At 46.3% G+C, this 57,671-nt stretch carries 53 protein-coding genes and 1 pseudogene (1 of these 54 running past the window's edge); 23 read left to right on the top strand and 31 right to left on the bottom strand.

Going from position 1 to position 57,671, the window contains the following annotated elements; all coding sequences use genetic code 11:
• From arcB to ACXAH6_RS11215, 4 genes are all read left to right on the top strand, one after another.
• On the top strand, window positions 1-1,162 hold the 3' portion of the coding sequence (arcB, locus tag ACXAH6_RS11230; protein ID WP_474876865.1) for an aerobic respiration two-component sensor histidine kinase ArcB. It extends 1,196 nt beyond the left edge of the window; the window shows 1,162 of its 2,358 coding nt (coding positions 1,197-2,358); its start codon lies off the left edge, out of view; it ends in the stop codon at window positions 1,160-1,162.
• Between the two features lie 84 nt (window positions 1,163-1,246).
• Window positions 1,247-1,783: a PH domain-containing protein gene (locus ACXAH6_RS11225; RefSeq protein WP_474876863.1), complete on the top strand. Its 537-nt coding sequence runs from the start codon at window positions 1,247-1,249 to the stop codon at window positions 1,781-1,783.
• Between the two features lie 3 nt (window positions 1,784-1,786).
• Window positions 1,787-3,370, top strand: coding sequence for a PH domain-containing protein (locus ACXAH6_RS11220; RefSeq protein ID WP_474876861.1), 1,584 nt, complete (start codon window positions 1,787-1,789; stop codon window positions 3,368-3,370).
• Window positions 3,371-3,434: 64 nt separating this feature from the next.
• Window positions 3,435-5,957, top strand: coding sequence for a M1 family aminopeptidase (locus tag ACXAH6_RS11215; protein WP_474876859.1), 2,523 nt, complete (start codon window positions 3,435-3,437; stop codon window positions 5,955-5,957).
• A gap of 77 nt (window positions 5,958-6,034) precedes the next feature.
• Here the strand turns inward: ACXAH6_RS11215 and add are convergent, their stop codons facing one another.
• The 7 genes from add to ACXAH6_RS11180 form a co-directional block, all read right to left on the bottom strand.
• Entirely contained in the window at window positions 6,035-7,033 is a 999-nt protein-coding gene (add, locus tag ACXAH6_RS11210) for an adenosine deaminase (RefSeq protein WP_474876857.1), read from the bottom strand.
• Between the two features lie 164 nt (window positions 7,034-7,197).
• Window positions 7,198-10,251 (bottom strand): ammonium transporter, encoded by a 3,054-nt coding sequence (gene amt, locus ACXAH6_RS11205; protein WP_474876855.1) that lies wholly within the window; start codon window positions 10,249-10,251, stop codon window positions 7,198-7,200.
• 199 nt (window positions 10,252-10,450) lie between these two features.
• Window positions 10,451-11,632, bottom strand: coding sequence for a 2-methylaconitate cis-trans isomerase PrpF (gene prpF, locus ACXAH6_RS11200; RefSeq protein WP_474876853.1), 1,182 nt, complete (start codon window positions 11,630-11,632; stop codon window positions 10,451-10,453).
• Complete coding sequence (acnD, locus tag ACXAH6_RS11195) at window positions 11,632-14,220, bottom strand: Fe/S-dependent 2-methylisocitrate dehydratase AcnD (RefSeq protein ID WP_474876851.1); 2,589 nt, start codon at window positions 14,218-14,220, stop codon at window positions 11,632-11,634. The genes prpF and acnD overlap by 1 nt, the downstream gene beginning before the upstream one ends.
• A gap of 66 nt (window positions 14,221-14,286) precedes the next feature.
• Complete coding sequence (gene prpC / locus ACXAH6_RS11190) at window positions 14,287-15,411, bottom strand: bifunctional 2-methylcitrate synthase/citrate synthase (RefSeq protein ID WP_474876849.1); 1,125 nt, start codon at window positions 15,409-15,411, stop codon at window positions 14,287-14,289.
• A gap of 46 nt (window positions 15,412-15,457) precedes the next feature.
• Window positions 15,458-16,336: a methylisocitrate lyase gene (gene prpB / locus ACXAH6_RS11185; RefSeq protein WP_474876847.1), complete on the bottom strand. Its 879-nt coding sequence runs from the start codon at window positions 16,334-16,336 to the stop codon at window positions 15,458-15,460.
• A gap of 17 nt (window positions 16,337-16,353) precedes the next feature.
• Window positions 16,354-17,040, bottom strand: a complete 687-nt coding sequence (locus tag ACXAH6_RS11180) for a GntR family transcriptional regulator (RefSeq protein ID WP_474876846.1) — start codon at window positions 17,038-17,040, stop codon at window positions 16,354-16,356.
• A gap of 359 nt (window positions 17,041-17,399) precedes the next feature.
• Between ACXAH6_RS11180 and ACXAH6_RS11175 the strand changes: the two genes are divergently transcribed.
• The 3 genes from ACXAH6_RS11175 to ACXAH6_RS11165 are packed head-to-tail and all read left to right on the top strand — an operon-like array spanning window position 17,400 to window position 20,639.
• Entirely contained in the window at window positions 17,400-17,792 is a 393-nt protein-coding gene (locus tag ACXAH6_RS11175) for a hypothetical protein (protein WP_474876844.1), read from the top strand.
• Window positions 17,773-19,050: a hypothetical protein gene (locus tag ACXAH6_RS11170; protein WP_474876843.1), complete on the top strand. Its 1,278-nt coding sequence runs from the start codon at window positions 17,773-17,775 to the stop codon at window positions 19,048-19,050. The genes ACXAH6_RS11175 and ACXAH6_RS11170 overlap by 20 nt, the downstream gene beginning before the upstream one ends.
• Before the next feature lie 8 nt (window positions 19,051-19,058).
• Window positions 19,059-20,639 carry a diguanylate cyclase domain-containing protein gene (locus ACXAH6_RS11165; protein WP_474876842.1) on the top strand — a complete coding sequence of 527 codons (1,581 nt, stop codon included), beginning with the start codon at window positions 19,059-19,061 and terminating at the stop codon, window positions 20,637-20,639.
• 346 nt (window positions 20,640-20,985) lie between these two features.
• Here ACXAH6_RS11165 and ACXAH6_RS11160 read toward each other — a convergent pair whose 3' ends face one another.
• Genes ACXAH6_RS11160 through ACXAH6_RS11145 form a run of 4 tightly spaced genes read right to left on the bottom strand, consistent with a single transcriptional unit; the run spans window position 20,986 to window position 24,454 of the window.
• Window positions 20,986-21,576 (bottom strand): BON domain-containing protein, encoded by a 591-nt coding sequence (locus ACXAH6_RS11160; protein ID WP_474876840.1) that lies wholly within the window; start codon window positions 21,574-21,576, stop codon window positions 20,986-20,988.
• The gene (locus ACXAH6_RS11155; protein ID WP_474876839.1) at window positions 21,566-22,165 is read right to left on the bottom strand and encodes a phosphoheptose isomerase; all 600 of its coding nucleotides are present in this window, start codon (window positions 22,163-22,165) and stop codon (window positions 21,566-21,568) included. Before ACXAH6_RS11155 ends, ACXAH6_RS11160 begins: the two co-directional genes overlap by 11 nt.
• Before the next feature lie 25 nt (window positions 22,166-22,190).
• Window positions 22,191-22,541, bottom strand: coding sequence for a YraN family protein (locus ACXAH6_RS11150; RefSeq protein ID WP_474876837.1), 351 nt, complete (start codon window positions 22,539-22,541; stop codon window positions 22,191-22,193).
• On the bottom strand, window positions 22,541-24,454 hold the full coding sequence (locus tag ACXAH6_RS11145; RefSeq protein ID WP_474876835.1) for a penicillin-binding protein activator: 1,914 nt from the start codon (window positions 24,452-24,454) through the stop codon (window positions 22,541-22,543). Before ACXAH6_RS11145 ends, ACXAH6_RS11150 begins: the two co-directional genes overlap by 1 nt.
• 138 nt (window positions 24,455-24,592) lie before the next feature.
• Here ACXAH6_RS11145 and rsmI point away from each other — a divergent pair, with 138 nt between their 5' ends.
• On the top strand, window positions 24,593-25,432 hold the full coding sequence (gene rsmI / locus ACXAH6_RS11140) for a 16S rRNA (cytidine(1402)-2'-O)-methyltransferase (RefSeq protein WP_474876834.1): 840 nt from the start codon (window positions 24,593-24,595) through the stop codon (window positions 25,430-25,432).
• A 74-nt stretch (window positions 25,433-25,506) separates the two neighbouring features.
• Window positions 25,507-25,782, top strand: coding sequence for a hypothetical protein (locus ACXAH6_RS11135; protein WP_474876833.1), 276 nt, complete (start codon window positions 25,507-25,509; stop codon window positions 25,780-25,782).
• A gap of 26 nt (window positions 25,783-25,808) precedes the next feature.
• Here the strand turns inward: ACXAH6_RS11135 and nspC are convergent, their stop codons facing one another.
• The 5 genes from nspC to ACXAH6_RS11110 all read right to left on the bottom strand — a co-directional run bounded on the left by nspC (window position 25,809) and on the right by ACXAH6_RS11110 (window position 31,266).
• A complete protein-coding gene (gene nspC / locus ACXAH6_RS11130; protein ID WP_474876831.1) occupies window positions 25,809-26,939 on the bottom strand; it encodes a carboxynorspermidine decarboxylase in 1,131 nt (376 codons plus the stop codon).
• 35 nt (window positions 26,940-26,974) lie between these two features.
• Entirely contained in the window at window positions 26,975-28,177 is a 1,203-nt protein-coding gene (locus ACXAH6_RS11125; protein ID WP_474876830.1) for a saccharopine dehydrogenase family protein, read from the bottom strand.
• 115 nt (window positions 28,178-28,292) lie between these two features.
• Complete coding sequence (locus ACXAH6_RS11120; protein ID WP_474876828.1) at window positions 28,293-28,700, bottom strand: hypothetical protein; 408 nt, start codon at window positions 28,698-28,700, stop codon at window positions 28,293-28,295.
• A gap of 110 nt (window positions 28,701-28,810) precedes the next feature.
• Window positions 28,811-30,127: a methyl-accepting chemotaxis protein gene (locus ACXAH6_RS11115; RefSeq protein ID WP_474876826.1), complete on the bottom strand. Its 1,317-nt coding sequence runs from the start codon at window positions 30,125-30,127 to the stop codon at window positions 28,811-28,813.
• 221 nt (window positions 30,128-30,348) lie between these two features.
• Window positions 30,349-31,266 (bottom strand): 1-aminocyclopropane-1-carboxylate deaminase/D-cysteine desulfhydrase, encoded by a 918-nt coding sequence (locus ACXAH6_RS11110; RefSeq protein WP_474876824.1) that lies wholly within the window; start codon window positions 31,264-31,266, stop codon window positions 30,349-30,351.
• Window positions 31,267-31,387: 121 nt separating this feature from the next.
• On the opposite strand from ACXAH6_RS11110, the gene ACXAH6_RS11105 reads away from it, so the two are divergent.
• Window positions 31,388-31,909 carry a chalcone isomerase family protein gene (locus ACXAH6_RS11105; protein WP_474876823.1) on the top strand — a complete coding sequence of 174 codons (522 nt, stop codon included), beginning with the start codon at window positions 31,388-31,390 and terminating at the stop codon, window positions 31,907-31,909.
• A 1-nt stretch (window position 31,910) separates the two neighbouring features.
• A complete protein-coding gene (locus tag ACXAH6_RS11100) occupies window positions 31,911-32,441 on the top strand; it encodes a DUF3833 domain-containing protein (protein WP_474876821.1) in 531 nt (176 codons plus the stop codon).
• Window positions 32,442-32,773: 332 nt separating this feature from the next.
• Here ACXAH6_RS11100 and aceK read toward each other — a convergent pair whose 3' ends face one another.
• The 3 genes from aceK to ACXAH6_RS11085 form a co-directional block, all read right to left on the bottom strand.
• Window positions 32,774-34,510 carry a bifunctional isocitrate dehydrogenase kinase/phosphatase gene (gene aceK / locus ACXAH6_RS11095; protein ID WP_474876820.1) on the bottom strand — a complete coding sequence of 579 codons (1,737 nt, stop codon included), beginning with the start codon at window positions 34,508-34,510 and terminating at the stop codon, window positions 32,774-32,776.
• Between the two features lie 90 nt (window positions 34,511-34,600).
• Complete coding sequence (locus tag ACXAH6_RS11090) at window positions 34,601-35,572, bottom strand: alpha/beta fold hydrolase (RefSeq protein WP_474876818.1); 972 nt, start codon at window positions 35,570-35,572, stop codon at window positions 34,601-34,603.
• Between the two features lie 267 nt (window positions 35,573-35,839).
• Window positions 35,840-35,986, bottom strand: coding sequence for a hypothetical protein (locus ACXAH6_RS11085; protein ID WP_474876816.1), 147 nt, complete (start codon window positions 35,984-35,986; stop codon window positions 35,840-35,842).
• Between the two features lie 57 nt (window positions 35,987-36,043).
• On the opposite strand from ACXAH6_RS11085, the pseudogene thrA reads away from it, so the two are divergent.
• From thrA to ung, 4 genes and pseudogenes are all read left to right on the top strand, one after another.
• A pseudogene (gene thrA / locus ACXAH6_RS11080) lies at window positions 36,044-38,524 on the top strand (bifunctional aspartate kinase/homoserine dehydrogenase I); the annotation flags it as partial.
• A gap of 16 nt (window positions 38,525-38,540) precedes the next feature.
• The gene (gene thrB, locus ACXAH6_RS11075; RefSeq protein WP_474876815.1) at window positions 38,541-39,497 is read left to right on the top strand and encodes a homoserine kinase; all 957 of its coding nucleotides are present in this window, start codon (window positions 38,541-38,543) and stop codon (window positions 39,495-39,497) included.
• Between the two features lie 10 nt (window positions 39,498-39,507).
• Entirely contained in the window at window positions 39,508-40,797 is a 1,290-nt protein-coding gene (thrC, locus tag ACXAH6_RS11070; RefSeq protein ID WP_474876813.1) for a threonine synthase, read from the top strand.
• Window positions 40,797-41,456, top strand: coding sequence for a uracil-DNA glycosylase (gene ung, locus ACXAH6_RS11065; RefSeq protein WP_474876811.1), 660 nt, complete (start codon window positions 40,797-40,799; stop codon window positions 41,454-41,456). The genes thrC and ung overlap by 1 nt, the downstream gene beginning before the upstream one ends.
• 73 nt (window positions 41,457-41,529) lie before the next feature.
• Here ung and ACXAH6_RS11060 read toward each other — a convergent pair whose 3' ends face one another.
• The 3 genes from ACXAH6_RS11060 to tal form a co-directional block, all read right to left on the bottom strand.
• Window positions 41,530-41,703 (bottom strand): DUF3545 family protein, encoded by a 174-nt coding sequence (locus ACXAH6_RS11060; RefSeq protein WP_474876810.1) that lies wholly within the window; start codon window positions 41,701-41,703, stop codon window positions 41,530-41,532.
• A 239-nt stretch (window positions 41,704-41,942) separates the two neighbouring features.
• A complete protein-coding gene (pgi, locus tag ACXAH6_RS11055) occupies window positions 41,943-43,592 on the bottom strand; it encodes a glucose-6-phosphate isomerase (RefSeq protein WP_474876808.1) in 1,650 nt (549 codons plus the stop codon).
• 48 nt (window positions 43,593-43,640) lie between these two features.
• The gene (gene tal / locus ACXAH6_RS11050) at window positions 43,641-44,603 is read right to left on the bottom strand and encodes a transaldolase (RefSeq protein WP_474876806.1); all 963 of its coding nucleotides are present in this window, start codon (window positions 44,601-44,603) and stop codon (window positions 43,641-43,643) included.
• Between the two features lie 317 nt (window positions 44,604-44,920).
• Between tal and yaaA the strand changes: the two genes are divergently transcribed.
• From yaaA to ACXAH6_RS11030, 4 genes are all read left to right on the top strand, one after another.
• Entirely contained in the window at window positions 44,921-45,697 is a 777-nt protein-coding gene (gene yaaA / locus ACXAH6_RS11045) for a peroxide stress protein YaaA (RefSeq protein WP_474876804.1), read from the top strand.
• A gap of 54 nt (window positions 45,698-45,751) precedes the next feature.
• A complete protein-coding gene (locus tag ACXAH6_RS11040) occupies window positions 45,752-46,384 on the top strand; it encodes a glutathione S-transferase family protein (protein ID WP_474876802.1) in 633 nt (210 codons plus the stop codon).
• Window positions 46,385-46,460: 76 nt separating this feature from the next.
• Window positions 46,461-46,796, top strand: coding sequence for a VOC family protein (locus ACXAH6_RS11035; RefSeq protein WP_474876801.1), 336 nt, complete (start codon window positions 46,461-46,463; stop codon window positions 46,794-46,796).
• 153 nt (window positions 46,797-46,949) lie between these two features.
• Entirely contained in the window at window positions 46,950-48,143 is a 1,194-nt protein-coding gene (locus tag ACXAH6_RS11030; protein WP_474876799.1) for a hypothetical protein, read from the top strand.
• Window positions 48,144-48,189: 46 nt separating this feature from the next.
• Here ACXAH6_RS11030 and ACXAH6_RS11025 read toward each other — a convergent pair whose 3' ends face one another.
• From ACXAH6_RS11025 to ACXAH6_RS11010, 4 genes are read right to left on the bottom strand one after another with little or no spacing between them, the layout of a single operon-like run.
• Entirely contained in the window at window positions 48,190-48,624 is a 435-nt protein-coding gene (locus ACXAH6_RS11025) for a DUF4426 domain-containing protein (protein ID WP_474876798.1), read from the bottom strand.
• Between the two features lie 11 nt (window positions 48,625-48,635).
• Complete coding sequence (locus tag ACXAH6_RS11020) at window positions 48,636-49,169, bottom strand: YggT family protein (RefSeq protein ID WP_474876796.1); 534 nt, start codon at window positions 49,167-49,169, stop codon at window positions 48,636-48,638.
• 15 nt (window positions 49,170-49,184) lie between these two features.
• The gene (gene proC, locus ACXAH6_RS11015) at window positions 49,185-50,006 is read right to left on the bottom strand and encodes a pyrroline-5-carboxylate reductase (protein ID WP_474876794.1); all 822 of its coding nucleotides are present in this window, start codon (window positions 50,004-50,006) and stop codon (window positions 49,185-49,187) included.
• A 22-nt stretch (window positions 50,007-50,028) separates the two neighbouring features.
• Entirely contained in the window at window positions 50,029-50,721 is a 693-nt protein-coding gene (locus tag ACXAH6_RS11010; protein WP_474876792.1) for a YggS family pyridoxal phosphate-dependent enzyme, read from the bottom strand.
• Window positions 50,722-50,750: 29 nt separating this feature from the next.
• On the opposite strand from ACXAH6_RS11010, the gene ACXAH6_RS11005 reads away from it, so the two are divergent.
• The 3 genes from ACXAH6_RS11005 to ACXAH6_RS10995 are packed head-to-tail and all read left to right on the top strand — an operon-like array spanning window position 50,751 to window position 53,272.
• Window positions 50,751-51,794: a type IV pilus twitching motility protein PilT gene (locus tag ACXAH6_RS11005; RefSeq protein ID WP_474876791.1), complete on the top strand. Its 1,044-nt coding sequence runs from the start codon at window positions 50,751-50,753 to the stop codon at window positions 51,792-51,794.
• Between the two features lie 9 nt (window positions 51,795-51,803).
• On the top strand, window positions 51,804-52,931 hold the full coding sequence (locus ACXAH6_RS11000) for a PilT/PilU family type 4a pilus ATPase (RefSeq protein WP_474876789.1): 1,128 nt from the start codon (window positions 51,804-51,806) through the stop codon (window positions 52,929-52,931).
• 5 nt (window positions 52,932-52,936) lie between these two features.
• The gene (locus tag ACXAH6_RS10995; protein WP_474876788.1) at window positions 52,937-53,272 is read left to right on the top strand and encodes a putative signal transducing protein; all 336 of its coding nucleotides are present in this window, start codon (window positions 52,937-52,939) and stop codon (window positions 53,270-53,272) included.
• On the opposite strand, the gene ruvX is transcribed toward ACXAH6_RS10995, so the two are convergent.
• The 5 genes from ruvX to ACXAH6_RS10970 form a co-directional block, all read right to left on the bottom strand.
• Window positions 53,273-53,704, bottom strand: coding sequence for a Holliday junction resolvase RuvX (gene ruvX, locus ACXAH6_RS10990; RefSeq protein ID WP_474876786.1), 432 nt, complete (start codon window positions 53,702-53,704; stop codon window positions 53,273-53,275).
• The gene (locus ACXAH6_RS10985) at window positions 53,697-54,263 is read right to left on the bottom strand and encodes a YqgE/AlgH family protein (protein WP_474876784.1); all 567 of its coding nucleotides are present in this window, start codon (window positions 54,261-54,263) and stop codon (window positions 53,697-53,699) included. The genes ruvX and ACXAH6_RS10985 overlap by 8 nt, the downstream gene beginning before the upstream one ends.
• Before the next feature lie 6 nt (window positions 54,264-54,269).
• Window positions 54,270-55,226 (bottom strand): glutathione synthase, encoded by a 957-nt coding sequence (gene gshB / locus ACXAH6_RS10980; RefSeq protein ID WP_474876782.1) that lies wholly within the window; start codon window positions 55,224-55,226, stop codon window positions 54,270-54,272.
• Window positions 55,227-55,352: 126 nt separating this feature from the next.
• Window positions 55,353-56,081, bottom strand: a complete 729-nt coding sequence (locus tag ACXAH6_RS10975; RefSeq protein WP_474876780.1) for a 16S rRNA (uracil(1498)-N(3))-methyltransferase — start codon at window positions 56,079-56,081, stop codon at window positions 55,353-55,355.
• A 136-nt stretch (window positions 56,082-56,217) separates the two neighbouring features.
• The gene (locus tag ACXAH6_RS10970; RefSeq protein ID WP_474876779.1) at window positions 56,218-56,346 is read right to left on the bottom strand and encodes a hypothetical protein; all 129 of its coding nucleotides are present in this window, start codon (window positions 56,344-56,346) and stop codon (window positions 56,218-56,220) included.
• Between the two features lie 306 nt (window positions 56,347-56,652).
• Between ACXAH6_RS10970 and ACXAH6_RS10965 the strand changes: the two genes are divergently transcribed.
• Entirely contained in the window at window positions 56,653-57,504 is an 852-nt protein-coding gene (locus ACXAH6_RS10965; protein WP_474876777.1) for a mechanosensitive ion channel family protein, read from the top strand.
• Window positions 57,505-57,671: the final 167 nt, after the last annotated feature.

Genomic DNA, 57,671 nt, shown 5'->3' with positions numbered 1-57,671 from the left:
TACGCGCTTGCGACAAATTTTGTGGAACATCATGTTCAATGCGGTGAAGTTCACGCAAAAAGGGCATGTGAGCTTAACCGTTTCTGCGACGCGTCCTAACGACAACATGTCGCTGGTAACCTTTATTGTAGAGGATACCGGCGTTGGGATCCCAGAAGAAGAACTTGATAAGATTTTTGCTATGTATTATCAGGTCGACCACCCAGATCATCAGTCGGCTACAGGAACGGGTATTGGCTTAGCCATTTGTAAGCAAATGGTCGAGTTGATGAAAGGCACCATTAGTGTGAGTAGCGCGGTTGGTCGTGGTACCCGTTTTGTGATCGAGTTACCGCTTGAAATTTCTCGTCGCCCAATGCAAGTGCAGCAACTACAAGTCACGGACTTGAACATTCTATTGGTTGAAGACATTGAGTTGAATGTTATGGTTGCTAAAGCGTTGCTGGAAAAACTCGGGCAGAAGGTTGATGTAGCCATGACTGGGCAAGAAGCCATAGATAAAGCCAGAGAAAACCAGTACGACCTGATTTTACTGGATATTCAATTACCCGATATGACGGGCTTTGATGTTGCCGCAACTTTGCATGAAGAAGAGCTTGTGATGCAAACGCCTATTGTTGCGCTGACCGCAAACGTGATTAAGAAACGGGAAGAGTACTTACAAAACGGCATGGACGACGTGATTGCGAAACCGGTGAAGAAAAGTAAAGTTATTGAGGTTTTGAATAGCTTGTTTACCGACAGCGATGGCACCATCAAGCAAGCCGAAGTCAACGACAAGTCTATTGGTGGCAACAAAGCGCTGACTAATATTTTCGATATGGAATTACTACAAATGTTGGTTGATACCATTGGTGAAGACATGGTTCGCGCCAGTGTGAAAGTATTCCAAGAGAAAATGCCTGAATATATGGAAATACTGCAATTGAGCCTTACCGCCGATGAAAAATCAGAAGTGTGTTCTCAAGCGCATAAAATAAAAGGAGCTGCGGGTTCGGTGGGGCTGGCTCGTGTGCAGCGCATAGCAAACCAAATTCAGCAAGGAGACCACCCCGCATGGTGGCAGAATGTTCACGACTGGGTAGAAGAACTGCAAATGGCTGTACAACACGATATGGATGCGTTGCATAGTTGGTTGAACGAACAAATGATTGATGATTAATCGTATTTACGCCAAGATTAGCTCAACAATCAGTCTAAACTAAAGGGGGCCAATGCCCCCTTCGTTGCAACAGGGACGTAAGTAATGACAACAACTTTTAGCAATAACATTATTTCTACTGATACCATTCCTGCTATGGAAGAGGCGCCTACCGAAGCCATCTCTGCGCGATATCGTTTGTGCAATCTAGCCCTAACCGCTGGAATATGGGCGCTCGTGTCGATCATTTTCACCGCCGTTCGATACAACCCTTTCAAAGCTGTACCAGAACCGATGCAAACGTTTTTTCCCATTGTGCTTGGTGTGTTTAGTTTTGTGATGGCGTGGGTGTTTGTGTATCACTTTTTTGCTGACAAGCGCATACGTTATGCGTTGCGAGAGCAAGACCTGTTATTGTCTAAGGGCTGGATTTTCAGAAAGAAAGTTTGCCAACCTATTTTGCGTGTACAGCACGTAGAATTGAAACGAGGCCCAATTGACAGAATGGCGGGTTTAGCCGACCTGCAGGTATTTTCCGCAGGTGGGGCATCACATACTTTCTCAATCCCTGGTTTACCTCAAGAAACCGCTGAGAAATTGCGACAGTTTATCCTCGATCACAAAGATCTGAACGCGGGGTAGAGTATGGCGGTTTCAAGTGATACTCAAGATATGCTCAACGAGTTACAGAGTTGGCGTCGTACGTCTCCAATCGCCATTCTGTATTTCACATTTAGTCATTTGAAAGGCTTGTTGAATGGCGCGATCTACATGATCCCTGCTTTGGCGATTTCTTTTGATACGATAATGGCTAACAAACCCTATTGGATTCAGGGCGGGATTGCTATCGCAATATTGTTTCCCTTAAGTGGTTTATTGTCCTATTGGTTTTATCAATTCCGGTTGGGAGAAGAGCACGTCGAAGTAAAATCTGGCATCTTTAATAAGCGCCACATCGACTTGCCTTTTAGCCGCATACAAAACGTTAAGCTGGAACTCCCTTTGTATTACCGCTTAACAATGCATCAAATTGTTACACTTGATACAGCCGGTTCTAAAAATGAAGAAGCACGTATTGTTGCCGTGCCAGCTGCTTATGCCAAATCACTGAAAGAATACATTTTGGCAGTGAAAGCCAAGGTTGACCAAACCCATGAGGCTGATTTATCGACTCATGCTGAAAGCAATGCCGAAGCAATCCCATCGCAGACTCAAAGCGAAGTAGTGTTAAATCGACGCTCTATCATTGACCTTGTGATCCACGGTATCACCAATAATCGTGTATGGATCATATTGGGTGTGGCAGCGCCAATGTACGACAGCTTTTTCTCTTGGGTAGCAGAAACCTTAGGCTCGATGGGATTAGATATCGAAAAAATGGTCAGTGAAAATACGCTGGCCTGGTGGCAATTTGGCTTATTTGCTATTTCTTTTGTGATGATTCTGATGTTGGTTATGGCGCTCATTTCTGTGGGCGGTGCAGTGATTATGTTTTATGACTATCAATTGAGTCGGCAGGGCAATCGCTATATTCGACGGTGCGGTTTGTTTACCAAGCAGGAAGTCAGTATGCGGCTCTCACGCCTCCAACTGATCCAGAGCAAACAAGACTGGCTTGACGTGATTTTGGGGCGAGTGAATCTGGTGTTTAAGCAAAACACCTCAGGCCATCATCAACAGGCCCAGCAAGCGAGTTTGGAAAGTGCAAATAGCTTGATGGTGCCGTCGGTCACGATGAAAGAAACGGCGGCTCTTGTGCGTGATGCGTGGCCAGACAACGGCTTGTATAGCGCCCAATTTCAAGGCGTAAATGTACGGTATTTTATTCATATGGTGGCTTTGCGTGTCGTTCCGCCTTTTGCATTGTTGTTTGTCACTACGTTGTTCGCTGAGTCGTGGAAGCCGACGAGTATCGTGATTGGCGTGTTTTTGGTGGTGGTTGGCTTGACCTTCCTTTATTGGCGTCGCTTGGGGATTGCATGGGACGACAAATACATTTACGTCAGAAAAGGCATGCTGGGCGTAGATTACTCTTGTTTTCCTCGTTATAAGTTACAACAAGTGGAAGTGAGCCAGAGTATCCTGATGGCGCGAAAGCAGCTTGCATCTATTAGTTTTGTGTTGGCGAGTGGGCAGGTGAAAATCCCCTTTATTGCTGAATCTCTGGCCTATGCATTAGCTAACGATACCCTTTATACGACTGAGAAGTCGAAGAAGTCATGGATGTAGTGGCCGCTAGTTTGTAAGCAAAAGGAGTTTTGATATTTATTTTTTTCAACGTTTAGCAGTCGTGTTGTTTTTCTTTTTGGTGGTGGGCCTTTTTTCATTGGCCCATGCCGAGGACTATCGTTTGCACAATACTGCAACACTAACCAAGCAATCGGTTGAATTGCACCTTGTGCCGCCGCTTAAACAATATTCTGGTAGTACTACACTCTATTTTTCTTCATCTAGCCCCACGTCATCGATACAACTGCATGCAAAAAACCTCACGGTGTTTGCGGCATCGCTGAATACACAAGCGCAAACCACGGCGTTCGCGTTCCCCGAGGCTAATGGGTTTGATATTGCCACCCTCACTTTACCCGAAGCGGTAACGGGGGCGTTTTCGATCACTTTGCACTTTAACGGCAATGCGAGAGACGACAAGCTGGGTTTGTATCATCAGCAGGTCGGGGGAGAAGCATATCTCTTCACGCAAATGCAGGCGATGCAGGCGCGAACCGTATTTCCGGCTCTGGATGAACCGGGTCTTAAAACAGTGTTTGAGTTTACAGTTTCTGCTCCCGCTCACTTGCAAGTGCTTCACAACTCGCCCGTTTTGACTAAAACGGTTAATGGTAAAGAAGCGCGCTGGCACTTTGCGCCAACCAAGGTGATTCCTACCGATATTCTCGCCCTAGCGGTAGGTAAATTTGACGCGGTTGAGATTGCTGATATGCCTGTACCCAGCCATTTTTATGTTGTACCGGGTACACAGCAAAGAATACAAAGTGCAGCGTTACTGACACCGACACTCTATGCCGCGTTAGATAAACTTTTCACCCCAGAATACCCCTACCAAAAACTGGATTTTGTTGCCGTTCCCGGTTTTAACAGTGCAGGGATGGAAAATGCCGGGCTTATATTTTTGAGCGACGACATTATTATGGATATTGCATCAGGAGACGCTGAACGTCAGTGTGAAATGGCCGTACTTATTGCTCATGAAATGGCCCACAATTGGTTTGGCAATGGCGTAACGATGGCGTGGTGGAACGACCTTTGGTTACAAGAATCATTCTCTGACTGGGCTGCGGTCAAAGTGGTGGGTGGTGTGTTAAAGCAACCTTTGTGTGGCAGCATGCCCCAACGTGCGGCAATGGAATCTGATTTGTGGCAGATGTTACCGCTAGTGCGCCGTATACAAACGGTGCATGATGTCGATGGTTACGGCCAGTTGGTTTACGATAAAGGCCATGCACTACTGCGAATGTTAGAGTCGCTAATCGGCGAGGCAAACTTACTCGAAGCGGTGAACCAGTTGTTGACGCAACATTGGATGGGCACTGCGACCACAGCAGATGTATTGTCTGTGTTTAATCACGCGTATCCAGATACCTCATCGATATTTACTCCCTATCTTACACAAGTGGGCTTTCCACTGATTAATATTCAGCACACCGATGGCAAACTGACGTTTCATCAATCATCCGTGATCGGAGAAACCTCTGCGCTGTGGTCTATCCCTGTGTCGGTGCAATTCGGTTATGACGAACAATCGGTTGTTAAACGCTATTGGCTGAACACAGCGTCGTTAACTGTGGATGTACCTGACAATCAAACCGCAACTGTGATCGACCCAGACGGAGTGGGGTATTTTCTGTATCAGCGCGCAGACCAGCAAATAGGAGCAGAAAGCTTCGCTAAACGTCGCGCTCGGCAGCAAATTTTGTGGCTGGATAACCTATCTACGTTAAATCATGTCGATATCTTGGATGCAGTGACATACAGTCAAACTTTACTTTCAGTACTAGCTCAACCGGGCTTAGTGCCCGATGTGGATAAACGGATTGTGAATGAGTTTATCAACCAGTACATCGAATGGGTGCCAGCAGACTTGAGCGAGCCTTATGCACAGCTTCTCAAACAAAAGCTCTTACCTCGAATCCAACAGATTAAATGGCAACAAGCGGAACAGTATTTTGCTGGGCCTGCGTGGCTTGAATTAGCCGGTGTCTATCTTGATGAACCTCGTGCAATTAGTTATGCAGCTTCACATTACACCCAAGCGTTGACCGAAGGAAAAGTCAAACCCAGTTATGTGTATCCTCTTGTCGCAACGGCGGTAAAACACGGCGGTGAGCAAGTATTCGAAAAAGTAAAACACGCGATACAAAATACCCAAGGTAGCCACCAAGAGTCTTTAATTGATGCGCTTGGAATGGTGGAGCAACCGGCGCTTATTAGTGCTTACTATGACTTTTTATTATCTGATATCGGCAGTGACATTGATGTTTCATATCGATTCCAGTTTCCTACGTTTTTCCCCTCGCACCGCGCATTTGCTTTGTCGTACTTCAAGCAACATCAACAAGAGATACGCTCGGCAATTTCGGGAGACGGTTTACAGTGGTTTGCTTACAACATGATGTCGGCGTGTTCGTTAGACATAGCACAGGATATGGCGTCTACTTTTGCAGACTGGCATGACATTCCGGGTTTTACAGACAAATACAATGATGTCATTGATATGATCACTGAGTGTCAAAGTCGATTATCCACCGACAAAACCAAGTTTACCGAATGGATTGAAAAGGAACTGGTTACGCAATAAGTACGAAAAGGACCCCGGGATAAACCCGGGATCAAGGAATGTTGTTGATGTTATATCAACAACCCAGGGAAGGGGCGCTACGCGTCAAATGCCGCAAGCTTATTTAAGTACACTTGCTTTTCACTTTCGGGCAACCACGTAGCAGTAAAGGCATTGGCCATCAGTGTTTTGAGTTCAGATTTAGTGAAGTTACCTTCTTGCTGTAACTCGATGAGGTTTTCATTGAGGTAAGCACGGAAGTAAGCTGGATCGTCTGAGTTTATGGTGGCCAACATGCCTTTGTTCAGCATGGTGCGAATTTCGTTAGAGGTCAGTGATTGCACAACAAAGCGATTGGAAACGGGGCAAACGGTTAAGCCAAGTTCGTTTTGTTTTATTTTTTCGCAAAGCAGGTCAGATTCTAAAGCGTTAACACCGTGATCGATTCTGTCCACTTTGATGTCATCAATTACTTGGCGAATATGCTCTAGGGTATTCAGTTGATTCACATCGCAGTGCATCGTTAGCTTTAAGCCCCAGTCTTTGGCTAGCTTAAATACCTCGGTAAATTTCTCAGGTGGATTATTTCTTTCGTCAGAATCTAACCCTACACCCACTAACCAAGGCAAATAGGGCTTAGCCATCAGTAGGTGCTCCATCGCAGACTCTGCCGACATGTCTCGTAAAAAGCATAAAATAAGCTGGCTTTTAATTCCTAGCTTTTCCTCTGCATCACATTGGGCGCGTCTGATGCCGTTGATCACCGTATCAAAACTAACGCCTCGGGTAGTGTGGCCTTGGGGATCGAAGAATATTTCTGTGTATACAATGTTTTGTGAGGCCGCTTTTTCTAAGTAGGCCCAAGTTAATTGATAGAAATCATCTTCCTCAATTAATACGCTCATGCCGGCATAGTATATTTTTAAAAAAGAGGGCAAATCGTAAAAGTCATAAGCGGCGATTAATGCCTCGGGCGTATCGTAGGGAAGGTCGATGCCATTTTTTTTCGCCAGTGCAAAACTGAGTTCGGGCTCTAGTGTGCCTTCAATGTGAACGTGAAGTTCTGCTTTTGGCATCTGTTCGATAAATGCTTTCATAAACACCTTTTCTTTTTAGAAATGTGTCTCGTATCAGCAAGTTCTGTTCCCACTCTTTTAGGCCTTATATTTATTGACCAAATAGTACAATTATTTCAGTGGATATGGGTTGTATGCGTTAATGAGGTGCGTATTAGTGGTTCAAATGCACCTAAAAGGTCCGTTTACACCCATGCCGAATTTGCAGTGAGTTTTTGTGTGATGACGTCGGCACTCTGCGGTTGATTAAAGTAGTAACCTTGGAAGAAGGTACAACCTTTTTGTTTTAGAAAATGGTATTGCTCTACGGTTTCAACCCCTTCAGCGACGGTTTGTAGCCCTAAACTATCTGCAAGGTGAATAATGGTTGAGCAAATTTTACTGTCTTCTTTCGACTCTACGCATTCATCTACGAAGGAGCGGTCAATTTTTAAGATATCCAATGGCAAACTTTTGAGATAATTCAGCGACGAGTAGCCGGTGCCAAAATCGTCAATCGCAATTTTTATTTTCAGTGCTTTGAGTTGACGAAGTACTTGAATACAGCGGTTCATATCGGTGAGAAACACCCCTTCAGTAACTTCAAACTCAATGAGTTCTCCGGGCAGTTCGTATTCGTGAAGCATACGGCTGACAAAGGCAATGAGGTTATCTGACAGTAGGTGTTTCCCAGACAAGTTTATGGCAACAGGTACTAACTGCTTACCTGATTCCCGCCACGATGATAGTTGAATACAAACGCTTTCTATGACTTGTTCTTCGAGAGGGATAATCAGATTGGCTTCTTCTGCAATTGAAATAAATTCCAGCGGTGATGTTAGACTGCCATCGTGTCGTCGCCAGCGTACCAATGCTTCTAAACCCACCAGTGTGGAGTCGTGATCCACTTTATACTGGTACATCACTTCAAATTGGTTGCCCATGTCAATGGCAATTCTAAGTTCCTGCTCACTGTCAAATTGCTGGTTAGCTTTGTTCGCCATTTCAGGTTTGAATAATTTGAAGTTGTCCCGGCCGTCTTCTTTAGCGAAATACATGGCGATATCCGCTTGTTGAATTAGGGTCTCGGGCAAAGCTTCGGCGTCTTCTGACAGTGCTACACCAATACTGGTAGGAATTTTGAGTTCGCGATTACTCAGAATTACCGGTTGGCGCATCACCTCTAAAATTTTAATAGCAGTGGTAGCACACACTCGTTCGTTTAGATCACCCGACATGAGGATCACAAACTCATCGCCTCCCCAACGTGCAATGGTGTCTGAATCGCGAGTGACTTTTAACAATCTCGCCGCCACCTCCATTAATAGTTCATCACCGGCTTTGTGGCCAAGGGTGTCGTTAATCTTTTTGAAGCGATCGAGGTCGAGGAAGAAAACCGCAACATGTGCGTTTTCGATACGCGATTTACTCAGAGTTTTGTCAAGAGTTTCAAGCAAGTAGGTACGATTGTACAGGCCGGTGAGTGGGTCGCTATAGGCGAGCTGTTTAAGCTTTGTTTGCAACTTGCGCTGACGGGTAACGTCACGTACGTGAAGGGTAAATTCATTGGCGAGTTCGCCACTGCTGAAAGTTGCGCCAGTAATGGTTATTTCTGCCGGAAATTCGTCTCCAACACTGCGTTGTAACACAATAGCATTGCGACGGTTTATTAATAGTCCTGTGGAGGCTGCAAACTTGTGATGCAGGCTTTCCCTTACGGTTGGGCGGTCTTCTTCGATGATGAACAAGTCGAGAAAGTTCTTGCCGACGACCTGATTTTTGTGGCGGCCAAAGGTGCGCTCTGCAGCTGGGTTGAACTCAATGATCGCGCCGTTTAAGTCGATGGTGATAATACTGTCCATTGAGGAATCTAAAATGGCGCTTTTTCGCTTTTCGCTGGAGCGGAAAGAGTCGATGGCACGGTCGCGCTGTGACATTTCGTCTTGTACCCGATGAATCACGCGGTTGTATTGGCGTGCTATTTGGCCGACTTCTGTGAATGGCTCCACAGGTACAGGGTCGGTAAAGTTTCCTTGTCGCTCTTGGGATTTCATTGACGATAGTAGATCAATCAGTTCCGTTGTCGCATGGTGCTCTGAGATATTCATACCGAGCATTTCGTGTCGAGCCGATACCCTTAACGCTGCAAAGTGATTTATCACCTTCAACAATACATAGCTAATGGTAAAACAGTAAGCGCCAATAACCACAATACCTAAAGCTTGTACACGTAATTGTTCTATTGTACTTAGCCCTGTACCGAGTATGTTGGGATCACCGAAAAAGGCGACGCTTAACGTGCCCCAAATACCGGCAAATAAGTGAGCAGGTACTACCGACAACACGTCGTCAATTTGGTATTTATCCATTATCCATGTGCCAACATAGAGAATGACACCGCCACCAATACCGATAACCGCAGAAGCGGCAGGCGTGACGGCATGAGCGGCTGCCGTGATGGAGACCAGCCCAGCGATAACGCCATTCATAATAAAGGTGACATCGACATAGCGGTTGCGAACAACAAATATAACTGAAGAGGCTAAGCCGCCCCAAGCGGCAGCTAGGCAAGTATTGAGCAAAATTTTGGGAACTTCGTCGGTTAACGAAAGGGTGCTGCCGCCATTAAAACCAAACCAGCCAAGCCAGATTAGAATGGTACCGAGTACTGACATGGGAAGGTTGTTGCCTACCGGTAGTTGTTTGTGAGGATCGTAGCGGCCCAATCGCGGGCCAATAATGATCACGGCCGCCAAGGCTACCCAGCCCCCTACAGAGTGAACGATACTGGAACCAGCGAAGTCGATAAAACCAAGAGATTCCAACCAGCCCGGGTTATCGTTTTTATACACGCCAGACCACGCCCAATGCCCGACTACTGGGTAAATAATACAAGCGAGAATCAGGGTGCCAAAAATATAGCCGTGGAAACTCATTCGCTCTGCCACGGCACCAGAAAGCAAGGTGGCGGCGGTGCCGCAAAACATCATTTGAAAAAAGAAGAAACTGAACTGCCAAGGTGAATGGTTTGCACCGAAAAAGTGCTGATCTGTACCAAACAAACCCAAAAAAGAGTCGCCGAACATGAGTCCGAAGCCAAACATCCAGAATACAATGGCGGCAATAATAAAGTCAGAAAGGTTTTTAGCGGCAACGTTAATACTGTTTTTACTGCGGATCTTACCCGTTTCGAGACAAAGAAAGCCCGCTTGCATTAAAAACACGAGCATCGCAGCGACTAATAACCAACTAACATCCATTTAGCTTCTACCATCCAACACTTAGTAGAAAAATAGAAGCAATTTTTACACCGTTTCTTTGATTTTCGGTACAAATTCTGCTTTTGGAACAAGGCCTTGCTGCATGTGATTCTAAAGTAAAAACAGGGCAGAAAAAAAACGAGACACTAGGTCTCGTTTTGGGCTTTGCTGATGGGCCGAAGCCCGATGGTTGGGTTTGTCAGCAAAAACTGTCTGCCGGGATGCGCACCCAGCCTTCCATCAATATTCGAGCGCTGCGGCCCATACTGACTTGGGTAATCTGGTAGTTGTTATCATTTTGTTGCGCGCTAGCGCCAACACGTAATGTACCAGATGGGTGGCCAAAAACCACCCCCTTTTTTTCTTCGCCGCCAGCAACCTGGTTGACCAGTGTGCCGGGGATCACAGCTGCGGCGGCAATAGCGACAGCCGCCGTACCCATCATGGCGTGATGGAGCTTACCCATCGACATGGCGCGCACGAGTAAGTCGATATCTTGTATCGCCACCCGTTTGCCACTAGAGGAGGTGTATTGTGCTGGTGGCGCCACAAACGCTAACTTTGGTGTATGTTGTCGAGTTTGTGCTTCTTCTAAACAGGAAATCAGCCCCATCTTCAATGCACCCAAAGCCCGTAATCGTTCGAGTTTGGCCAGCAGCTCGGGGTTTTCGTTGATGTCTGACTGTAACTCAGTGCCAGTGAAGCCGATATCTTGGGCGTTGACGAACAAGGTGGGAATACCCGCTGTGATCATGGTGCAATCCAACGGTCCCCAATCTTGTGAATCTATCGTATCGACAAGGTTTCCGGTAGGGAAGAGGGCTTCGTCAGGTGACACCGGATCGTTAAAGTCGATAGTCACTTCGGCTGCGGGGAAGGTTACGCCGTCGAGTTCAAAGTCGCCCGTTTCCTGCACTTCACCTTCTGTTACGGGCACATGAGCAACAATAACTTTCTCGATGTTTTTTTGCCAAATACGTACTTCAACAATACCGTTTTGGGGAATACGGGCTGGGTCGACCAAACCTTGGTTGATCGCAAATGCGCCCACGGCTGCGGTTAAATTACCGCAGTTACCGCTCCAGTCTACAAAAGGTTTGTCGATAGCCACTTGGCCAAATAAATAGTCGACATCAAAACCATCACGGTGGCTTTTCTCTAATAATACCACTTTACTGGTACTCGACGTCGCGCCGCCCATACCGTCTGTATGCTTACCGTAGGGATCAGGGCTGCCGATCACGCGTAATAATAATTTATCTCTGGCGTCGCCGGGCACTTGGGCCGCTGCAGGTAAGTCGGGCACGTGAAAGAAAACGCCTTTACTCGTGCCCCCTCGCATATAGGTGGCGGGGATCTTTATTTGTGGTTGGCTAGCCATTACACATTCCCTTCCAAAAAGTCTTGCGCAAACCGTTGTAACACGCCGCCAGCTTCATAGACTGAGACTTCTTCGGCGGTGTCTAAGCGGCATTTCACTGTTGTTGTGACCACTTCTCCACTCGTACGCGTGACTTTTAAAGTCAGTGCTGCGCCGGGAGCTGGCGTACCTTCCACGTCATACAACTCTGTGCCATTGAGGTTGAGTGTATTTCTGTTGGTGTCACCGGTAAATTCCAGCGGCAATACGCCCATGCCTATTAAGTTGGTGCGGTGAATACGCTCAAAGCCTTCAGCCACAATCACTTCAACACCCGCTAAGCGCACGCCTTTGGCAGCCCAATCTCGTGAAGACCCTTGGCCATAATCTGCCCCGGCTACAATAATCAAAGGCTGTTTGCGATCCATGTAGGTTTCAATCGCTTCCCACATACGTACCACGTTGCCTTCAGGTTCGATACGTGCCAATGAACCTTGCTTCACTTCGCCATTTTCCTGCACCATTTCATTGAATAGTTTGGGGTTGGCGAGGGTTGCACGTTGCGCAGTTAGGTGATCGCCGCGATGAGTAGCATAGGAGTTAAAGTCTTCTTCTGGTAACCCCATTTTAGCCAAGTATTCACCTGCTGCACTGCTTGCTAAGATCGCATTTGATGGTGACAAATGATCTGTGGTGATGTTGTCACCCAATATGGCTAATGGTCGCATTCCACTCAGCGTGCGCGGGGCTGCCAATGCACCTTCCCAATAGGGCGGGCGGCGAATATAGGTACTCTGCTCGCGCCATGGATACAATGGCGAAATACTTTTGCCGTAGTCTACAGACAAGTCGAACATGGGTTCGTAGACTTTTTTGAATTGCTCTGGTTTTACGCTCTGTTTCACCACTGCATCAATTTCTTCATCACTTGGCCAGATATCTTTGAGTAAGATGGGCTGACCCTCTGCGTTGTATCCCAAGGCATCGTTTTCGATGTCGAAGCGAATACTACCCGCAATGGCATAGGCAACAACCAAGGGAGGCGAAGCCAAGAAAGCTTGCTTGGCATAGGGATGAATACGGCCATCGAAGTTACGGTTGCCCGACAATACGGCGGTAGCGTACAAGTCGCGGTCGATGATTTCTTGTTGGATTACGGGGTCTAGTGCGCCACTCATACCATTACAAGTAGTGCAGGCAAAAGCAACTACGCCGAAGCCGAGTTGCTCCAACTCGCCGAATAGGTCGGCTTCTTCTAAATAGAGTTTTACCGCTTTAGAACCAGGCGCAAGGGAAGACTTCACCCAAGGTTTGCGGGTTAAGCCCATAGCGTTGGCTTTTTTCGCGAGCAAAGCAGCTGCGATCACATTGCGAGGGTTACTCGTATTGGTACAGCTAGTGATAGCAGCAATGATGACAGCGCCATCAGGCATCTCGCCGTCTTTTTCTTCGTACTCGGCAGCAATCCCGCGCGAGGCTAGGGTATTAGTTGGAAGACGCGCGTGAGGGTTAGATGGTCCTGCCATGTTGCGGCCCACAGCTGAAAGATCGAAGGTTAATACGCGTTCGTATTTGGCTTCAACCATGTCATCTGCCCATAAGCCCGTTTGTTTGGCATAGGTCTCAACCAATTTCACCTGCTCAGGTTCACGCCCTGTGAGGGTGAGGTAGTCGAGAGTTTGCTGATCGATATAGAACATGGCAGCGGTAGCGCCGTATTCTGGTGTCATGTTTGAGATCGTAGCGCGATCGCCAAGGGTCAAACTCGATGCGCCTTCGCCGTAAAATTCCAAATACGCTGATACTACGCGTTCTTTGCGCAAAAACTCAGTTAGGGCTAACACGATGTCAGTAGCCGTAATACCGGGCTGTGCTTTGCCTGTGAGTTCTACACCAACGATATCGGGCAAGCGCATATAAGACGCGCGCCCTAGCATCACGTTTTCCGCTTCTAAACCACCTACACCAATGGCTATCACGCCCAACGCATCAACGTGAGGGGTATGACTATCAGTTCCCACTAGGGTATCAGGGAAAGCGACACCATCTTTGGCGTGAACGACTGGGGACATCTTCTCCAAATTAATTTGGTGCATGATGCCGTTGCCAGGTGGGATCACATCAACGTTTTTGAACGCGGTTTTGGTCCAGTTAATAAAGTGGAAGCGATCATCGTTTCGGCGATCTTCAATAGCGCGGTTTTTTTCAAACGCGTCGCTTTCAAAGCCAGCGTGCTCTACCGCAAGGGAATGGTCGACAATCAATTGGGTTGGCACAACCGGATTCACTTTAGCCGGATCGCCGCCTTTCTCTGCAATGGCATCGCGTAAGCCTGCAAGATCCACCAACGCAGTTTGGCCTAAAATATCGTGGCAGACTACGCGAGCCGGATACCAAGGGAAATCTTCCGTTTGTTGGCGCTCGATAATCTGTGACAGAGCGATATTCAAACGGTCAGGTGGACAACGGCGAACGAGGTTTTCTGCAAATACTTTGGCGCTGTATGGCAGTGTTTTGTAGCTATCGGGAGAAAGAGTATTGATAGCTTCTTCGGCATCGAAAAAGTCGATGTGGGTACCGGGTAAGGGTTTTCTGAATTCTGTATTCATAGGTGCTCCAAAGCGTAGAGGAGACGTTGCTCAGTGCTTGGCACACTGAGCAAACACCAAAGGGTATTAGGTGCGTGACGCGATAGGCTCAACGGCGCGAAGATCTTCACCTGTGTATTCTGCCGACGGGCGGATAATGCGGTTATCTGCCCGTTGCTCCATGACGTGAGCAGCCCAGCCTGTTAAGCGAGACATCACAAAAATTGGCGTAAACAATTTGGTTGGAATACCCATAAAATTGTAGGCAGAGGCGTGGAAGAAGTCGGCGTTACAGAACAGTTTTTTCTCACGCCACATTACTTCTTCGCAGCGCACTGACACAGGGTAAAGTACGGTATCCCCTACGTCATTGGCTAATTTTTCAGACCACTCTTTGATGATTTCATTACGGGGATCTGACTCTGAGTAGATCGCATGACCAAAGCCCATAATCTTTTCTTTACGCTCAAGCATGCCCATCATTTCAGCCTCGGCGTGATCCGGTGAGGTGTAGTGTTCAATCATCGCCATCGCTGCTTCATTGGCACCACCGTGAAGAGGGCCGCGAAGTGAACCAATGGCACCCGTAATACACGAGTGCATATCAGATAAGGTGCTGGCACACACTCGCGCAGTAAAGGTTGAGGCGTTGAATTCATGTTCTGCGTACAAAATCAAAGACACATGCATCACTTTTTCATGCAGTTCTCGTGGCTTTTCGCCGTGTAGCAAGTGCAAGAAATGCCCGCCAATGGAGTCGTCATCGGTTTCTACGTCGATACGTACACCGTCGTGAGAGAAGCGATACCAGTAGCATATGATGCTGGCAAAACACGCTAGCATGCGTTCAGTAGCTTGGTGCTGTTGTTCAAAATTTTGTTCAGGCTCTAAGTTCCCCAGCATTGAGCAGCCTGTGCGAAGTACGTCCATTGGGTGTGCGTTGGCTGGAATGCGTTCAAGCACTTCTTTTAGGGCATCAGGTAAGCCACGCAACGATTTGAGCTTGGCTTTATAGGCCTCTAATTCAGCTTGATTAGGCAATTTGCCTTGTAGAATGAGATGAGCGACTTCTTCAAATTCGCAGTTATTCGCCAGATCTTTTACGTCATAACCACGGTAGGTCAGGCCAGAGCCAGATACACCCACAGTTGAAAGGGCGGTTTTGCCTGCAACTTGACCGCGTAATCCTGCACCACTGAGTTGTTTTGCCATTGTCTTGGTCTCCACTAATTTTTTGTAGGGTAAAGAGTGAATTTTGTTATTTGTTTTTGCCTTCGGCGAACAGCTTATCGAGCTTGTTTTCGTAATCGTGGTAGCCAAGGTAGTCATACAAGTCCATGCGCGTTTGCATGCTGTCGACCACGGCTTTTTGATCGCCATTTTCTAGAATAGACTGATATACCATTTCAGCCGCTTTATTCATTGCCCGGAATGCACTGAGAGGGTATAGCACCATGGCGGCGCCCCAGTCGCCCAATTCTTTTTTATTCCACAATTCGGTTTTGCCGAATTCGGTAATATTAGCCAAAATAGGCACGTTTAACGCTTCGGAAAAGGCGCGGTAATGTTCCTCGGTTTGAACAGCTTCAGCAAAAATGCCATCAGCGCCAGCATCCACATAAGCCTGTGCGCGCTCAATGGCTTTTTCTAGCCCTTCTTGCGCAAAGGCGTCTGTGCGCGCCATGATAAAAAAGTCAGGATTTCTACGTGCATCTACGGCTGCTTTAATACGGTCGACCATCTCTTCAATGGAGACGATCTCTTTGTTAGGACGATGTCCACAGCGTTTTTGTGCGACTTGGTCTTCAAGGTGAACCGCTGCCGCACCGGCTTTTTCCATGCCTTGAATAGTACGAGCAATGTTGAATGCGCCGCCCCAACCGGTGTCGATATCTACCAATAGTGGCAAATCACACGCAGAGGTTATGCGGTCTACGTCGGCTAACACATCATTGAGCGAGGTCATGCCCAAATCGGGTAGCCCGTATGAGGCATTGGCTACGCCACCGCCAGACAGATAGATAGCTTGATGGCCAATGCGTTTCGCCATGATGGCCGAATATGCGTTAATGGTGCCGACAATTTGCAGTGGCTGATTGTCTGCTAGGGCTTGTCTGAATTTCTTTCCTGCGCTCATTCATCTGTCTCACTATATTAGGGTTGGGTAGAGAGGAGTTTGCGTTCAATATTATTTTTGGAATACAAAATATGACGGCGCATCAGCATTTCTGCTAACTCTTCGTCACGGTTTGCGATTGCTTGAACAATGTGACGGTGTTCATCGAAAGCAGTGGAAACCCGTGGGCCTGCCATGCCTAATTGCACGCGATACATGCGTACAAGGTGATAGAGTCCGTCGATAAGTATGTCGATAAGGTGCTGATTTTTACTGCCAACGACAATGCGGTAGTGAAAATCCACATCGCCAGCTTCTTGATAATAGGATTCGCCGCTCTTGACCTCTTGATAGTGATGGTCGAGTAGGGCTTTGAGTTGCTCAATTTCTTCGTCGGTCATGTACTTGGCGGCCAAACGAGCCGCCATACCTTCGAGCGCTTCGCGTACTTGGTACAATTCCACAAGTCCGGTAGGGGTCAGTGAGACCACACGGGCGCCTACATTGGCTTTGCGCTCGACAATGTGGCAAGCCTCAAGCCGATTGATGGCTTCACGCACTACCGCGCGACTCACTTCGTATTTTGTCGACAATTCTGTTTCACTGAGTTTAGCCCCAGCGGATATCACGCCTTCGACAATATCGCTACGCAGGCGATAAAACGTTTTGTCGGCATTTGTGACCGGGGTTTCGTGGCTGACTAACACCAATTTATATATTCTCAATATTCAATAAACTGTCGACAATTTAGCGCTTAATTTGGTTTTGGTCAATAAATAAGGGGTGTATTGTCGACAATGTTGGGTGTAAGGGAATACATAGGGAGGGGCATGAATGCGAATATCACAATAAATAGTGCAGTCATCCCCATCATTAATGAACGGCATAATGGCTAATTTTTTGCCCTTGTATCACAAACACCAATTGCACAATCGTTGACCTCGACTACGCTTATCATATCGATTGAAATTTGTGCATTAAATTCAACGATTCTCACTGGCGAGTTTACTTTAGGGCGTATATTTCTATTCCTATGACGTGTTCTTTCTCATCGACTCGGGCATTGTTATTTCTTTGCTTTTTAATGACGGCAGGGTCGGCATGTGCCTTCGCTGAACCCATTGCGGTTGTGGTGTCGAAGCAAAGTAAAATAGACACGTTATCGCGCAAAGATGTGATTGATATCTTTATGGGGCGTTTCGACATACTCGACTCTGGTGTAAAGGTGAAAGCGTTGGATTACCCCAACGGTTATTTTATGCGTGAAGACTTCTACCAAGCGTTGGTGAACAAATCGGAACGACAAATCTCAGCGTATTGGTCGCGGCTGCTTTTTTCAGGTCGAGCTAAACCTCCTGAACAAGTCAATGACATTGCTCAAAGTATCGCGTCTATCGAAACCAACACCAGTTTGATCAGTTATGTGCCGGCAGATCAGGTTTCAGAGGAGGTGAAAGTTGTCTTACTCTTGGAATAAATCTGTTCGCAGTGCAGGGGTATGCGTTGCCTTATGGGTCGTATTTTTTGTGCCTTCTGCTTTTGCAACCGTCGATGTCAGTGGGTTTTTAACGCTGGGAGCAACAACCAGCAACAGTGATGATTTGGTGTTTCGTACTTCTATCGATCGGTGGCCGGAAAAAGGCACGAATTTGAAAACTGAGTCGCTACTTGGTCTACAGGTGAATTACCAAGCGAGCGACAAAGTAGACATGGTACTCCAAGGCGTATTTGATCACAGTGAGCACGATAGTATTGGCGATTACATAGAATTGGCATTTCTGCGTTATCAGCTCGCGAGAAATTGGTCGATACGTGTCGGGCGCATGAACCACAACGCGTATATTTTGTCGGAATATTTGGAGGTGGGGTACAGTTATTTGTGGGCCACACCGCCAACCGAATTTTACACTACATCGTCGTATTTATCCTATGTGGACGGCGCTGAACTACAGTACCGACAATCTTTAGACAGTGGGGTTGTGCAAGCCACTTTGGCAGTGGGAACAAGCGAAGCGGATATCCTCAATTTAGACTTCCATTCTATGCTGACGTTCAAGTCTGTGGCGACAGCGTCTTTAACTTACGAAGCTGATACTTGGATGGTAAAAGGTACATTCAGTGCGTTTGAAGGGCAGCGCGCCAGTTTCCCCGGTTTCCGCGATTTGCGAAATGCTCTCGGTGATATACCCGCGCCGTTATGGCCAGAAGCGGAGGGTATTTACCAATCTCTCGACTTCAAAGACGAAATCGTTAAGTACTCTGCCTTGGGCTACAGCTATAACGATGGCCAATTTATTGTGATGACGGAATTGGCGCATTTAGACATTGATTGGGGTTTTTCTGGCGATGTGGTGTACGGTTATGGCAGTTTGGGTTTTATCGTTGGGAATTTTACCCCTTATCTAACGTACTCTGAAATTAAAACCACCGAAAACCAGATTACCGTGCCACCACCTCGGTATGACCAAATTCCTGATCAGCCTACAGCAGAAACGTTGGGCTTGCTACAAGGTACATTTCAACACATTTACGACACGTCTCGGCTAGACCAAACATCGATTGCACTGGGTGTTCGATGGGATATAGCACCTCAATGGGCGGTGAAAGGGCAATTCACCCGTTATCAACTCACAGGTACAGGTTATGGCTTATGGGGGAGCGATTTCAGCGTAGTCAACGACCAAAAACGTAATATTAACGTGCTAAGCATTAATGTTAGCACTGTCTTTCGGTAGTTTATTTAATGCAGAATCGTTTGTTCAAAGAACAACTCCATGTGCGGTTAGCTGTAGTGATTGCCGTAGTTGGCGCTGTTGTTTCTTTAATTGGCAGCTACATAGTATTTGAGCTATCTCATACTCAACAACAAAGATTTAGTCATCACTTTCTCAATCAAATCGCTGAGAGCACTGCAAAAACGGCATCGGTGGCTGTTTATGTGAATGATGAAGAACTCGCTAACGAAATTACGAATAGTTTGTTGCATAACGATATGGTGATAGCCGCCCGCATTACTAGTGAAAATCGCGTTGTGGCCCAGAGTAATCTATTGCCGCGCATTCAGCCAATATCCGTAGCCTTGCGTCACCCCTTCATCGATACCGAAATAACGGGGAAATTAGACGTTTACCCCGATGAAGAGTTTATCCAAAAGATGGCGTTTAATGACGCCCGACACAGCGCGTTAGAGATGCTGATGGTCTCGTTGTGTTTAACGATGACCATGTATTTTGTTGTGTATCAGTTTTTATCTCGCCCTTTAGTTAAGTTATTCCACGCATTCGAAGAAGTCGACCTTACACACCCTGAGCAATTAAAAGAGATAGATATTCACTACAACAAGCGAGATGAAATTGGCTTTTTAGTGAAAGGCACCAATGCGTTGATCAGCGCCGTAAAAGTGAACTTCACAGCCGAGCGTACTTTGCGCTTGCGTACCGAAGAATTAGAACGGCGTTTCCGTCTTTTGTTTGATAAAGCGTCGATAGGGATTGGGCTAGTCTCGCTGTCTAACGGCGTATTGTTAATGAACCCTGTATTTGAGCAGATCGTGGGCGGTAGGAAGAGCATGGACGAACTCGTTAAAATGTTCGAAGAACCGCATAAGGTTTATCGAATCATCAGTGATTTAGCGTCGTATTCAGTTGTATCGCCTATCACCGTAGACTTATCTGTGCGTTTGAACGGCAAAAAGCATTGGTTAAACTGTTTGTTTGCCTCGATCAATGATGATCGTGCAAGCCCGCGAGGGGCTGATTTGTTATTTGAAGTGATCCTCAACGACGTGACAGAGAGAAAAGAGCGAGAGACCAAAGCCAAATATCTGGCAAATCACGATGCGTTAACGGGGTTGCTGAACCGACATGGCGGTGAGACTAAGTTGCGAGGGCTTGTTGCGTCGAGTGATCACGCTGAACTCACCGCGATCATGCTGATCGACCTAGATAAATTTAAGCCGGTAAATGACACCTTTGGGCATGAAGCCGGAGATGTGGTTTTGTTAGAGAGTGCAAATCGGCTAAAGGTAGTTTTTGATCAACCTTCTGATGTGTGGGTCAGGTGGGGAGGAGATGAATTTGTTGTAGGGTTTAGCCGGTTTGATGCGAAAGATGTACATCTTGCAAAGCTGTGCCGTCAATTACTCGATTTGATTGAGCAGCCAATTCAAATAGCGGAAGGGCAAGAATGTCAGATATCAGCAAGTATCGGTACTGTGATCGTGAAATCATCCACCCAAACTCTTGAAGACGTATTGAGTAAAGCAGACGAATTAATGTATGACGTAAAACGTCAAGGCCGTGCGAGTTATTTGATTACCGAGTGAACGCAATTTAACTAAAAATCGAGCTTGATGCTCAGATATAAGCGCAATGGGGTGTTAATGCGATTATTAAGCGTTACAGAATGCTGAATTTAGTCTTAAGTATATGAAGTTCGGTTATTAATACTGGATTTTTCAATGGTGTTATTTTGTACACCACTACTGTTTTTTATGTTTTTCGTCGCTTTTATTCGAACGATTAACTTATCAATACATAATGTTGAGGTAATAAACGCCCTCTAGTTTGCATTAGTTATATTAATAAAAGCTAATTTTTTAAAAATTATAATATTTTCAATATACTTGGTGAAAAATTCCTGAGTAATACGAAAACACTAGTATTGCGCAGTTACATGATCTCAAAAGCGCGGATCACGCGTTTTACTCCGTTAATATTCCGCGCCACGTCTACCGCTTTTGTTGCTTCTTGATTTGTGACTCTTCCCATTAGGAATACTTCTTTATTTTCAACGATCACATTGATTTGCATGGCGGGTATTGCTTCATTCGCAATAAAACGTGTTTGTATTTTCGAGGCGATCCACAAGTCACTTGCTCCAGAACTTACTGGTGAGCCTAGGCGTATTTGATTGTGAACTTTGGTGATGTATTCAACCGAGCGTACAACGGTTTCGGCTTGCTCGATTAAGGCCTGCGTTGGTGCTTGCCCAGTGAGTAATGCAACGCCGTTGTATACTTCAACATTAATGCTCGCTTCGTCTTTTAATTGAGCTTGTTTGCCTAAGCGAAAACTCACCGTGTTTTCGGCGTTTTCATCGTCAATTTGGGTGCCTACTGTTCTACGGTCATTGGCAACCGACGCCGCTGTAGCGCCAACGGCGCCTACAGCGAGTACAGTACATCCCTGTAATTGTGTTAAGCCCACGAGGGCGATAGCACAACCAAAATAAGCCTTGATGGATTTCACGTTATTCCTCATCGCCTTCGTGTGCAGGGAATAAGCTATCGTCAATACTTTCACATAGATTGTGGATGACGAGCAGGTGAACTTCTTGAATTCTAGCCGTACGGTTCGACGGTACGCGAATTTCTACATCGTGCTCACTGAGTAACCCCGCCATTTCACCGCCGTCTTTACCGGTTAAAGCCACAATGGTCATGTCGCGAGACAGTGCTGCTTCCATGGCGTTGATCACATTGCGAGAGTTACCGCTGGTTGAAATAGCCAGAAGAATGTCACCCGGTTGTCCTAGTGCTCTGACTTGCTTAGAGAACACTTCGTCGTAGCTGTAGTCATTGGCAATAGACGTGAGGGTTGATGTATCTGTTGAAAGGGCAATTGCTGGCAAGCTTGGACGATCGCGTTCATAGCGGTTCAACATTTCTGACGAGAAATGCTGGGCATCACCGGCAGAACCACCATTACCACAGCTTAGAATTTTATTGCCACGAATGAGGGCTTCAACCATCATCATGGCCGCTTTTTCAATGGCGGGAGGCAATACCTCGGCCGCAGCGATTTTGGTTTGAATGCTTTCGGTGAAGTTTTCTTTAATTTTTTCAATCATAACAGCGATGTCTTATTGTTAGAGGCTAAGCAGTAACATTCTGCAGCCACTCCAGGTTGTTGCCATCAATCGCGACGATATCGACTCGTTGTGGCGTCATTGCAGGGTTTAGACCATTATCTAATAAAAATTGTTCAAACGCAGCTTTGATCCGCTGAAGTTTTCGCGGTGTGACCATTTCTACAGCATAACCAAAATCGGCTTGTTCTCTATATTTTACTTCAATACACACCCAATAGTCGCCATCTCTCATGACTAAATCGAGTTCACCGCGTTTTGTGCGGAAGTTTTGTGCAATAGCGATAAGACCTTGCGACACCAGAAATCGTTCAGCACGGCGTTCGGCAGCGTCGCCTATCAGCTGCCGTAACCCCATTATTCGCTCGCTTGTTTGACGGTTTCGTTGTCGATAATGGCACGAGGTAAGGTGCGAATAATTTCACCGTTCTCGTTAATGGATAGCTTGCCAGTTAAGCCACTAATTTTAAGTTGTGGCAGTGTGCTGAGGTTAGCTACATGGGGAAGCAGGTTGTAAGCATCAACACCAAACGCAAAAAATCGCTGCATTTGTGTGGAGCGGTTTGGCCATAAGGTACGACTTTCTGATGCAAGGTTTTGCCATTCGGTATTTGGTGCTGTCGAATCGGTATAAGCACTCACTAACCAAGGAATGTCAATAAAACGGAGGTTTTGTAGATCTCGCCATTGGTTACGAGAACTGTTGTACTCGACAGAACGCGAAGTGGCATAAACAGGGGTTGGCTCACGGCCAACCGGGCTTAAACTGGCTTCAATCATTGGGTTGAGCAATTCGGTTTGCTCTGGATTAGCAAATACCACAATGGCATCAATATCGCGGCGGTTTCTTGGTTGTTCATACACTCGTTCGTTAGACAGAGACTCTATTTCGTCTATTCGGTCGTTGCTTTGGGCAACGTCAAGTGCAGCGGTTATGCCATCTTTTAACGACTTAGTGTCGCTAAAATCTACATGAGTTAATTTAAGCGAAACCCCATTATTGCTGTATTGAGTGAGTATGTGCCATTCGGCATCAAAGGCCTCTTTCATACGTTGGGTAACGCTGCTTTGCGCAGAAACAATAACAGGAGCGCGATAACCTTGGCGATAAATGTGCTCAGCCAATTGAACTGCTTCATCTTCTGGAGCCAATGCGAAAAAAGCCTCTCGCGTTTGCGACGCGGGTAATGTGTCGTTTAATGGAGCAATTGGCGACTCGTCTAGTCGATTCAACGCGAGCAGTTTGGTTGTAACTGGCAATTTACCCGAAATAGCTTGTACGGTTTCTTTCAATAGTGGTCCAATTACCCAGTCGGCGTTTTCTGCCGCCTGAAGTAACACCTCTACGGGTTGGTCTACCGTATCAACAAATGAAATGGTGGGCGCTGACGCACTACCTTGTTCGGCAATACTGCGATAATAGGCTGACAAAATGCCGTCTTTTACTACCATACCTGTTGCGCCCAAGCGGCCACTCAGTGGCAACATAACCACTAAGTTGTCTGCGTTATTAACCGGTAGCTGAAGGGCGTTAGTGACAGAAGTTGGCCAATAATTAGTGAGCGGATGCCCGCGATAAACCGCACGGTACTGTGTAATGGCTTGAGCCAACTGTTGGCTGTTTAAGCCGTTTTCTTTAATTAGGTCGTTTAGCACCAAATAGGCTTGTAGCTTGGTAAACTTACGCCCTTGAGTGGCACTGAGTTGCTCATTTTCTAGATAGGCGCGTGTAATCCACTGCCACGCTTGGGTAACGGTTTCTTCACTATCTTCATTATAGGTGAGTAGTGCATTAGCTGCAGCCAGCCATTGACCGAGTTTGGCGTATTGTTTCGCTGCAATCAGAGCTTGCTCGCGAGTGATGCTTTCGTCACTTGATGGCATTGTTACCAGCGACAATAGCTTTTCTGGCGATGCAGAATCTTGGTAAACCTGAGCTTGTAGCAACTGGTACCAAGCCAAATTATTTTGCGAAATTGAATCTTTTAGCGACAGTAGAATTTGTTGCGCTTTCAGTGGTGCTTGCTGCGTAATGTACATGTGGGCAGCTTGTAACAATAAGGTGTTGCGCTGCTGTAGGTCTTGGTTTTTAGCCCAGTGTTGTTGCGCCCGAGTAAGTAGTATTTCGGGGGTAAGGTCTGGTTCATCACTTTTTACCGGTTGCACCGGATTCGATTTGACTGGCGCAGTGGTCGTTGTTTTTGGGGTTGATCCACAACCAGATAAAACCAGCGGTAGGGCAAAGCCCGACGCCACTAACAATTTGCGCATATTCAATCTCATAAGCCGTATCGGTCCTTTTATTACCACACCAGTGTATCGAAACTGCATTGAAAATCTATGTTTAGTGAAAAATTCTGACCTTTAGCATGGTATCATTATCGCATTCAAATTGATGAGCTTTTGTAAATGTCTGACACGGCCACGCTGTTTATTGTTCCCACGCCAATTGGCAATTTAGACGACATGTCACCACGTGCGATTAAAACGCTGCAATCGGTTGATTGGATCGCGGCTGAAGATACCCGCCACAGTCAAAAGTTATTGAATCATTTTTCTATTCAAGCCAAGACATTGTCGCTGCATGATCACAATGAAGACAAACGCACAGCCATGCTATGCGCTCGTTTAACCGGTGGCGAGTCAGTGGCGTTGATTAGCGATGCGGGCACGCCTTTGATCAGTGACCCAGGGTTTGTATTGGTTCGCGCGTGTCGTGAAGCCAATATTCCTGTTGTGGCTTTACCCGGCCCGTGCGCGGCTATTACTGCGCTAAGTGCGTCGGGGTTACCTACCGACAGGTTCATCTTTGAGGGCTTTTTGCCCGCTAAGCATACCGCACGACAAACGGCACTCGCTGTGTTACTCGATCGCACGTGTACCAGTGTGTTTTACGAAGCACCGCGCCGTATTCACGATACCATTACCGATATTCAAACGGTACTTGGCGAAACGCGTCAGTTGGTGATTGCCAAAGAGTTATCAAAAACCTTTGAAACCTACGTGCATGGCACAACACAAGACGTGCTTGCGTACCTCGATGCTGATCTTGCTCACCAGAAAGGTGAGTTTGTAGTGATGGTAGCGGGGATCACGCCAGCGGCTGATGATTTGCCAGCAGATGCGATGGGGCTACTAAAAACACTGATGGATGTATTGCCGCTTAAAAAAGCAGCTGCTATCGTGGCAGAGCATTATGCCTTGAAGAAGAACGCCTTGTATCAAGCGGGACTTTCCATTCAAAAGTAGTGTGCAGTCACGACTCGGTGGCTGTGCGGGTTTAATTACCCGTTGTGTTGTGTTCATGCAGGCAAGGAGAGATCATGAGTACCACTTTTCACACGTTATCAATCAATATTGCTCACGGTAGCTGGTCAGTTGATATCATAGACGAACATCTCGATGATGGCGTTTATGAACTCGTTGCGCCAGTGAGAACGGTTGAAGTGTCGTTAGATTTGAAATCGCGAATTTATGGTTTTAGCTACAGTGTAGTGGCGAAACCGGAAACAGAGTTTGTGATTACGCTTGATGACACTGAATTGGTTTGCAGCAAAGTCGACCACAGCGGCTATTGCCGTGGTCGAGGGATTGTGTAATCAGCGGTAGAAAATTAAAGGGCGGCTTAAGACAGTCGCCCTTTAAAATCTTCGTAGCTGAATTGACGCACTAAATCGAAGTCGCCATTCGCACGTAAAATACCGATTCCCGGATGTTCTACGCCATTGAAGAAGGTGGTTTTTACCATGGTGTAATGGATCATATCTTCAAATTGAACGCGATCGCCAATAGCAAGTGGCTTGTCAAAGCTGTAGGTATCAATCACATCACCGGCTAAGCAAGAGTTACCGCCTAAACGATAATCGTAGGCTTTTTCTCCCGGCATAGCTGCATCTCGAATAGCCGGGCGATAGGGCATTTCCAATACATCGGGCATGTGTGCAGTGGCAGAAATATCTAAAATAGCGATTTTGCCTTCGTTTTCTACAATATCTACCACTTCGGCGATCAATGGGCCAGTTTGCCACGCCACAGCCGAACCCGGCTCCATGATCACATCTAAATGTGGGTACTTGGCTTTAAAGGTTGTCAGAGTGTTGATGAGATGCTCAACATCGTATCCTTCGCGAGTCATCAAATGCCCACCACCTAGGTTCAACCATTTCAGCTGAGGTAACCACTTGGCAAATCTTGCTTCAATCGCGTTCAACGTGCGCTCGGTGGCAAAAGAATCACATTCGCACAGGTTGTGGCAATGAAAGCCTTCAATACCCGACAGGTCCACGCCTTCTAATTCACTGGCACGAATGCCTAAGCGAGACCCTGGCGCTGCAGGGTCGTACAGTGGCGTGTCAGCTTCTTGGTGTTCAGGATTAATACGCAAGCCCTGAGAAATACCAGCAAGTGCGTCTTGATAGCGTTGCCATTGACCTAAACTGTTAAACGAGATGTGATTGACCAAGTTTTTCAACTCATCAATATCTGCCGGCTTGTAAGCGGGTGAATAAGCATGCACTTCTTTACCCATTTCGCTGGCGAGCTTTGCTTCCCATACCGAACTCGCCGTTGCACCGTGCAGGTACTGCTTAACGATATCGAAACTCGACCACATCGAAAACCCTTTCAGCGCTAAAATGATGCGCACGCCAGATGCGTCTTGCACGCGCTTCATTAGCTCAAGGTTTTTAATCAGTTTACTTTCTTCCAGCACGTAACAAGGCGATGGAATATCTTGTCTCTGAGTGAGATCTGACAACGCTATATCTCCGATTTTAGCTGATCGTTACTGTCTTATTTTGCGAAAGGACTTTCGTCACATTCGATCACATGCCAAGGCAGGCCGTGCTCGTTCAACAATGCCATGAATGGGTCTGGATCGAATTGTTCCATATTCCATACACCTGGTTGCTTCCATGTGCCGTCTAGCATCAACTTGGCACCGATCATCGCAGGTACACCTGTTGTGTAAGATACCGCTTGCGCGCCAACTTCTTCGTTACATACCGCGTGGTCACAGTTGTTGTAGATAAAGATGGTTTTTTCTTTGCCATCTTTCATACCTGTGATGTACGTGCCGATGCACGTTTGGCCAGTGTAACCTTCTGCTAATGAACCTGGGTTTGGCAATACCGCTTTCAGGAACTCAAGAGGCACAATTTTCTGACCTTGGAATTCAACAGGGTCGATACTGGTCATACCGATACCTTCTAACACGCGAAGGTGAGTGAGGTAGGCATCACCAAAGGTCATCCAGAAACGCGCACGCTTCAATGTTGGGAAGTGCTTAACCAGTGATTCCAACTCTTCGTGGAACATCAAGTAAGAAGCTCGCACACCAATGTTTTGGTAGTCTAAATCTTCGCGAACGCTCAGTGGATCGGTTTCTTTCCACTCACCGTTTTCCCAGAAACGACCGCGTTGAGTAATTTCGCGAATGTTGATCTCTGGGTTGAAGTTTGTTGCGAATGCTTGACCGTGGTCACCACCGTTACAGTCAACAATATCCAAATAGTGGATTTCGTCGAAGTAGTGTTTAGCTGCATAAGCTGTGTAAACGTTGGTTACACCTGGATCGAAGCCAGAACCAAGCAAAGCCATGATGCCAGCTTGCTTGAATTTATCTTGGTAAGCCCACTGCCACGAGTACTCGAATTTCGCTTCGTCTTTTGGCTCGTAGTTAGCGGTATCAAGGTAATCTGTACCTGTGGCTAAACACGCATCCATAATCGGTAAGTCTTGATATGGCAACGCTAGGTTAACCAATAGATCAGGCTTCACTTCGTTGATCAAAGCTTCAACTTCTTTTGCATTATCAGCGTCAACGGCAAATACGCCTTTTACGCGGTCTGCGCCGACTTCTTTTTGTAGTGCTTCACATTTAGAAACCGTGCGGCTTGCCAAGTAAATCTCGTCGAAAAACTCAGGCAAACGTGCGCATTTTTTTACTGTTACAGACGCGACACCGCCGGCGCCAATAATAAGAACTCGAGACATAATAAATGATCCCTAATAGCGTTAGAATTTTGCGCTGCATGCTAACAGAGAAATGCAAATAGGCAAGCACTGTCAGCGCGAATTATTGCAATAATGATAGACGATTATGACAGCTTTACTGCTCAGTGATAGGTGGCGATAACACCACTTGTCCATCGAGGCGATAATAGGGGTAGACCAACATCTCTTCTTTTCGTTCAGGCCCCGTAATTGTCACGGCGATGGCATCCACTTTTTTACCACTCGATACCTCTACTTCGGCATGGTAGGCAAGCAAGCTGTATGCATATGAATCGGCTGTGTTATCGATGATACGCCATTGCAGGTGTTCTATCATCTGTTGATTGTTGTGGCTGTGTTGATGGGTTTCATCAGTAAATAAGCACCCAATTTGACCCGCTTCGAAAATAGCGGCGAAAGGGTATAGCCGATCACTGAATTTCAGTGAGATCTGGGCTAGAGCCAGTGCACGCTGAATCAAAGATTGGATAGGTTTAGGGTAGGTAAATGTTCGGTGTGGCACTTTTCCTCCTTTGTTGCTGTTTCAACGCGATTCACTTCGGCTTGGATCAATTTACTAGCAAAGGAGTAGGCGAAGGGAGATCCCCTTCGCCTAAAGACAATGTAGGAGCATTATTTAGATAAGTGATTGGCAAATTGTCCTACTGCATCGACAACTTCTCGTGCACCTTTTTGAATTTCTGTAATGACGTCGCCTGCTTCCCTTGCGAATGACAACCCGGTTTGAGCTTTTTCATCACCTTTGTTAACAAGGTCTACCGCATCTGCGGCTAATGTTTGGTTGTGTTTTACAACGTTTACAATTTCTTCTGTTGCTTCTGATGTGCGTGACGCTAACTGACGAACTTCATCGGCAACCACAGCAAAACCACGCCCTTGGTCACCCGCACGAGCCGCTTCTATGGCTGCATTCAGCGCCAGCAAGTTAGTTTGGTCTGCAATAGCGCTAATGCTGCTAATGATGGTCGCAATTTGTTGAGATTGTGAATCGAGTGCGTGGATACCTTCTTTAGCTTTGTCCATCTGTTCTGACAGAGAAGACATCTCTTCAAGAACCTTGTCAATGACCGCACTGCCTTTTCTGGCCACACCGTCTGTTTGGTTAGAAGTGTGATAAGCAATATCTGCGGCTTTAGCAACGGCTTGCTCACGTTCTACTTGCTCTGTGATCTCGGTGGCAAATTTAACCACCTTGTAAAGCCTGCCATGAGAATCGTGAATAGGGTTGTAGGTGGCTTCTAACCATAGCGTATTACCATACGCATCAAGCCGGTGGAAACGTCCAGCAACGAATTCCCCGCTAGCTAATTTTGCCCAAAACTGTTGATATTCATCTGAGTTTGCTTCGGCTTCGGTACAAAATATTCTGTGGTGCTTGCCTTGTATGTCTTTCAGGCCGTACTTCACAGCCCCTAAAAAGGCTTGGTTAGCAACAAGGATATGCCCTGTTAAGTCAAACTCAATGACTGCGGTTGACTTGTGTAACGCTTCAACCAAGTCTTCATGCTCTTTAGACAGCGCGATGGTGCGCGTGAGGTCGTTCAAGTTAACTGAAAAGTGATGTAGGTTGCCCTTCGCATCAATAATGGGCTGGAGAACACCTCGCAACCAAGCTTCTTCACCGTTTTTACGTGTAAACTCAATGGCGCCACTGTAGTGCTGTTTCGACTTTATCGCGTTCTCCAACTTTCTAAAGTAGTCGGTGTTTCTTGCGATCTCAGGAACGAAGTCTGTGAACAATCTGCCCGTGAGTTCAGCATCTCGGTAGCCGAGCTCTTCGGCGAACATTGCATTAGCTTTTTCGATGCGGCCTTCATGGTCAAGCTTAACAAATAACATCTCGTCTCTCAGGCTCTCTCGAACCTGTTTTAACATACTTAGCTCTTCTCGCAGCGCTTCATTTTCTTTAATTAAGTGGCGATTAAACATACAAAATTCCAGTCGTAGGTATTGTTAATGTCGCAATAAAAGGCGATGAGTTTGTAACATTGTTGTCTGAATACAAGTGTAGTTAATATGTAGGCAGACACTAACTCTTTGATAAAAAATATTAAGTTTATCGTTTAAGCTTAAAGCACCATCGAGTTGTTCACCATTAATAATTAGGCTATAGATGGTTAAAAATCAAACGAAATGGCCTGTGTGTGATTTTACTGTCTTGCACTTTGTAGTCCCCCGGTATGAATCGCGGTGACCTTGGCTCCTTGGTGGAAGTAGCGCTGGGATATGAGATCTTGTAGCGCGAAGAATAGCTTGCCCGAGTACACGGGTTCTACAGCAATATTCGTCTCTTCGATGAAACTGTGACAAAAATCGATAAGTGGCGGTGACGATTTGGCGTAACCGCCGTGGTGATAGTCGTGCAATATGCACCATTTGGGGTGATTGGAACCTCGATTGGGCAGCAAGTTTTCAACCAGTTCTTCGAGGTATCCTTGGCCTTTCAATACCGCGATGCCAATAATTGTTTGGTGAGGTTTTGCCGCTGCAATAATACCCGCTAAGGTACCACCTGAGGCAACAGGAGCAACAATATAGTCGCACGCCGACTTGAGCTCAGTCATCATCGCGGCCATGCCATATAATGCTTGTTCTTGGCTACCACCTTCGGGAATAACCACATAATGAGGATATTGCTTTCGTAAACCATCGAGAAAGTGTTGATCATGTCGCTTTTGATAATCGATTTTTGTGACATAAAGCGGATTGATATTCCATTCTAGTAGGTCTTTTAGCATAGGTGTTTCACGTTGGGTGTAGTTACCCCTGACAATGGGAATAAAAGGCACCTGAAGCTGATGACAGCAGTAACCGAGTGCGTGTAAATGGTTACTGTACCCACCACCAAAGCTAATAATTCCTCTCATTGGAGAGTGTTCATGTGTCAGTTGTTGCATTGGCAATGCGAGCTTTCGCCATTTATTACCACTGATAATTGGGTGAATAGCGTCATCTCTTTTTATCTTCAGCTGGATCTGCTCTATGCCTTGCCAACGAGGTGACAGGGCAATGTGTGGAGAGGGGAGCGCGAGCGACAGTACTTTTTCGAGAGCGGGAGAGACAAGCAAAGAGAAAACCTAGTACCAAATCAAATCTACCGCAACGCTAGCACATGAGAATCAGGGACTAAAGTGATCACCTTTAAATATTCGCGTGTATATAGATTAAATTGATCTCATCGACATTGTAATGAAAAAGCTAATAGTGATTGCCTTGCTTTCTTGGAGCCAATGGTGTCTGGCAAATATTCCAACTCAGGTTATCGAACAATATGTACCTAACGCCAAAATAGTAGGGAGTGGGCGCTTCTCTGTTTTATTTTGGGATATCTACGATGCGGCGCTTTATGCACAAGATGGTACATGGCAGGAAAACAAGCCTTATGCCCTCGCGCTTACCTATTTACGCGAATTCGATGCACAGGCCATTGCCGAGCGCTCTATTGAAGAAATGCGCAAACAAGGTATGAACGACGACGAGAAGCTGGCGCAGTGGCTGCAAAAAATGTCTGAGCTTTTTCCCGATGTAGAAGAGAACACGGTACTCACTGGGATCGCCGACGACAATGGCCATACTCAATTTTATCAAGGTGAGCAATTTCTCGGCTCGGTTGAGGACTCTGATTTTACCCGTTGTTTCTTTGGCATCTGGTTGAGTGAAAATACCTCAGAGCCCAAGTTCAGAAAGCAGCTTTTAAAAGGAGACGCATAATATGCGAGTGGTATTGGTAATAGTGGGCGTATTGATGCTCAGTGCTTGTTCTGTATCTATTGATGGCGAGGATTATCAGCAGACAACCCCTGTGTTTAATATTGAGCGCTTCTTCGACGGCAACGTAAAAGCATGGGGCATAGTTCAAAATCGCTCAGGTCAAGTTGTACAACGGTTTGTGGTGGATATTGAAGGTAACGTAAACGAGGGTGTGATCACGCTTGACGAAGCGTTTACCTATGGCGTAGGCGAAGGGCCTGCGACCCGCCAGTGGACGATTACTAAAAATGCCGACGGCACTTACACTGGGCAAGCAAATGATATTGCCACGCCGGCTACGGGTGTCAGTTATGACAATGCCTTTCACTTTCACTATGAGATGGATTTACCTATAGATGATACCGAGTATCGCGTGGGGTTTGACGATTGGTTTTGGGCTTTTGACACAAATACAATGATGAACCGCTCTTACATTCGAAAATTTGGGATCGTGATGGCCGAGGTGACAATTTTTATGCAAAAGCAATCTTAAAATTTTCCTAAGATTCAAAGTGTTTATCGTGAAGATAAAATTATTGTTCGTTATATAGACTGGAATTTCAGCTTAGTAAGTGCTAACCTAAATTTGTGCTTAATAAGAAAGTGGAGGAAATAGCATGTTAGAAGCATTCTCTAAATTCTTCGAGCGGAAGCATCCCTATAGCGTATGTTATTACGTAGGGCGAAAAAATACTCAACGTATTTTAGATTGTAAGATCAAAAAGAAATCTAAACTGGTTTCTCCCGATTCTCATTGATTTCGCTTGAAGTCTCAATGAATGAACGAGCAGCAAATACTGCTCGAACGTCTGGTTACTTACCTAGCTAATTTGAATCAGCTGCGCTTTCGCGCACGTTCTTAAATCGTTTAGCCGGATTATACGGCGTAAAGTGCCAGGCCTTACCCTCAGCGATGTGTTTTTGAACACCGCGCCAATATTCGGGTGTCATTAAGTCACCATGAAGGGCCTTGAGTTGTTCTTTGAATACCTTTTTGCCGACAATAAAGTGTTCAAATTGCTGTGGAAACACATCGTTAGGGGCAACCGACAAAGTATCTAGCGCATAAGGGTCGTCCGATTGCGGTAGTGCTCTAAAGTTGCGCTCGTGCATCAAACATATCTCGTCATAGTCGTAGAAAATCACACGGCCGTGGCGGGTTATGCCAAAATTCTTGTGCAACATATCGCCCGGGAAAATATTCGCCATTGCAATCTGCTTAATGCAGAGACCGAGTTCATCTATTGCGTTGCGAATTTTTTCTGGGTCGGTTTCCTGCTGTAAAAACAAATTCAGCGGCGTCATCTTGCGCTCGATGTACAGGTGCTTGATGATCAGCTCGTCTTCGGTAAACTCTAAGCTCGACGCGCAGGTCTCTTTGAGTTCCTCTATTAATTCCTCCGACATTCTGTTTAGAGGAAATCGATAATTCACGTATTCATGAGTGTCAGCCATGCGGCCGACGCGGTCAGACATTTTGACGAGTTTATAGCAGTCTTTTACGTGCTGACGGGTAATCTTTTTACTTTCTGCAAATTCGTCTTTAATGATTTTAAACACCACACCGTATGAGGGTAGGTGAAATACCATCATCACTAAGCCGCGAATCCCTGGTGCCGCCTCGAACTTATCTTCGCTGTTTTCTAAATGCTCAACGTAGTTGCGATAGAACACAGTTTTACCGTGTTTGTAAAAACCTAACGCCATATAAAGTTCGAAGTGCTTTTTATTGGGGAGCAATTCTTGAAGGAACGCCACCACTTCAGCCGGGTACAATGTGTCGGCCATAAAATAGGAGCGAGCGAAACCGAATACCACGCTCAAGTCTTCCCGTTCTGTGAGTAGGGTGTCGACGTATAACTCGCGTTTTTCTGTCGTTCTCAATGCCATAACGAACGGCAAGGTGTCGTCGGGCATACAAATGCGCCCAATCAGATAGGCTGCCTTCCCGCGATAGAAAATAGGTTTGAGTAATTCTACCGCCGTTACACTGAACAGTTGGGCGCGATTAAGCCGTTTACGCAAGGTATCGTCGAGTTGTTGCATGTCTCGCTCGCGATCTTCAAACGGTATGTTGAAGCGGTAATTGGCGAATATCGACTCGTACATTTCACGCACCGTACTGGTGGTGTCATAGCTATTGATGACTTTTGCTCGGTCTTGTCCAGGTAAAAAACAACGACTCGGCAATATAAACATAATGCTATTGTCGATTTTGTTGTGGCGGAAAATCCGCCCAATCACCGAGTTGTAAAAAGTTTCTGCAAGCTCAAATTGGGGGTGTCCAGAGAGCTGCAAAGTAAATGCGGTTTTTAAGCCCTGCCAAAACGCGATGTCTTTTTGGTGCACTTCAATTTGATGGTAAATATCGGCGACGACTTCATTTAAGCTTTGCTCATAGGTGGCTATGCGGTCTTTGGTTGCTTGTTGTGTAGCGGGCCATTGGCCTTTTTCAAATCGTTCCTGAGCACCGCGAGTAATACGGCTGTACCATCTAAAGTTTTTGTCAAAGCCTTGAAGTATTTGATAGGCGACTTTACGAGTGAGTTGCTGGTCAGTCATCTTAGTGATATTCAAGTAGGGATAGATTGAACATATCACAGAAGCCAAGAATAGATAGTGCTTGATAATAATAGTGATGGTTTCTGTGATTTATATCAGTTTTTTGCTCTGAGCTTCTTTTGTCCTCCCACGCTTTTGACGTTTTTTCTCTTTGCGCCGCTTTTCCGCTTTCTTCACATGCTTACTTATCCAGTTTGTCATTTTGTACATGAGTGCGGGAGGGAAGTCATGGCCCATACCGTCTACCACCTTGAGTTTTGAACGCTTTATTGCGCGAGCGGTTTCTTTGCCACCTGATACGGGGATCACGGGGTCATCATTACCATGAATCACTAATGTGGGGGCTTTTATTTTCTTCATCATATGGCGGCGGTCGCCACTGGCAGTGATCGCCACTAATTGGCGTTTAAACCCTGCGGGGTTGTAGGCTCTGTCGATAGAACGTGTGGCTTGTTCGTGCAAGGTGCGTTCATCAGAGGGGTAGGCTGGGCTGCCAATTAAACGGTTTAGCTTGATGTGATAGCGGATTGCCGCCTCCCGATTACTGGGCTTAGGGCGTTTAGCAAGCTGTAATAACAACTTAAAGTTGGGTTTGCGTTCGGTAACGCTAGAAACGTTGGACATAATTGAGGTAAGACTCACCACCTTCTTTTTATATTTAGCAGCGAGAATCTGGCCAATCATGCCTCCCATAGACGCCCCCACGATGTGCACCTTTTTTAGTGCGAGGGAGTCTATTAGTGCCATTACATCTTCAGCCATATCTTCAAGTTTATAGGGGACCGAGTGGGTAATAGGCAAACGACGACTTAACCAGGTTTTCAGTAAACTTGGGTTGCCCAATTCATCGAGTTGGGTCGACAGGCCGGTATCGCGATTGTCAAACCGAATAACGCGATAGCCTTTGCTCACCAAGCCCTGATAAAGCTCATCGGGCCAAATAGTCATTTGTGCACCCAGTCCCATAATGAGGACAATGGCGGGCGCCGACTTTTTCCCTTCGTCTTGGTAATGCAGAGTAATGCCATCAGGCGTTGTAATTGTGTTGGAATAGACCGCCAAAGTAGAACCGAAAATCTCATGTGTTGAATTAACTATTAATGCAAAGGAATGAAAACGTGATGAAGTTTTGATGACGCTTTTGTTGCATGGGTAAGAAATACGAAGGAATGGGGTCAGTAAACTGCAAATGCTTTTGATTAATGGGTCAAAAACCGTTATCTTTGCCAGTCTTCGCGGTGTATCAAACGACAATAATAAGACTGCGAAACCTAACAATAATAAAAATGTAATCAAAATTTCGCCAATTCTGTATTGACATATAGACGTCTATACGGCAAATTGGACGACATGAATATGATTATTGGCACCACCGGCATGATTATTACCACCTCGTTGAGGGCGGTCGCTGGCTAGTGCGCGTAAGCAAACAAATACCAGAAACCCGCCCTGAAAAGAGCGGGTTTTTTTTTGCATAGTTTTTAGCCTCTGTTTTTTCGATAGCGAGGCCTATCAACAAGAAGTGAAGCGAAGGAGCATTCCATGAAAGTCTTAAAGTTTGGTGGTTCATCTCTGGCCGATGCAACACGTTACTTGCGTGTGACCGAGATTAGTTTGACGACCCACCAAACCGGCGGTGCGGCTGTTGTGTTATCTGCTCCCAAAGGCGTGACTAACGCGCTTTCATCATTGTGTGAGCAAGCTGCTGCTGGTGAAGACTACGAGCCGTTACTAAACAAGCTCGACACCTTATTACGCGGTATTGCCGCTGAATTAACAGATAACCTAGAAGGTTTTGACGCTAGCGCGGTGAATGACTTTATCGAAACCCATTTGGCGGGTTTGGATAAGCAATTAAAAGGGATTAAATTGCTAGGCGTGTCGCCAGACCCTGTGACCGCAGCCATTATGAGCCTAGGTGAATACGTGAGTGTGACCCTATTCAGCGCTATCTTGTCCTCTAAAGGCGTGGCTAACCGCATTATCGACCCAGTTGATTATATTCTCGCTGAGGGTGAATACCTCGATAGCATCGCGGACGTTGGCTTGAGCAAAGCGCGTTTTGACGATGTGGTCACTGACGGTAGCCAACTACTCATTATGCCTGGGTTTGTAGCAGCAAATGAAAAAGGCGAAAAAGTCACGTTGGGCCGTAATGGTTCAGATTATTCCGCCGCTATCCTTGCCGCGTGTATCGATGCCGATTGTTGTGAGATTTGGACCGACGTAGACGGTGTATATAACGCCGACCCAAATCAGGTTGAAGGCGCAGTATTATTAGACAAACTCACTTATCAAGAAGCCATGGAGTTGTCTTATTTTGGTGCTAAGGTGCTACACCCGAAAACCATTGGTCCTATCGCCCAGCATCACATTCCTTGTTTGATCCGCAACACACTGAACCCTGCTGCGCCGGGTACGCTTATCAGTAATGAAGCGAGTGAAGTTTGGACCAATGTGAAAGGCATTTCACAGCTCGACGACGTGGTGATGTTTAACGTTGCCGGCCCTGGTATGAAGGGCATGGTGGGCATGGCCAGTCGCGTATTTGAAGTCATGTCTAACGCGAGCATTTCAATCAGCTTGATCACGCAATCAAGCTCTGAGTACAGCATTAGCTTTTGCATTCACAGCAAAGACGCTTCCCGTGCGCAAACATTATTAGAAGACGCATTCGCACTAGAGCTTCAAAACCAATTGCTCGATCCGATAGAAGTACGCACAGACCTAGCCATTGTAACCTTGGTAGGTGATGGTATGCGCCACACCAAAGGGTTGGCTGCGCGTTTCTTTAACGCGTTGGCGCAGGCTCGTGTGAATAATGTGGCGATTGCTCAGGGCTCTTCAGAGCGTTCTATTTCGACCGTTATCGAAAGCAAGCGTGCCAAGAAAGCGGTAAAAGTGATTCACCAGAACTTCTTTTCTGACCGTCATACCATCGACGTATTTTTGATTGGTTGTGGTGTGGTAGGCGCTGAGTTACTGAGCCAGATTGCTAAGCAGCAACCCACATTGCTTGCTCGCAACGTTCAACTTCGTGTTTATGGTATTGCCAATAGCCGCAAGCTTTTGCTCGACAGTGCAGGTATTAATGTTGAAGTAGAAAGCGACTGGAAAGCGAAATTAAACGAAGCCGGTGAAGCGTTTTCTATCGAGCGTGTGCATGCCTTTGTGAATGACAATGCGTTGGTTAATCCGGTGATCGTGGATTGTACCAGTAACGCAGCCATTGCTAGCCAATACGTCGATATGATGGAGCAGGGCTTCCACGTGGTAACGCCAAATAAAAAGGCGAATACCGATTCGATGAAGTACTACAAAAAGCTGCGCAATACAGCATTGCAGACCAATCGCCAGTATTTGTACGAAACCACAGTAGGCGCAGGTTTGCCGGTTATTGATAACCTGCAAAAGCTGTTTATCGCCGGTGACGTACTGCATCGTTTCGAGGGTATTTTGTCAGGCAGTTTATCTTATGTGTTCGGCAAATTAGATGAAGGCATGACGCTCTCTGAAGCTACATCAGTAGCTAAATCGAATGGCTTTACAGAACCTGACCCTCGCGATGATTTAAGCGGTATGGACGTGGCACGTAAGCTTCTTATCATGGCCCGCGAAGCCGACTTAAACCTTGAGCTGTCAGATATCGAAATTGAATCGGTATTGCCAACAGGCTTTGCAGAAGATTGTGATGTAGACACCTTTATGCAGCAACTTCCAGAGCTGGATGCTGCTGTAGCTGAGCGTGTAGAAACAGCAAAATCAGAAGGTAAAGTACTGCGCTATATCGGCTCGATTGAAGGTGATAAGTGTAAAGTTACGATTAAAGCTGTGCCCTTGTCTCACCCGTTAGCGGCGGTGAAAGACGGTGAAAATGCGCTCGCGATCCACAGTGATTACTACAACCCGATCCCGTATGTTATTCGTGGTTATGGTGCTGGAGCTACCGTGACTGCTGCGGGCGTATTTGCCGATATTTTACGTACCATGCCGTGGAAGCAAACCGCGCTTTAAGTTGTAAGGAATAAAGATGAAAGTAACTCGCGCTTATGCCCCTGCTTCTATAGGTAATGTGAGCTTAGGTTTTGATGTATTAGGTGCCGCTTTACAGCCACTCGACGGCAGTGTACTTGGCGATGAAGTGATTGTGGCCGATGCTGACGCCTTTAAATTGGATGTGACTGGCCCGTTTGCGCACAAATTGCCGGGCGATGCCGACAGCAATATCGTGACGCGCTGCTATCATTACTTTTGCGAAAAAATGCAAACAAGTGGCAAGTCGGTGAACCCAGTTCAACTGACATTGCATAAAAATTTGCCTATCGGCAGTGGTTTGGGCTCTAGTGCGAGTTCGATTGTTGCCGCGTTTTATGGCTTGAATGCGCACTTTGATAAGCCTTTCGACGAGAACACCTTGTTGTTAATGATGGGCGAATTAGAAGGGCAAATCAGTGGTTCGATTCACTATGATAATGTGGCGCCTTGTTACTTAGGCGGCATGACGCTAATGACGGGCAACGATGATGCTGTTACGGCATCTTTACCGGTAGTGAAAACCTGGTATTGGGTAGTGTGTTATTCCGGCATTAGCGTGTCGACGGCGGCCGCACGGGATATTTTACCCAAGCAAGTGGAAATGAGTACGGCGTTGGCATTTGGTCGTCAGTTAGGTGTGTTTGTGCACGCCTTGTATCAAGATGACCATGCGCTCGCTGCAAGTGTGATGCAAGACGTAATTGCAGAACCCTATCGCAAATCCTTGCTGCCAGGCTTTGATGAAGCACGAGCGTTTAGCACCGAAAATGGCGCTATGGCATTCGGTATTTCTGGGTCTGGCCCAACGGTATTTGCCGTGTGCGACGATTACAAACAAGCGAATGTGATTGCTGACTGGTTGAATAGCAATTATGTTCAGAATGAAGATGGCTTTAGTCATGTCTGCCGTATCCCTGCCCAAGGGGCGAGCAGTCAGCAAGAAAATCAGTAAGGTATAGATTGTGGAATTGGTAAATCTAAAAGTCGCGGAAGAAAAAGTATCTTTCGCGCAAGCAGTTAAGCAAGGTTTAGGTCAACAACAGGGGTTATTCTTCCCGACCAGTATTCCCAAGCTGGATAATATTGATGCCTTGCTGGATACGCCTTTTGTACCACGCAGTATTGCGGTACTAAAAGCGCTTATTGGCGACGAGCTAGGCGACGGTGTTATTGAAGAGATTGTTGAAACTGCTTTTAACTTCCCTGCGGAAGTAGCCAAAGTCAAAGACGACGTGTACTCATTAGAGCTATTTCATGGCCCTACACTGGCATTTAAAGACTTTGGTGGTCGCTTTATGGCTCAGTGCTTGTCACGTATTAGTGACGGTGCGCCAATCACTATTCTTACCGCTACGTCAGGTGATACTGGCGCAGCAGTTGCCCATGCCTTCCACGGTATTGATAACATCAACGTAGTGATCTTGTTCCCGAAAGGCAAAATTAGCCAACTGCAGGAAAAGCTATTTACGACTTTGGGTGGCAATATTCATACGGTTGCGGTCGAGAGTGACTTTGATGCTTGTCAGGCGCTCGTAAAAACGGCGTTTGATGATCCAGACGTACGTGAAGGCTTGCACCTAAACTCAGCGAACTCTATCAATATTAGCCGTTTGCTTGCGCAGGTGTGCTACTACTTCGAAGCGATGGCGCAATTGCCGAAAGACAAGCGCGACCAATTGGTGGTGTCTGTACCTAGCGGTAACTTTGGTAATTTAACCGCGGGCATGATTGCCAAGTCTTTGGGATTGCCAATTAAGCGCTTTATTGCTGCCACTAACCTAAACGACACGGTACCGCGTTATCTGAAAACCGGTGAGTGGGCGCCTAAGCCGACTGTGGCTACGCTATCTAACGCGATGGATGTGAGCCAGCCGAATAACTGGCCTCGTATCGAAGCACTCATTGAGCAAGGTTATATCGACAAAGCGTGCTTGCGCGGTGAAACTGTTGATGAAGAAACCACGCAAATGGCGATGCGCCAACTTCAGCAACTCGGTTACACCAGTGAGCCTCACGCGGCGATTGCCTATCGCGCAGTCAGCCATGACCTTAACGAAGGTGAAGTGGGTATGTTCCTTGGAACGGCTCACCCTGCTAAGTTCCGTGAAACCGTTGAGAATGTATTAGGCCAGCCTTTAAGCTTGCCTAAACCACTTGCTGATTGTGCGGGTGAAGACAGCCTAGCGGTTGACCTACCTGCGGATTATGAGGCGTTAAAAGCGCACATGTTCTCAATTCTAAAAGGTGAGTAATGGCCACGTGGCACGACTCGCTATCTGAGCAAAAACAGGCGGAGTACTTTCTTCGCCTGATGTCCAAAGTTCAAGCTGAGCGCGATGCTGGTAAAACTATCTACCCGCCAGCTGATCAAGTATTCAACGCGTTAACCTATACCGAATTGAGCGACGTTAAGGTCGTGATATTAGGCCAAGATCCATATCATGGTCCAGGGCAAGCCCACGGCTTAAGTTTTTCTGTGCCTGAAGGCGTAAAAAAGCCACCTTCTCTAGTGAATATCTACAAGGCACTGGCGAGGGAATTCAACGATTTTACCATTCCTGAACACGGCAATTTACAAACCTGGGCCGAGCAGGGTGTGTTGTTACTCAATACGGTATTAACCGTGGAACAGGGTAAAGCCCACAGCCATGCGAAGTGGGGCTGGGAAACTTTCACTGATGCAGTGATAGATGCTGTTAACACCCATAACCAAGGTGTGGTGTTTTTATTGTGGGGCAGCCACGCGCAAAAGAAAGGCGCAAGGATAGATGCTAGCAAACACCATGTGCTAACTGCACCACATCCGTCTCCGCTATCAGCACATCGCGGATTCTTTGACTGTGGTCACTTTAGTCAGACAAACACACTACTTAGCCAGCAAGGGAAATCTCCCATTAGGTGGCAAGTATAAGCGTCGCTGAATCATTTCAACGAGCCCAGTGCATAAACAAATTCGGCCACCCCATGGGGTGGCCGAAACGTGTTTATCTTTCTAAGTCTTCTAGCTCAACATCGTAGAACGAATCGAATTCTGCGAGCTCTTTTTCAAGCCGGAATTTATCCTGAATAGCCTCAATCTCTCTCCACTTGCGCTTCTTACTTTTTGTTTTTGGACGTTCTTGTATGTCTAGCACTGCAAATAGATCTGAATTATCCACAGAGATCTCCTTGTTTCTACCGCTAACTGCAATAACCAGAGTACGAAAAGTACTCTAACTGATGTTTATCACACCGACATCGAAAATAAAATAGTTAGTTTTACTTTTTATTAACAAATTGTGACAGTGCGATGACAATCGCGGTGAACGTGGAGAGTATGAAGGCGCAGCACGATTGGGCTGCGCCAGTGGTAAGCTAATTAATTTGCACAAAAATTGTGCTAAATAATTTTTGCTACTTATTTTGGTGCATTAGCTGCCCTAAAGCGGGCGATTAATTGTTCAGTTGAACTGTCGAACTGGTTGTCGCCGGATTCACCTTGAATGCCTGCTAGTACTTGATTTCCGAGTACTTTACCTAGTTCAACCCCCCATTGATCGAAGGAATTAACCTGCCAGATCACACCCTGCACGAACACTTTATGTTCATACATTGCAACCAACGCGCCAAGTGTGAATGGGTCAAGCTTATCAAACATGATCGTATTGCTAGGCTTGTTACCAGGCATTGTTTTGTGCTGTGCTAGCTGGCTTTGTGCGTCTTTGTCTAGGCCTTTACCATCAAGGTCAGCGAAGCATTCTTCGAAGGTTTTACCCTGCATTAATGCCTGTGTTTGACCAAAGCAGTTCGACGCTAACATCGCATGATGCGTATCGTCTTGGTTTGGTACATTTAGGGGCAAAATAAAATCAGCAGGGATCAAAGTGGTGCCTTGGTGAATCAGCTGGTGGAAACTGTGCTGACCATTGGTGCCTTCACTTCCCCAAATGATAGGGCCGGTTTCGTAACTCACTACTTCACCGTTTTGTGTTACTTGCTTACCGTTACTCTCCATGTCTAACTGCTGAACATAAGCAGGTAAACCACGAAGGTAGTGGTAATAAGGCAGCATAACGTGAGACTGAGCACCGAAGAAGTTGCGATACCACACGCCTAATAGGGCGAGAAGTACAGGCATGTTTTCTTCAAGTGGGGCACTTTGGAAGTGCTCATCCATGGCGTATGCGCCGTCTAACAACCCTTTGTAGTTGTCAAAGCCCAAAGCCAATGAAATTGGCAAGCCAATAGCTGACCACAGTGAGTAACGGCCGCCGACCCAATCCCACATCGGGAAGATGTTTTCTTCGGCAATACCGAAATCTGTTGCTGCTTTCACGTTTGAAGATACGGCAACAAAGTGTTTCGCGATGTCTTCTTGCGTGCCACCTTGTTTCAAGAACCAGTCTTTCGCAGACAAGGTGTTTTGCAGTGTCTCTTGTGTCGAGAACGACTTCGATGACATGACAACCAAGGTTTCAGTGTGGTCAAGTTCAGACAATACGTCGTGAATGTGGCAACCATCTACGTTTGCTACAAAGTGCACTTTCACCGCGTCTGAGCGATAGGGCTTAAGCGCCTCAGTCATGATTTTAGGGCCCAAGAAAGAGCCGCCAATACCAATGCTGACTATGTGCTTAATCACTTTGCCTGTGTAACCCTTGTGCTCACCTGAGTGGATAGCATGGGTAAATGCTTTGATTTTTTCCTGTGTAGCCAATACTTCAGGCATTACATCTTCGCCGTCTACCATCACAGGTTTGCCAGAGAAGTTGCGCAAAGCAGTGTGCAATACTGCACGATTTTCAGTGTTGTTAATGCGTTCGCCCGCAAACATGGCGGCGCGATGCTTGTCTACACCACTTGCCGCAGCCAGTTTGGTGAGTGCAGAAAGTACTTCGTCTGTAACGCGGTTCTTAGAGTAATCTAAAAACAGGCCACAAGCTTGAAGCTGCATCTTGTCTGCACGTGACGGATCGGCAGCAAACCAATCGCGCATGTGTGCGTCTTTCACATTGTCAGCCAGTGCTGACAATGCTTGCCACTCTGGCTGGCTTGTCAAAGAAGTCATATGAGGTCCCTATGTTTAAATCAATCGAAATGTATTGTTAATATTGTATTATAATACGCCGAGTTTTTCTTTTAACATAGTCTCAAGTTTGTTCTGGTCAGCGGCAAAGTTGCGAATACCTTCAGATAATTTTTCTGTCGCCATTGCGTCTTCGTTCATTTCCCAGCGGAATTCTGTTTCACTTAACTTGGCACCAGGTTGTTCTGTTGCGCCTTTGTCCTCAAGTACAGGTGTTAGTTCGCCTGCTGTGTTTGCCAGTTCTTCTAATAGGTTAGGGCTAATAGTTAGGCGGTCACAGCCAGCAAGAGCAATGATCTCACCTGTGTTGCGGAAGCTTGCACCCATAACGATGGTTTTGTAACCATGTGCTTTGTAGAAGTTGTAGATGTTGGTAACAGATACTACACCTGGATCGTCTTCAGCAGTGTAATCGGTCTTGCCAGTGCTCTTTTTGTACCAGTCAAGAATACGACCAACGAATGGTGAAATAAGGAATGCACCGGCTTCAGCACATGCACGTGCTTGGGCAAAGCTGAACAGGAGAGTAAGGTTACAGTTAATGCCTTTCTTCTCTAGTACTTCAGCGGCTTTAATCCCTTCCCATGTAGAAGCAATTTTGATCAAGATACGAGACTTATCGATTCCCGCTTCTTTATAAAGTGCGACTAAGCGTTCTGCTTTTTCGATGGTAGCTTGAGTATCGAATGACAAACGCGCATCTACTTCTGTTGAGATACGACCAGGAATAACACCTGAGATTTCTTTACCAATTGCCACGGCAAGCTTGTCTGAAGCGTCGATCAACTGCTGAGCTGGGTCGTCAGACTGGCTTTTTGCCCACGCTACAGACTCGTCAATTAAGCTGGCGTACTGCGGTAGGCCCGCCGCTTTTAACATAAGCGAAGGATTGGTTGTAGCATCGACAGGTTGATAAGTTTTGATGGCTTCGATATCGCCCGTATCAGCGACAACGGTAGTTAGTTTTTTCAACGATTCTAATTGATTACTCATGTTGCTCTCTTTAAGTCTAAATTTTGACGTACGAAGATGTTGCGCTTAGCTTAGCGGCCAAGTATAGCGAACATATGACAAGCATTTTTTATGATTCTTATGGACGTGATGACCTTTTTTCAAGAGTGATGTTACTCACAGTTGTCATGTCCAATTTGTAGGGTATTGGTCGCGTTAACCAAAAACAGGCATACAGTGTAACCCATTCAACGCGTATTATTAACCTATAGAATTGTTTAAATGTTCTAATCGATTTTTCAGTCTAAAAATTAGTAATTAGAGTGGTATAATGAATCGAAATTAAATGAGGAGTTATTATGCTAGTTGTTGTCTCGCCAGCGAAAAATTTGGATTTTGAATCCCCCGTGCCCACACCCGAATATACACAGCCTGCTTTACTTGAACAGGCAGCGGAACTCGTAGACACGTGCCGTGAATTGTCGCCTGCTGATTTAGCTTCTCTGATGAGCATTAGTGATAAGTTGGCAACGCTAAATGCCAATCGTTTTGCTGAATGGTCTACGCCTTTTACACAAGACAACGCTCGCCAAGCTTTGTTTGCTTTTAACGGTGATGTTTACACCGGCCTTGATGCAGCCTCTCTATCCAAAGATGATATTGCGTATGCCCAATCTCACTTGCGTATTTTGTCTGGGCTATATGGTTTATTGAAGCCACTAGATTTGATGCAAGCATACCGATTGGAAATGGGGACTAAACTTGCTAACCCTAAAGGAAAAGATCTTTACACTTATTGGGGTTCCACGATTACCGCTGCGATTAACGACGCGCTGATTGCGCAAGGTGACAACGTACTGGTAAACCTGGCATCCAATGAATACTTTAAGTCAGTGAAGAAGAAAGACGTTGACGGCATGATCGTCACGCCGGTATTTAAAGACTGTAAAAATGGCCAATACAAAATTATCAGCTTTTACGCTAAGAAAGCGCGAGGCTTGATGGCGCGTTATATTATTCAAAACCAAGTAAAAGACGTTGACGGCTTAAAGGCTTTCGACACCGCGGGGTACCGCTTCAGTGAAGAGCAGAGTTCGGCTACTGAATTAGTATTTCTGCGCGACGAACAGGCATAACATACACTACACTCAAGGACGAGTTTAGACATTACAACACAGGGAATTGCTTTTATGTATACACTGTATGGTTGGGCGGCTACACGGTCGCTCCGCGTTGCTTGGACGTTGGAGGCCTTGTCGTTACCCTATAACTATGAGCCTATCAATTTACGTGCAGGCGAGCACCTTTCTGCGTCTTACCGCGCTATTAACCCCGCAGGTAAAGTACCATTTTTAAAAAGTAACGAAGTGTCGTTGTTTGAATCGGCCGCTATTATCACTTACTTGGCAGACAAACACGCACCGGGTGATTTAATTCCCAATGCAGGGACGCCGGCTCGCGCTGAATTAGAGCAGGTGATGTACTTTTTAGTAACGGAGCTAGAGCAGCCTCTTTGGAGTAAAGCTAAGCATACTTTCGCGTTACCTGAACACATCAGATTGCCTGCAATGCTGGAAACAGCTAACTGGGAATTTAAGCGGGCACTAAAAACCTTTGTTGGCTTATTAGGCGACAACCCTTACTTGTGTGGCGAGGGGTTTACCATCGCAGACATTGTTGCCGCTCACTTACTCACTTGGGCTACGGAAGCGTCGGTCGAAACCTTGCCTCCCCAAGTTGAGCGCTATCGCTTATCTATGATGAAACGCGATGCTTGTATTCGCGCCATAGAAAGAGAAAAAGCCGCCTGCAGTGTTAAGTAGCCGATTTCCGCTTGCAAGTTGATGGTTTTATCGCCATGCTGGTGTTTCTCTGACCAGTAATGATTAGGATAAACTCATGGAATTGGGGATGTTTTCACTGAGCTTGGCGGTGAAAGACATAGAAGCTTCGAAATCGTTTTACGAGGGTATTGGCTTCAATCTGTTGGAAAATTGTGGTTCTGTCGAAGACAAGTGGCTGATTATGAAAAATGGCACGACTATGATCGGGCTATTCGAAGGCATGTTTGAAGACAATATCTTAACCTTCAATCCAACCGACGTGCGAGCGATAGAGGCCCATTTAGCCAGTCAAGGTGTGGAAATTACAGTACCAGTAAAAGGTGACAGTGGTCCGGGCCATTGCATGGTGAAAGATCCTGATGGCAATGTGTTGATGTTTGATCAATTCTAGTTGTCTCATCCGGTGTAGAATTAAGAAAAGCGTAGACAGTCTGTCTGCGCTTTTTCTATGCTACCCGTCTGTTGCTGTTTGCTCAGTAGTTACCAATACTGCAGTAACCTAATTTGAGCTATTCTTTATTGAAATGGTTTATCTGAATTGACTATGAAACCACGCGTTAAAAAATCGCTTCGCAATTATTTCACCACAGTTGGTGTATTTGCGCATGTTGCTTTACTCGGAGCCTTAGTACTTGAACCCTCTATTGGCGAGCGTGTTTATCGAAAAGCCACAGACGTGATCTATACACAACTTAAAGAAAATGAAATTAAATCGCTTATCAAATTTGAGTCGGTTGCTGAAGAGCTTGAGGCGGTATTCAAGCCTTGGAAACCAGACCCGGCGTATCCCACAATCACGCAAACTCGTATAAATGGCAAGCCCGCCGGTGCCTTAGTTGATGCCGTTGCAGCACTACAGCGAGGCGACACCTTAGAGATTGCCGAAGGGGTGTACAATACTCCGTTTAAAATTACTACCGACGATGTCATTCTGATTGGCCGCGGTCATGTGGTTTTTCAAAACGCGGCCTTTGGTCGAAAGGCTTTTATTGTGAATCAAGCCAATAATGTGACCATTCGAAATATTGAGTGCCGTGGCGTCAATGTTCGCGATAAAAATGGAGCCTGTATTCGTCAAGAGGGCGCAGGGCTGACGTTGGAACATGTTTATTTTCACCACAGTGAAAATGGCGTGTTAGAGAATGGTCGAACAGCCGGGCCAATTATGATCAATGACAGTCGATTTGAGCGTCTTGGCAAAGCAGGGCGGGCGCACGGCATCTATACCGGTAAAGCCCCCTTACACATTTTTAATAGTTTGTTTATTGCCTCTAAAGATGAGGGGCATGCGATAAAAAGCCGGGGGCCGATCACCGAAATACGTCATTCTATTATTGCGTCGTTGTCGTCGGTTGATAGCCGTTTGATCGATGTGTCCAATGGCGGTCAGTTGATTGTCACCGATTCTATATTGCAACAAGGGCCGCTGTCGGCAAACCAACAAATGATCGGCTTTGGGTTAGAAGGCAGAAAGCATTCACAGAACGCCATTACCTTTACCGATAATCTCGTTCTTTTTGACCGTATAGGAACCGATGTGTTTCTAGGTCAGGACAAAGGCGAATTGCCTATTACTATTGAAGGGAATGTGTTTGTAGGTGAAGCGCAAATGCCAGAAATAGACAGCAGCAATATACAGTATGAATCTCGGGAAGCGCTTCCCATGGTGTCTTATCCTTACTTGCCGGAGTCTTACTGTTTAGACCCGCTTACTTGCATGATAAAACCGCATAGCTAGTTGGTAGTCATGTGCGCCAACGCATTGTTGGCGCACACAAGCTGGGTTATTCAACGTACATCTTTTGTTGGAAGTGAATTTTTTCGACCGTGTTACCGCGCTGCACTTCAATATCAAAGCGATATTGCTCTTGATCTCTAAATGACAGAGTGGCGAGGTAATAAATGGCATCGCCTTCCGTCACTTTCTTAAAACTCAAAGGTTTTGAGGTGCCAAGTAAATTACGCGCAACACCCGATACCGCGACATTTTGTGCCTCTAGCGACTCACTGTCTAAAACAGAAATGTTAACGATGGCATTGTATTTACTCCTAACAATGCCATAAGCACTAGCCACTTCTGGGGTTAAGAACGTGGTATCCACTACAACATAGTGAATATCCCAATCGCCCTTGACCATTTTCTGTTCTGCGTGTGAGTGGCTACTTAACACTATAGCGCCTAAAATTAACAGAGTGACAGAGAAAAGTCGTTTTAGCATACGCGTTAACCTCATCGGATAAAGTCACCCACTAAAATTTGCAAAAATTGCAGGCCGAGAATGGCAATCAATATCGACAGATCTAGCCCTCCAATAGGCGGAATTATTCTGCGGATCGGTGCTAAGAATGGCTCTGTCAATTGATACAAAACGTATTCGATGGGGCTTTGCCCTTGACTTACCCAGCTTAAAATAGCGCGTAAGATCAACACAAAGAACACCAACTTGAAGAACTCATGGAAAACTTGGAGCACTGCACCCATGGCCATCACAGCGAGTGGATAATGACGTCCAAATACCACGCTCACGGTGAGGAGCTTTAAAAAAGCGACCACCAAGGCGAGAACCAATGTTGCGGTATCGAACCGCCCGATTGAGGGAATGACTCTGCGTAAAGGCCCAACGATAGGGTGGGTGGCTTTAACGACAAATTGACTCATTGGATTATAAAAATCGGCACGAGCCCATTGCAGCCATAAGCGCAGCAAAACCACCATTAAATACAATTCAAATAATGTGGTAACGATAAAATACAACGCGTTCATTAAAAGGTTTCCTGATTAAAACTGCTTAGCCATTTCTTCGGCGCGATCAACGGCGGCTTGCATTGCCTTACCGACAATCTCTTCAATGCCCAAATCGATAAAGGTATTACAAGCTGCGGCTGTTGTGCCGCCTTTTGAAGTCACTTGAGCACGCAATTCGCTAAGTTCTAAGTCTTGATTTTTAACGACCATTTCTGCCGCGCCCAACATGGCTTGTTGCACCAGTTCACGGGCATCGTCTTTGTCAAAACCAAGCGCCATCGCTTTGTCTTGCATCGCTTGTAAAAACAAAAAGAAATAAGCAGGGCTACTGCCTGCGGCCGCTATCACGCCATTGATGTCGTCTTCTTTTTCTACCCAAAGTGTAGCACCCACACTGCCCATCACGTCGGCCACATAGTTTTTGTCTGCCTCTGTCACGCTTTCTTCTGCATACAAGCCCGACATGCCTTTGCCGAGCAAACTAGGGGTGTTTGGCATAATACGTACTACGGGGTAGTCTCCGCCAAGCATGGCTTGTAAACGCGCCACGGGTAAACCCGCTGCGATGGACATAAACAATTTGTCGTCAAAAGTGGCAACGGTTTGTAACTCTGCCAACATATCGCCCATAAGCTGTGGCTTTACCGACAACACGATAGCATCAGCAAATTCACAAGCTTCGGCATTATTCTGTGTTGTACGAATACCAAATTCTGCCGCTAGTTTGTCGAGTTTAGGTGTCGACGGGTTGCTTGCGATGATAGAATCCTTGTCGTATCCAGCATTAACTAATCCGCTAATAATGCTACGAGTCATATTGCCTGCGCCGATAAATGCCAATTTACGTTGTTGCATGTCACCTCATCTTATAACTTGTTTATTGATAGTTACGAGCACCAAAAATTGCTGTGCCTATTCGCACCATCGTCGAACCATGTGTAATGGCAGCTTCTACATCACTGCTCATTCCTACACTTAGGGTATCAAATCCACTCAATTTTGTCTGATATTCACGGAACAAAGTGGCCAGCGCTGTTAAGGTTGCCGCCTGCTTTGTTTCATCGTCTGTCGGAGCGGGTATCGCCATTAATCCCCTGAGTTTCAGGTTAGGCAAACCACTCACAATATCAACCAAGGCTGGTAATTCCGACGGGTGAATACCCGATTTAGTTGCCTCGTCGTCGATGTTTACCTGAATACACACGTTGAGTGGAGACAGTGTTTTTGGTCTCTGATCACTTAATCTGCGGGCGATTTTCTCGCGATCAATACTTTGCACCCAATTAAAGTGCTCAGCCACCAATTTAGTTTTGTTAGATTGAATTGGCCCAATCAAGTGCCACTCAATGTCAGTGAGGTCGCTAAGTTGCTGAATCTTATCAACCCCTTCCTGAATATAGTTTTCACCAAACATACGTTGTCCCGCTTCATACGCATGCTTGATATCAGATACGGGTTTGGTCTTGCTCACTGCGAGTAATTGCACAGAATGGGGAGGGCGTGCCGCCGCAACGGTTGCCTGTTCGATGGTTGCGTGTGCGCTTTTTAATCGATCTGCTATTGTTTCCATTAAACACCTTCTGACACGGAGAATTGGCTTTGGATATTACCGAACTTTTGGCTTTCAGTGTAAAGAATAAAGCGTCTGACTTACATTTGTCAGCCGGGCTGCCGCCGATTATTCGCGTTGACGGTGAAATGCGAAAGCTCAATGTTGACCCACTCGATCACAAACAAGTCCATGCGCTTATTTATGAGATTATGAATGACGGTCAAAGGAAGGAATACGAAGAAAGGTTGGAAACCGATTTTTCTTTCGAGGTGAAAAATTTATCGCGCTTCCGTGTGAATGCCTTTGTACAGAATCGAGGTGCCGCGGCTGTGTTGAGAACCATCCCCAGTGATGTGCTTACGCTAGAGCAATTGGGAGCGCCTGAAATTTTCAAACAAATTATCAATCAGCCCACAGGGATTGTACTTGTCACGGGCGCGACGGGTTCTGGTAAAAGTACCACGCTGGCGGCGATGATAGACCACATTAATACCTACAAGCGTGAGCATATTCTGACCATTGAAGATCCTATTGAATTTGTACATGACAACAAACTCAGTTTGATCAATCAACGCGAAGTGCATCGCGATACCCACAGTTTCTCTAATGCGTTGCGCTCGGCGCTACGTGAAGATCCCGATGTGATCTTAGTGGGTGAATTACGGGATTTAGAAACCATTCGGTTGGCGATTTCGGCGGCTGAAACCGGCCATTTAGTGTTTGGTACGCTACACACCAACTCAGCCCCAAAAACCATCGACCGTATTATTGACGTGTTCCCAGCAGAAGAAAAAGCCATGGTGCGCTCTATGTTGTCAGAATCGTTGCGCGCAGTCATATCTCAAACCCTACTAAAGAAAATTGGCGGTGGCCGTGTGGCCGCTCACGAGATCATGGTGGGTATTCCCGCGATTCGAAACTTGATCCGCGAAGACAAAGTGCCGCAAATGTACTCTGTTATTCAAACCGGGCAAGCCCATGGAATGCAAACCATGGATCAGTGCCTCCAGCGTTTAGTGGCAATGGGCGTGATCACGCAAGAAGATGCGGCGGCGAAGTCTATTGATAAGCAGCCTAAACCGGGTTTTTAAGGAGTGCATATGAATTTAGAAACTTGCCTCAGAGCGATGGTTGAACAAGGTGCTTCTGATCTGTTTGTAACCGTCGGCTTTCCCGTTAGCGCCAAAATTAATGGTCAGTTGACGCCGCTCACAGACAGTAAACTCAGTGAAGCCGATGCGCTGGCGCTGGTGCATGAAAGCATGACAGAAGCCCAGCAACACAGTTTCGCGACAGACAAAGAATGTAACTACGCCATTGCGCGTGAAGGCATTGGTCGATTTCGTTGCAGTGCCTTTTGGCAACGCGATCAAGCCGGTATGGTTGTAAGGCGGATCGTCACACAAATTCCCAAAGCCGACGACCTCGGGCTGCCTTCGGTGCTCAAAGACATTATTATGTCAAAACGCGGTTTGGTGTTGTTTGTCGGTGGTACCGGAACGGGTAAATCGACTTCATTGGCAGCGCTTATTGGTCATCGCAATCAGCATTCTCGCGGGCATATACTCACTATTGAAGACCCGATAGAGTTTGTGCATGAGCACAATAATTGTGTGGTGACCCAACGAGAGGTGGGCATAGACACACTCACCTTTGATGACGCTCTAAAGAGTTCGTTGCGTCAGGCTCCTGATGTTATTTTGATTGGTGAAATACGTTCCATGGAAACCATGGAATACGCCATGTCTTTCGCTGATACTGGGCATTTGTGTGTGGCAACATTACACGCGAATAATGCCAATCAAGCGATTGAGCGTATTATGCACCTCGCGCCAAAAGATATGCACGACAAGCTTAGGTTCGACCTTAGCTTGAATATACGTGCGATTGTTGCCCAGCAACTGGTACCGACCGTTGACGGCAAGGGACGAGTAGCGGCGATAGAGATCTTGTTGAACTCTCCGCTGGTTCGCGACTTAATTCAACGCAATGATATTGGCAGCTTGAAAGAAGCCATGCAAAAAGGCAAAGAGCAGGGGATGCAAAGTTTTGATATGGCGTTGTTCGACCTGTATAAGGCTAATCGGATCTCGCTGGAGCAAGCATTGCATCATGCTGACTCGCCAAATGATTTACGCTTAATGATTAAATTGGATAGTGGGTTAGGCAGTGAAACAGGTGATAAATCACTGGGATCATTGTCAGATGTGTCAATTGATATGGACTAGTAGCGATGATTAAAGTGTATGGTCATGGGGACCCGTTTATGATCCAGCAGGTGCGGAATATGTTGGACATGCGAGATGTTCCTTATCTGGTGAAAAATAGTTTCCTGTCTGGGGCTATGGGGGAACTACCACCTCATGAGCTCGAACAAGAAATTTGGCTCATGGACGATGAATGGTTCGCCAAAGTACAGGCTTGGTTAAATGAAATGGAAGGCGCCCCCAGCTTGCATGCTGATTGGTGCTGCTCAAGCTGCCAAGAGACCAATGGCAGCGCATTTGAAAGTTGTTGGCGTTGTGGCTACTCACCCGTTGATGACGAAGAAGTGGCGGCACAGGTGTAGTTAGTCGAACTGTTGCTCATACCAACTGGTGAAGATCACGCAAGCTGACACACTGTCAACTTTGCCTTTGGTGAGTTTTTTGTAGCCGCCCAGTTCAAATAACATGGCTTTAGCGTCAACGGTAGTGAGCCGTTCGTCGTAGGTGTCTACTGCCACACGAAAGCGGCCGTGCAAGCGGTTAGCAAACTTTTGTGCGCGCGCAGTCATGGGCTGCTCGGTGCCGTCCATATTCAACGGTAGGCCCACCACAACAATATGGGGTTGCCATTCCTGATAAATCTTTTCGATTTGATCCCAATCTGGAATGCCGTCATTGGCTTTCAACGCCGCTAGCGGCGCCGCGGTGCCTGTGACTTCTTGACCAACGGCAACACCAATACTTTTGGTGCCGAAATCAAACGCGAGTACCGTGCGTTGACCTAACTCAGGCATGACCCGAATCCGGTGTTAATTGCCATACATCCACACCTAGCTTTTTCACGGCAGATTCCCACCGTTTATGGATAGGCGTGTTAAATAGAATATCGGTGTCTGCTTCCACAGTCAGCCAGGCATTGTCTTGCAATTCCTGTTCAAGCTGCCCAGCTGTCCAGCCCGCATAGCCTAATGTAATTATGGCTTTATCTGGTCCTTTGTCATTGCCTAATGCCGACAGAATATCTTTAGACGTAGTGACCATAATCTCAGGCGTTAACGATAAACTTGAGCTCCACCCTGATTGAGTTGAGTGCAAAATAAAGCCCCGCTCTTGGCTCACAGGCCCGCCTGATAAAATAATTTGCTCAGCTTTGTCTGGGTCAACCACCGCGTCTTTATCGGTTTGCTCAAGTAGCTCTTTGAGGTTCATGTTAGTGGGTTGGTTAATCACTAACCCCATCGCGCCCTCGGCGTTGTGCTCGCAAATATAAGTGAGTGACCGAGTAAAGTATGGGTCGTCCAAGGTGGGCATTGCTATGAGAAAATGATTTTCCAGACTTCTAAGTTCTGTCATTTATGCTTATTCCTTAGTCGACAACTTGCGCTCAATAGCATCAAACAGTTTAGCAATAATATTAATATCGTACTGTGCTTCTATTTCACGTACACAGGTGGGGCTGGTAACGTTGATTTCAGTTACGCGATCGCCGATAACATCTAGACCGACAAATAATAAGCCTTTTTCTTTCAGTTTGGGGGCAATCGTTTCGGCAATGCGGCGGTCGCTTTCACTCAATGGCTGAGGTCTGCCAGTACCGCCAGCGGCTAAGTTTCCGCGGGTTTCGCCTTTGCTGGGTAAACGCGCCAATACGTAAGGCATGGGTTCACCATCCACAATCAAGATACGTTTGTCGCCGTCTTTAATCGCCGGCAAGTATTCTTGCACCATCATCTGCTCTTGGCCTTTGTTGGTGATGGTTTCTATGATCACGCCTAAATTAGTGCCAGAGGGTTCAACGCGGAAAATCGACGCGCCGCCCATTCCATCCAAGGGTTTGCAAATAATGTCACCGTGTTTTTTGTGGAACGCTTTTACAAGGTCCGCATTGCGAGTGACTAAGGTGGCAGGAATAAGCTCAGGGAACCACGAGGTAAAGAGTTTTTCATTAAAGTCACGCAGGCTTTGCGGACGGTTCACTACCAAGCTGCCGCCTTCTTCGGCAAGGCCTAAGATGTGCGTTGCGTAAAGAAACTCACTGTCGAACGGCGGGTCTTTTCGCATTAACAATACGTTGATTTCACTGAGCTTCATCGGCGTGACGTCACCCAATGTATAGAAATCAGTAGGTTGGTCTTTTACGGTTACTGTACGCGCTAACCCCATAGCAACACCGTTGTCGATGTACAGGTCTGCCTGTTCAAAGTAGTACACCGTTAGCCCGCGCTTTTGCGCTTCGAGAATCATGGCAAAACTGGTGTCTTTCTTGGTGTTGACTGCTGAAATAGGGTCCATTACGACCCCAACTGAGTAGCTCATACTATTTTCCAAAACCGTTGAATTAGTGTGTATATGGCGTTTTATACCGGAAAATCAACCGTTATTCAGCAATGAATAGCGGCTGATATCTCGCTAACTAGGGGCAAGATTTTGCGCCACTGTGAATTATAAATCGCCGTGCATCGACTGTAAGATACTCACCGTTGCGATTGCTGCGGTTTCTGTGCGTAAAATACGCGGCCCCAATGTGGTTGATAAAAAGCCGTTTTCAGAAGCTTGGTGCACTTCAGTTTCAGATAGCCCACCTTCAGGCCCAATTAATAAGCGATAGCCTTGGGTATTGTATTCTACATTACCAAACCGTTTCTCTGCTGTTGGAGACAAGGTCAGGCGTGTGGCTTTTGTCGATTCGGCAAGCCATTGGTTAAGTGCTACAGGGTCATGTAATACCGGCAGCGTATTACGCCCACATTGTTCACATGCCGAAATGATAATTTTTTGCCATTGGGCGTGTTTTTTTTCCCAACGTGATGGGTCGAGTTTTACCGCACAACGCTCAGTGATTAATGGCGTAATTTCGGTTACGCCTAGCTCAACGCTTTTTTGCAGTACGGTATCCATTCGGTCACCTTTAGACACACCTTGGCCGAGGTGTATAGGTAGCGGTGATTGAGGGTCGATTCTTAATTGTGCGTCTATCTCAACTTCAACTACTTTGCGGCTTACGCTAATTAATTCGCCGCTGTACTCATTGCCGTCGCCGTTGAATAACACCACTGGGTGGCCTGGTTTTAAACGCAGCACATTTCCCACGTGATGAGCCGCGTCTTGCGATAACGCAAAGGTTTCCTCAAGAGGAATATGAGAAGGGTGAAAGAGTCTAGGTACCCGCATGAACAACCTTAAGAAAGTTTTGATATCAGCGGTATTTTAACGATAGGTAGCGACACTGCGCAAACACTTCGCCATATTCTCGTGATATGACGAAGTAAATCGCATACTTATACGGTGGTTGGGTAACCGTTATCGCTTATTTCGACTGGATCGTCATCGCTTGTTGAGCACGACGTGCGTGTACTGTGTTTTTACCCTTATCAGTAGTAAGTGCAAAAGCCAAAATTCCGCCAACAATGCCAAGTGCTGAGATGAGTACCAACATAACGTTTCCTATCAGTAATAAATTAAGTATGGTCTGTTAATACCTAATATTATTTTGCCGCACTGATTTTTAAACAGTTTTGCCCATACTTAGGTATTTAAAGTAATACAGAAGCTCGGGCGGTGGGAAACCGACTACTCTGTAACAAGGCGGTATTGTCGTGATTTCATTAAGTTGTCGTTGCAAGACGATGTGATATATTGCTACCGTGAATACACTCAACGGATACACACACACGTGTGTGCCTGCAACTTCGCTAGTCGGCTTCCCGGCCAGTTCAGCGCGTACAACAAGAAGGACTATTCTATGCTTACAGCCGATCAAATCGACGGTTATATAAACGATTACGCCGTGCCATGGGCGATCAATATCTTTTTCGCTCTCGCTATTTTTGTTATTGGTCGCATAGTGGTTGGCCTCATCATGTCGATGTTTGGCAAGGTTATGTCAAAGTCGAAATATGACCCAATGCTAATAGACTTTTTGAAGTCGATTCTCAACGCCGTATTGATGTTGTTTGTTATTGTGGCGTCGCTTAATGAGCTTGGTGTTGATACAACGTCGTTGGTTGCTATTTTAGGTGCAGCAGGCCTTGCCATTGGTCTGTCGTTACAAGACTCACTGAAAAACTTCGCTGCTGGTGTCATGCTATTGGTATTTAAACCTTTTAAAGCGGGAGACTTTGTCGAAGCCGGGGGAACCTCGGGTACGGTGAAGAATATTGGTATTTTTACCACGATCATGACAACGCCAGATAACAAAGAAATCATAGTGCCGAATGGCTCTATTTATGGCGACAACATCACCAACTATTCAGCGAAGCCAACGCGCCGTGTAGATTTTGTTTTTGGTATTGGCTACGGCGATGACCTGTTGAAAGCCAAAAATGTGTTGCAGCAAATTATTGCGGAAGACCCACGAGTATTACCAGAACCTGAGCCGCGTATTGCTGTGTCAGAACTGGGCGACAGCAGTGTTAACTTTGTTGTTAGACCATGGGTGAAATCAGAAGATTTTTGGGATGTGAAATTCGACATTACCGAAAAAGTGAAATTGCGCTTTGACGAGGAAGGTATCTCAATTCCGTTCCCTCAAATGGATGTGCATTTACACAGAGAAGAACCTGAAGAAAAAGCAGAAGCTAACGAAAGCAAATAAGCGTTAGACATTATGGAAAAAGCTCGACCGTGTTCATTGAACACTGTGGTCGAGCTTTTTTTTATGTGACCGGTCGCGAAGCGACAGAACACCACGGGTTTACCCGTGGATGAATGAGTCCGAGGCCTGTATGCTACGAAGATGGAAGTACGAGTCTCATCACATGG

Source organism: Alteromonas sp. ABE4_545 (assembly GCF_056161325.1).
Note: the sequence above shows the minus strand (reverse complement) of the source record. Positions and strands in the feature narration are given on the sequence as shown.

Excerpts from the sequence above, each read along its gene's own strand:
- ACXAH6_RS11225 (WP_474876863.1), top strand. The coding sequence starts at position 1,247 with ATGACAACAACTTTTAGCAATAACATTATTTCTACTGATACCATTCCT.
- ACXAH6_RS11220 (WP_474876861.1), top strand. The coding sequence starts at position 1,787 with ATGGCGGTTTCAAGTGATACTCAAGATATGCTCAACGAGTTACAGAGT.
- add (WP_474876857.1), bottom strand. The coding sequence starts at position 7,033 with ATGAAAGCATTTATCGAACAGATGCCAAAAGCAGAACTTCACGTTCAC.
- amt (WP_474876855.1), bottom strand. The coding sequence starts at position 10,251 with ATGGATGTTAGTTGGTTATTAGTCGCTGCGATGCTCGTGTTTTTAATG.
- prpF (WP_474876853.1), bottom strand. The coding sequence starts at position 11,632 with ATGGCTAGCCAACCACAAATAAAGATCCCCGCCACCTATATGCGAGGG.
- acnD (WP_474876851.1), bottom strand. The coding sequence starts at position 14,220 with ATGAATACAGAATTCAGAAAACCCTTACCCGGTACCCACATCGACTTT.
- prpC (WP_474876849.1), bottom strand. The coding sequence starts at position 15,411 with ATGGCAAAACAACTCAGTGGTGCAGGATTACGCGGTCAAGTTGCAGGC.
- prpB (WP_474876847.1), bottom strand. The coding sequence starts at position 16,336 with ATGAGCGCAGGAAAGAAATTCAGACAAGCCCTAGCAGACAATCAGCCA.
- ACXAH6_RS11175 (WP_474876844.1), top strand. The coding sequence starts at position 17,400 with ATGACGGCAGGGTCGGCATGTGCCTTCGCTGAACCCATTGCGGTTGTG.
- ACXAH6_RS11165 (WP_474876842.1), top strand. The coding sequence starts at position 19,059 with ATGCAGAATCGTTTGTTCAAAGAACAACTCCATGTGCGGTTAGCTGTA.
- ACXAH6_RS11160 (WP_474876840.1), bottom strand. The coding sequence starts at position 21,576 with ATGAGGAATAACGTGAAATCCATCAAGGCTTATTTTGGTTGTGCTATC.
- ACXAH6_RS11155 (WP_474876839.1), bottom strand. The coding sequence starts at position 22,165 with ATGATTGAAAAAATTAAAGAAAACTTCACCGAAAGCATTCAAACCAAA.
- ACXAH6_RS11150 (WP_474876837.1), bottom strand. The coding sequence starts at position 22,541 with ATGGGGTTACGGCAGCTGATAGGCGACGCTGCCGAACGCCGTGCTGAA.
- ACXAH6_RS11145 (WP_474876835.1), bottom strand. The coding sequence starts at position 24,454 with ATGCGCAAATTGTTAGTGGCGTCGGGCTTTGCCCTACCGCTGGTTTTA.
- rsmI (WP_474876834.1), top strand. The coding sequence starts at position 24,593 with ATGTCTGACACGGCCACGCTGTTTATTGTTCCCACGCCAATTGGCAAT.
- ACXAH6_RS11135 (WP_474876833.1), top strand. The coding sequence starts at position 25,507 with ATGAGTACCACTTTTCACACGTTATCAATCAATATTGCTCACGGTAGC.
- ACXAH6_RS11125 (WP_474876830.1), bottom strand. The coding sequence starts at position 28,177 with ATGTCTCGAGTTCTTATTATTGGCGCCGGCGGTGTCGCGTCTGTAACA.
- ACXAH6_RS11115 (WP_474876826.1), bottom strand. The coding sequence starts at position 30,127 with ATGTTTAATCGCCACTTAATTAAAGAAAATGAAGCGCTGCGAGAAGAG.
- ACXAH6_RS11105 (WP_474876823.1), top strand. The coding sequence starts at position 31,388 with ATGAAAAAGCTAATAGTGATTGCCTTGCTTTCTTGGAGCCAATGGTGT.
- ACXAH6_RS11100 (WP_474876821.1), top strand. The coding sequence starts at position 31,911 with ATGCGAGTGGTATTGGTAATAGTGGGCGTATTGATGCTCAGTGCTTGT.
- aceK (WP_474876820.1), bottom strand. The coding sequence starts at position 34,510 with ATGACTGACCAGCAACTCACTCGTAAAGTCGCCTATCAAATACTTCAA.
- ACXAH6_RS11085 (WP_474876816.1), bottom strand. The coding sequence starts at position 35,986 with ATGCAAAAAAAAACCCGCTCTTTTCAGGGCGGGTTTCTGGTATTTGTT.
- thrB (WP_474876815.1), top strand. The coding sequence starts at position 38,541 with ATGAAAGTAACTCGCGCTTATGCCCCTGCTTCTATAGGTAATGTGAGC.
- ung (WP_474876811.1), top strand. The coding sequence starts at position 40,797 with ATGGCCACGTGGCACGACTCGCTATCTGAGCAAAAACAGGCGGAGTAC.
- pgi (WP_474876808.1), bottom strand. The coding sequence starts at position 43,592 with ATGACTTCTTTGACAAGCCAGCCAGAGTGGCAAGCATTGTCAGCACTG.
- tal (WP_474876806.1), bottom strand. The coding sequence starts at position 44,603 with ATGAGTAATCAATTAGAATCGTTGAAAAAACTAACTACCGTTGTCGCT.
- yaaA (WP_474876804.1), top strand. The coding sequence starts at position 44,921 with ATGCTAGTTGTTGTCTCGCCAGCGAAAAATTTGGATTTTGAATCCCCC.
- ACXAH6_RS11040 (WP_474876802.1), top strand. The coding sequence starts at position 45,752 with ATGTATACACTGTATGGTTGGGCGGCTACACGGTCGCTCCGCGTTGCT.
- ACXAH6_RS11035 (WP_474876801.1), top strand. The coding sequence starts at position 46,461 with ATGGAATTGGGGATGTTTTCACTGAGCTTGGCGGTGAAAGACATAGAA.
- ACXAH6_RS11030 (WP_474876799.1), top strand. The coding sequence starts at position 46,950 with ATGAAACCACGCGTTAAAAAATCGCTTCGCAATTATTTCACCACAGTT.
- ACXAH6_RS11025 (WP_474876798.1), bottom strand. The coding sequence starts at position 48,624 with ATGCTAAAACGACTTTTCTCTGTCACTCTGTTAATTTTAGGCGCTATA.
- ACXAH6_RS11020 (WP_474876796.1), bottom strand. The coding sequence starts at position 49,169 with ATGAACGCGTTGTATTTTATCGTTACCACATTATTTGAATTGTATTTA.
- proC (WP_474876794.1), bottom strand. The coding sequence starts at position 50,006 with ATGCAACAACGTAAATTGGCATTTATCGGCGCAGGCAATATGACTCGT.
- ACXAH6_RS11010 (WP_474876792.1), bottom strand. The coding sequence starts at position 50,721 with ATGGAAACAATAGCAGATCGATTAAAAAGCGCACACGCAACCATCGAA.
- ACXAH6_RS11000 (WP_474876789.1), top strand. The coding sequence starts at position 51,804 with ATGAATTTAGAAACTTGCCTCAGAGCGATGGTTGAACAAGGTGCTTCT.
- ACXAH6_RS10995 (WP_474876788.1), top strand. The coding sequence starts at position 52,937 with ATGATTAAAGTGTATGGTCATGGGGACCCGTTTATGATCCAGCAGGTG.
- ruvX (WP_474876786.1), bottom strand. The coding sequence starts at position 53,704 with ATGCCTGAGTTAGGTCAACGCACGGTACTCGCGTTTGATTTCGGCACC.
- ACXAH6_RS10985 (WP_474876784.1), bottom strand. The coding sequence starts at position 54,263 with ATGACAGAACTTAGAAGTCTGGAAAATCATTTTCTCATAGCAATGCCC.
- gshB (WP_474876782.1), bottom strand. The coding sequence starts at position 55,226 with ATGAGCTACTCAGTTGGGGTCGTAATGGACCCTATTTCAGCAGTCAAC.
- ACXAH6_RS10975 (WP_474876780.1), bottom strand. The coding sequence starts at position 56,081 with ATGCGGGTACCTAGACTCTTTCACCCTTCTCATATTCCTCTTGAGGAA.
- ACXAH6_RS10970 (WP_474876779.1), bottom strand. The coding sequence starts at position 56,346 with ATGTTGGTACTCATCTCAGCACTTGGCATTGTTGGCGGAATTTTGGCT.
- ACXAH6_RS10965 (WP_474876777.1), top strand. The coding sequence starts at position 56,653 with ATGCTTACAGCCGATCAAATCGACGGTTATATAAACGATTACGCCGTG.